55 protein-coding genes (2 of these 55 only partly in view) are annotated in these 56,968 nt (G+C 65.1%); 31 read left to right on the top strand and 24 right to left on the bottom strand.

The window, feature by feature from the left end:
• On the top strand, window positions 1-988 hold the 3' portion of the coding sequence (locus tag GD628_RS09310) for a ComEA family DNA-binding protein (protein ID WP_152274512.1). It extends 47 nt beyond the left edge of the window; 988 of the gene's 1,035 nt are visible here — the last part of the coding sequence; its start codon lies off the left edge, out of view; the stop codon is at window positions 986-988.
• Window positions 989-1,072: 84 nt separating this feature from the next.
• Window positions 1,073-3,820, top strand: a complete 2,748-nt coding sequence (locus tag GD628_RS09305) for a ComEC/Rec2 family competence protein (protein ID WP_152274511.1) — start codon at window positions 1,073-1,075, stop codon at window positions 3,818-3,820.
• A gap of 36 nt (window positions 3,821-3,856) precedes the next feature.
• On the opposite strand, the gene GD628_RS09300 is transcribed toward GD628_RS09305, so the two are convergent.
• Window positions 3,857-5,167, bottom strand: a complete 1,311-nt coding sequence (locus tag GD628_RS09300; protein WP_193313234.1) for a TetR/AcrR family transcriptional regulator — start codon at window positions 5,165-5,167, stop codon at window positions 3,857-3,859.
• A 251-nt stretch (window positions 5,168-5,418) separates the two neighbouring features.
• On the opposite strand from GD628_RS09300, the gene holA reads away from it, so the two are divergent.
• Window positions 5,419-6,426: a DNA polymerase III subunit delta gene (holA, locus tag GD628_RS09295; RefSeq protein WP_226802454.1), complete on the top strand. Its 1,008-nt coding sequence runs from the start codon at window positions 5,419-5,421 to the stop codon at window positions 6,424-6,426.
• A gap of 125 nt (window positions 6,427-6,551) precedes the next feature.
• Here the strand turns inward: holA and rpsT are convergent, their stop codons facing one another.
• A complete protein-coding gene (gene rpsT / locus GD628_RS09290) occupies window positions 6,552-6,812 on the bottom strand; it encodes a 30S ribosomal protein S20 (RefSeq protein ID WP_055241021.1) in 261 nt (86 codons plus the stop codon).
• Between the two features lie 187 nt (window positions 6,813-6,999).
• Window positions 7,000-7,584 carry a type II toxin-antitoxin system PemK/MazF family toxin gene (locus GD628_RS09285; protein ID WP_152274508.1) on the bottom strand — a complete coding sequence of 195 codons (585 nt, stop codon included), beginning with the start codon at window positions 7,582-7,584 and terminating at the stop codon, window positions 7,000-7,002.
• A 216-nt stretch (window positions 7,585-7,800) separates the two neighbouring features.
• On the opposite strand from GD628_RS09285, the gene lepA reads away from it, so the two are divergent.
• On the top strand, window positions 7,801-9,654 hold the full coding sequence (gene lepA / locus GD628_RS09280) for a translation elongation factor 4 (RefSeq protein WP_091604656.1): 1,854 nt from the start codon (window positions 7,801-7,803) through the stop codon (window positions 9,652-9,654).
• Window positions 9,651-10,880 carry a radical SAM family heme chaperone HemW gene (hemW, locus tag GD628_RS09275; RefSeq protein WP_152274507.1) on the top strand — a complete coding sequence of 410 codons (1,230 nt, stop codon included), beginning with the start codon at window positions 9,651-9,653 and terminating at the stop codon, window positions 10,878-10,880. The genes lepA and hemW overlap by 4 nt, the downstream gene beginning before the upstream one ends.
• Window positions 10,881-10,964: 84 nt before the next feature.
• Here hemW and GD628_RS09270 read toward each other — a convergent pair whose 3' ends face one another.
• Complete coding sequence (locus GD628_RS09270) at window positions 10,965-11,390, bottom strand: DUF4870 domain-containing protein (protein WP_091604663.1); 426 nt, start codon at window positions 11,388-11,390, stop codon at window positions 10,965-10,967.
• A 151-nt stretch (window positions 11,391-11,541) separates the two neighbouring features.
• On the bottom strand, window positions 11,542-12,384 hold the full coding sequence (locus tag GD628_RS09265) for a DUF3097 domain-containing protein (protein WP_152274506.1): 843 nt from the start codon (window positions 12,382-12,384) through the stop codon (window positions 11,542-11,544).
• A 172-nt stretch (window positions 12,385-12,556) separates the two neighbouring features.
• Between GD628_RS09265 and hrcA the strand changes: the two genes are divergently transcribed.
• The 3 genes from hrcA (at window position 12,557) to GD628_RS09250 (ending at window position 15,603) form a co-directional block, all read left to right on the top strand.
• Window positions 12,557-13,570 (top strand): heat-inducible transcriptional repressor HrcA, encoded by a 1,014-nt coding sequence (gene hrcA / locus GD628_RS09260; protein WP_152227850.1) that lies wholly within the window; start codon window positions 12,557-12,559, stop codon window positions 13,568-13,570.
• Window positions 13,571-13,662: 92 nt separating this feature from the next.
• The gene (gene dnaJ / locus GD628_RS09255; protein ID WP_152274505.1) at window positions 13,663-14,805 is read left to right on the top strand and encodes a molecular chaperone DnaJ; all 1,143 of its coding nucleotides are present in this window, start codon (window positions 13,663-13,665) and stop codon (window positions 14,803-14,805) included.
• A 15-nt stretch (window positions 14,806-14,820) separates the two neighbouring features.
• Entirely contained in the window at window positions 14,821-15,603 is a 783-nt protein-coding gene (locus tag GD628_RS09250) for a 16S rRNA (uracil(1498)-N(3))-methyltransferase (RefSeq protein WP_152274504.1), read from the top strand.
• Window positions 15,604-15,673: 70 nt separating this feature from the next.
• Here the strand turns inward: GD628_RS09250 and GD628_RS09245 are convergent, their stop codons facing one another.
• Window positions 15,674-16,594 carry a GerMN domain-containing protein gene (locus tag GD628_RS09245; protein WP_176697579.1) on the bottom strand — a complete coding sequence of 307 codons (921 nt, stop codon included), beginning with the start codon at window positions 16,592-16,594 and terminating at the stop codon, window positions 15,674-15,676.
• Window positions 16,595-16,978: 384 nt separating this feature from the next.
• Between GD628_RS09245 and GD628_RS09240 the strand changes: the two genes are divergently transcribed.
• The 8 genes from GD628_RS09240 to GD628_RS09205 all read left to right on the top strand — a co-directional run bounded on the left by GD628_RS09240 (window position 16,979) and on the right by GD628_RS09205 (window position 25,975).
• Window positions 16,979-18,016: a PhoH family protein gene (locus tag GD628_RS09240; RefSeq protein WP_226802453.1), complete on the top strand. Its 1,038-nt coding sequence runs from the start codon at window positions 16,979-16,981 to the stop codon at window positions 18,014-18,016.
• The gene (gene ybeY / locus GD628_RS09235) at window positions 18,013-18,486 is read left to right on the top strand and encodes an rRNA maturation RNase YbeY (protein ID WP_091604685.1); all 474 of its coding nucleotides are present in this window, start codon (window positions 18,013-18,015) and stop codon (window positions 18,484-18,486) included. The genes GD628_RS09240 and ybeY overlap by 4 nt, the downstream gene beginning before the upstream one ends.
• 20 nt (window positions 18,487-18,506) lie before the next feature.
• Window positions 18,507-19,814 carry a hemolysin family protein gene (locus tag GD628_RS09230; protein WP_377955599.1) on the top strand — a complete coding sequence of 436 codons (1,308 nt, stop codon included), beginning with the start codon at window positions 18,507-18,509 and terminating at the stop codon, window positions 19,812-19,814.
• On the top strand, window positions 19,807-20,736 hold the full coding sequence (gene era / locus GD628_RS09225) for a GTPase Era (protein WP_091604691.1): 930 nt from the start codon (window positions 19,807-19,809) through the stop codon (window positions 20,734-20,736). Before GD628_RS09230 ends, era begins: the two co-directional genes overlap by 8 nt.
• Window positions 20,737-20,975: 239 nt before the next feature.
• Window positions 20,976-22,376 (top strand): LCP family protein, encoded by a 1,401-nt coding sequence (locus GD628_RS09220; RefSeq protein ID WP_226802452.1) that lies wholly within the window; start codon window positions 20,976-20,978, stop codon window positions 22,374-22,376.
• Between the two features lie 178 nt (window positions 22,377-22,554).
• The gene (gene leuA, locus GD628_RS09215) at window positions 22,555-24,303 is read left to right on the top strand and encodes a 2-isopropylmalate synthase (protein ID WP_152274500.1); all 1,749 of its coding nucleotides are present in this window, start codon (window positions 22,555-22,557) and stop codon (window positions 24,301-24,303) included.
• Window positions 24,304-24,422: 119 nt separating this feature from the next.
• Window positions 24,423-25,175 carry a DNA repair protein RecO gene (gene recO, locus GD628_RS09210; RefSeq protein WP_152274499.1) on the top strand — a complete coding sequence of 251 codons (753 nt, stop codon included), beginning with the start codon at window positions 24,423-24,425 and terminating at the stop codon, window positions 25,173-25,175.
• 2 nt (window positions 25,176-25,177) lie between these two features.
• On the top strand, window positions 25,178-25,975 hold the full coding sequence (locus tag GD628_RS09205; protein ID WP_226802451.1) for an isoprenyl transferase: 798 nt from the start codon (window positions 25,178-25,180) through the stop codon (window positions 25,973-25,975).
• On the opposite strand, the gene GD628_RS09200 is transcribed toward GD628_RS09205, so the two are convergent.
• Window positions 25,972-27,027 (bottom strand): alpha/beta hydrolase, encoded by a 1,056-nt coding sequence (locus GD628_RS09200; protein ID WP_152274497.1) that lies wholly within the window; start codon window positions 27,025-27,027, stop codon window positions 25,972-25,974. The genes GD628_RS09205 and GD628_RS09200 overlap by 4 nt on opposite strands.
• A gap of 78 nt (window positions 27,028-27,105) precedes the next feature.
• Between GD628_RS09200 and GD628_RS09195 the strand changes: the two genes are divergently transcribed.
• On the top strand, window positions 27,106-28,179 hold the full coding sequence (locus GD628_RS09195; RefSeq protein WP_152274496.1) for a quinone-dependent dihydroorotate dehydrogenase: 1,074 nt from the start codon (window positions 27,106-27,108) through the stop codon (window positions 28,177-28,179).
• 90 nt (window positions 28,180-28,269) lie between these two features.
• On the opposite strand, the gene GD628_RS09190 is transcribed toward GD628_RS09195, so the two are convergent.
• Window positions 28,270-28,872, bottom strand: a complete 603-nt coding sequence (locus GD628_RS09190) for a DUF3043 domain-containing protein (RefSeq protein ID WP_091604712.1) — start codon at window positions 28,870-28,872, stop codon at window positions 28,270-28,272.
• Between the two features lie 129 nt (window positions 28,873-29,001).
• On the opposite strand from GD628_RS09190, the gene GD628_RS09185 reads away from it, so the two are divergent.
• The 7 genes from GD628_RS09185 to GD628_RS09155 all read left to right on the top strand — a co-directional run bounded on the left by GD628_RS09185 (window position 29,002) and on the right by GD628_RS09155 (window position 35,697).
• Window positions 29,002-30,408: a dipeptidase gene (locus tag GD628_RS09185; RefSeq protein ID WP_152274495.1), complete on the top strand. Its 1,407-nt coding sequence runs from the start codon at window positions 29,002-29,004 to the stop codon at window positions 30,406-30,408.
• Window positions 30,409-30,518: 110 nt separating this feature from the next.
• Entirely contained in the window at window positions 30,519-30,908 is a 390-nt protein-coding gene (locus GD628_RS09180) for a HesB/IscA family protein (protein ID WP_055241041.1), read from the top strand.
• 185 nt (window positions 30,909-31,093) lie between these two features.
• Entirely contained in the window at window positions 31,094-31,939 is an 846-nt protein-coding gene (gene ctaC, locus GD628_RS09175; protein WP_091604718.1) for an aa3-type cytochrome oxidase subunit II, read from the top strand.
• A gap of 18 nt (window positions 31,940-31,957) precedes the next feature.
• A complete protein-coding gene (gene ctaD, locus GD628_RS09170; RefSeq protein ID WP_091604721.1) occupies window positions 31,958-33,685 on the top strand; it encodes an aa3-type cytochrome oxidase subunit I in 1,728 nt (575 codons plus the stop codon).
• Entirely contained in the window at window positions 33,682-34,083 is a 402-nt protein-coding gene (locus GD628_RS09165; RefSeq protein ID WP_091604723.1) for a cytochrome c oxidase subunit 4, read from the top strand. The genes ctaD and GD628_RS09165 overlap by 4 nt, the downstream gene beginning before the upstream one ends.
• A gap of 235 nt (window positions 34,084-34,318) precedes the next feature.
• On the top strand, window positions 34,319-35,116 hold the full coding sequence (locus GD628_RS09160; protein ID WP_152274494.1) for a GntR family transcriptional regulator: 798 nt from the start codon (window positions 34,319-34,321) through the stop codon (window positions 35,114-35,116).
• 23 nt (window positions 35,117-35,139) lie between these two features.
• Window positions 35,140-35,697 carry a hypothetical protein gene (locus tag GD628_RS09155; RefSeq protein WP_152274493.1) on the top strand — a complete coding sequence of 186 codons (558 nt, stop codon included), beginning with the start codon at window positions 35,140-35,142 and terminating at the stop codon, window positions 35,695-35,697.
• An 83-nt stretch (window positions 35,698-35,780) separates the two neighbouring features.
• On the opposite strand, the gene qcrB is transcribed toward GD628_RS09155, so the two are convergent.
• The 4 genes from qcrB to ctaE all read right to left on the bottom strand — a co-directional run bounded on the left by qcrB (window position 35,781) and on the right by ctaE (window position 40,089).
• Complete coding sequence (qcrB, locus tag GD628_RS09150; protein WP_091604729.1) at window positions 35,781-37,475, bottom strand: cytochrome bc1 complex cytochrome b subunit; 1,695 nt, start codon at window positions 37,473-37,475, stop codon at window positions 35,781-35,783.
• A 2-nt stretch (window positions 37,476-37,477) separates the two neighbouring features.
• Window positions 37,478-38,503: a cytochrome bc1 complex Rieske iron-sulfur subunit gene (qcrA, locus tag GD628_RS09145; RefSeq protein ID WP_152274492.1), complete on the bottom strand. Its 1,026-nt coding sequence runs from the start codon at window positions 38,501-38,503 to the stop codon at window positions 37,478-37,480.
• 85 nt (window positions 38,504-38,588) lie between these two features.
• Window positions 38,589-39,374, bottom strand: a complete 786-nt coding sequence (gene qcrC / locus GD628_RS09140) for a cytochrome bc1 complex diheme cytochrome c subunit (RefSeq protein WP_152274491.1) — start codon at window positions 39,372-39,374, stop codon at window positions 38,589-38,591.
• Window positions 39,375-39,450: 76 nt separating this feature from the next.
• On the bottom strand, window positions 39,451-40,089 hold the full coding sequence (ctaE, locus tag GD628_RS09135; RefSeq protein WP_091604736.1) for an aa3-type cytochrome oxidase subunit III: 639 nt from the start codon (window positions 40,087-40,089) through the stop codon (window positions 39,451-39,453).
• Between the two features lie 165 nt (window positions 40,090-40,254).
• On the opposite strand from ctaE, the gene trpD reads away from it, so the two are divergent.
• Window positions 40,255-41,295 carry an anthranilate phosphoribosyltransferase gene (trpD, locus tag GD628_RS09130; protein ID WP_152274490.1) on the top strand — a complete coding sequence of 347 codons (1,041 nt, stop codon included), beginning with the start codon at window positions 40,255-40,257 and terminating at the stop codon, window positions 41,293-41,295.
• A 212-nt stretch (window positions 41,296-41,507) separates the two neighbouring features.
• Here trpD and GD628_RS09125 read toward each other — a convergent pair whose 3' ends face one another.
• Genes GD628_RS09125 through GD628_RS09105 form a run of 5 tightly spaced genes read right to left on the bottom strand, consistent with a single transcriptional unit; the run spans window position 41,508 to window position 44,695 of the window.
• Entirely contained in the window at window positions 41,508-41,789 is a 282-nt protein-coding gene (locus tag GD628_RS09125; RefSeq protein ID WP_091604742.1) for an Lrp/AsnC family transcriptional regulator, read from the bottom strand.
• Window positions 41,790-41,823: 34 nt separating this feature from the next.
• Window positions 41,824-42,228 carry a DUF3054 domain-containing protein gene (locus GD628_RS09120; RefSeq protein ID WP_152274489.1) on the bottom strand — a complete coding sequence of 135 codons (405 nt, stop codon included), beginning with the start codon at window positions 42,226-42,228 and terminating at the stop codon, window positions 41,824-41,826.
• The gene (locus GD628_RS09115) at window positions 42,225-42,827 is read right to left on the bottom strand and encodes a TetR/AcrR family transcriptional regulator (protein WP_152274488.1); all 603 of its coding nucleotides are present in this window, start codon (window positions 42,825-42,827) and stop codon (window positions 42,225-42,227) included. The genes GD628_RS09120 and GD628_RS09115 overlap by 4 nt, the downstream gene beginning before the upstream one ends.
• 24 nt (window positions 42,828-42,851) lie before the next feature.
• The gene (locus tag GD628_RS09110; RefSeq protein ID WP_152274487.1) at window positions 42,852-43,553 is read right to left on the bottom strand and encodes an ABC transporter ATP-binding protein; all 702 of its coding nucleotides are present in this window, start codon (window positions 43,551-43,553) and stop codon (window positions 42,852-42,854) included.
• Window positions 43,550-44,695, bottom strand: coding sequence for an ABC transporter permease (locus tag GD628_RS09105; protein WP_152274486.1), 1,146 nt, complete (start codon window positions 44,693-44,695; stop codon window positions 43,550-43,552). The genes GD628_RS09110 and GD628_RS09105 overlap by 4 nt, the downstream gene beginning before the upstream one ends.
• Before the next feature lie 165 nt (window positions 44,696-44,860).
• Here GD628_RS09105 and GD628_RS09100 point away from each other — a divergent pair, with 165 nt between their 5' ends.
• The gene (locus GD628_RS09100) at window positions 44,861-45,928 is read left to right on the top strand and encodes a lysylphosphatidylglycerol synthase transmembrane domain-containing protein (RefSeq protein WP_193313233.1); all 1,068 of its coding nucleotides are present in this window, start codon (window positions 44,861-44,863) and stop codon (window positions 45,926-45,928) included.
• On the opposite strand, the gene GD628_RS09095 is transcribed toward GD628_RS09100, so the two are convergent.
• The 4 genes from GD628_RS09095 to GD628_RS16480 all read right to left on the bottom strand — a co-directional run bounded on the left by GD628_RS09095 (window position 45,925) and on the right by GD628_RS16480 (window position 48,731).
• Complete coding sequence (locus tag GD628_RS09095) at window positions 45,925-46,272, bottom strand: UBP-type zinc finger domain-containing protein (RefSeq protein WP_152274484.1); 348 nt, start codon at window positions 46,270-46,272, stop codon at window positions 45,925-45,927. The two genes, GD628_RS09100 and GD628_RS09095, sit on opposite strands and share 4 nt — an antisense overlap.
• Before the next feature lie 93 nt (window positions 46,273-46,365).
• Window positions 46,366-46,971 carry a hypothetical protein gene (locus GD628_RS09090; RefSeq protein WP_152274483.1) on the bottom strand — a complete coding sequence of 202 codons (606 nt, stop codon included), beginning with the start codon at window positions 46,969-46,971 and terminating at the stop codon, window positions 46,366-46,368.
• Window positions 46,968-48,389, bottom strand: coding sequence for a glycosyltransferase family 2 protein (locus GD628_RS09085; RefSeq protein ID WP_152274482.1), 1,422 nt, complete (start codon window positions 48,387-48,389; stop codon window positions 46,968-46,970). Before GD628_RS09085 ends, GD628_RS09090 begins: the two co-directional genes overlap by 4 nt.
• Before the next feature lie 195 nt (window positions 48,390-48,584).
• Entirely contained in the window at window positions 48,585-48,731 is a 147-nt protein-coding gene (locus GD628_RS16480; RefSeq protein WP_193313232.1) for a hypothetical protein, read from the bottom strand.
• Between the two features lie 268 nt (window positions 48,732-48,999).
• Between GD628_RS16480 and GD628_RS09080 the strand changes: the two genes are divergently transcribed.
• Complete coding sequence (locus GD628_RS09080) at window positions 49,000-50,055, top strand: alpha/beta hydrolase (RefSeq protein WP_152274481.1); 1,056 nt, start codon at window positions 49,000-49,002, stop codon at window positions 50,053-50,055.
• A 62-nt stretch (window positions 50,056-50,117) separates the two neighbouring features.
• Here the strand turns inward: GD628_RS09080 and GD628_RS09075 are convergent, their stop codons facing one another.
• Window positions 50,118-50,909, bottom strand: a complete 792-nt coding sequence (locus GD628_RS09075; protein ID WP_152274480.1) for an SDR family oxidoreductase — start codon at window positions 50,907-50,909, stop codon at window positions 50,118-50,120.
• A gap of 81 nt (window positions 50,910-50,990) precedes the next feature.
• Window positions 50,991-51,617, bottom strand: a complete 627-nt coding sequence (locus tag GD628_RS09070; protein ID WP_226802450.1) for a DUF1349 domain-containing protein — start codon at window positions 51,615-51,617, stop codon at window positions 50,991-50,993.
• Between the two features lie 680 nt (window positions 51,618-52,297).
• On the opposite strand from GD628_RS09070, the gene GD628_RS09065 reads away from it, so the two are divergent.
• Together GD628_RS09065 and GD628_RS09060 are read left to right on the top strand one after the other, a co-directional pair.
• Window positions 52,298-52,600 (top strand): DUF4193 domain-containing protein, encoded by a 303-nt coding sequence (locus tag GD628_RS09065; protein WP_091604775.1) that lies wholly within the window; start codon window positions 52,298-52,300, stop codon window positions 52,598-52,600.
• A gap of 178 nt (window positions 52,601-52,778) precedes the next feature.
• A complete protein-coding gene (locus tag GD628_RS09060) occupies window positions 52,779-53,360 on the top strand; it encodes a peptide deformylase (protein WP_152274610.1) in 582 nt (193 codons plus the stop codon).
• 74 nt (window positions 53,361-53,434) lie between these two features.
• Here GD628_RS09060 and GD628_RS09055 read toward each other — a convergent pair whose 3' ends face one another.
• Window positions 53,435-55,504, bottom strand: coding sequence for a S9 family peptidase (locus GD628_RS09055; RefSeq protein WP_152274479.1), 2,070 nt, complete (start codon window positions 55,502-55,504; stop codon window positions 53,435-53,437).
• Between the two features lie 95 nt (window positions 55,505-55,599).
• Between GD628_RS09055 and GD628_RS09050 the strand changes: the two genes are divergently transcribed.
• Together GD628_RS09050 and GD628_RS09045 are read left to right on the top strand one after the other, a co-directional pair.
• Complete coding sequence (locus GD628_RS09050) at window positions 55,600-56,457, top strand: methyltransferase domain-containing protein (protein WP_152274478.1); 858 nt, start codon at window positions 55,600-55,602, stop codon at window positions 56,455-56,457.
• A 193-nt stretch (window positions 56,458-56,650) separates the two neighbouring features.
• On the top strand, window positions 56,651-56,968 hold the 5' portion of the coding sequence (locus tag GD628_RS09045) for an NfeD family protein (protein ID WP_338083414.1). 204 nt of this gene lie beyond the right edge of the window; 318 of the gene's 522 nt are visible here — the first part of the coding sequence; its start codon is at window positions 56,651-56,653; its stop codon lies beyond the right edge, outside the window.

The following is a 56,968-nucleotide window of genomic DNA, read 5'->3' as shown; positions in this document are numbered from 1 at the left end:
CCGGCTTGCTGTGCGTCGTCTGGCCGCGGGGCAGCCGAACCGCCAACAGCGGTCACGATCGCCGTATCAAGACGACTTCCTGGGCTCCCGGGAGGAGGACGCCTGGGCGCTCCCCGGACGGGACGGCTCCGCTGCCCATGTTGGCGATGCCGGTGCTGCGGGAGCCGAACCTGGCGACGAGGGCTTTGACGACGGCTTCGACGACGCCGGGCGTCCGGAAGCCCGGCGCCCCCGGCGGCGGTGGGGCTTCCCGCTGCGTGCCGGAATACTGGCAGCCTGTCTTATGCTTGCAGCCGCTGTTGCCGTGCCGCTGCTGCGCGACCGGGGGCCGGTGCTCGCCGTGGAACTGGACTCCAGTCCGGCAGCGGAAGCCACGGCGGAGGGGGCACCGGCCGGGAGCGGGCATCCGGACAACGAAGCGTCCCCAACGGCGGTAGAACCTACCGCAGCCGGGAACCCGGGATCGCCGGAGGAACGGGCCGGCGCTAACGGGCTCCACGCGGGAGCGGCAGGCGGCGAGCTTGTGGTGCACGTTGCCGGAGCCGTCGCAGCACCCGGGCTGGTGCGCATCCCGGCGGGCGCCCGCGTCGCAGACGCCGTCTCCGGCGCCGGAGGGGCCACGGGCGAGGCCGACCTCACCCGGGTGAACCTCGCCGCGCCCATGACGGACGGATCAATGGTCGTGATCCCGGCGAAAGGTGATCCGGCTGTCCCGCTGGGTCCTTCAGGCGCGGTGGGCGCGGAACAGCCAGCCGGAAGTGCCGGGACTTCAGCGGCGGGAACCGGTGGCGGGGAAACAGCGGTAAACCTGAACACCGCCGGCGAGACGGAGCTTCAAACCCTGCCGCGGGTCGGTCCCGTGCTGGCGGCCAGGATCGTTGCCTGGCGTGCCGAGCACGGTCCGTTCCAGCGGCCTGAGGACCTGGATGCCGTGCCGGGAATCGGGGAGGCCATGCTGGCTGCCCTTCTGCCGCTGGTAGCGGTATGACCCCGCTACTCGTGCATCCGGTCCACCGGCGGGTGCCTGGCTCCCGCCGTTCCCACCGCCCCTTCCGTGACCGGGAACAGGCGAATGGGACGTAAGAGCCGGTGGGAGCGCTACACCGCGGCTGCCGTCGCCGGGAGAGCGGCCGGCACCCGCCGTCCGCCAGTCGCCGAGAAGGCTCAGCCGGCCGCCCGGCGTTACAGCGCCTTCTTTGGGCGTGCCCGGTTCCTCCCCGGCCGCCTATGGCCCGCCGGGACGGGCCGGAACACCAGTGCCGGACCTGATGCCAGGACCGTACCTGCCACCCGGAGGGTCTCCGGGACCCGGACCGGGCCCGCGGGCGGCACGGGAATTCGCCCGCATCACGAGTTACGCCTGGTTCCCGTGGCTGTCTGTGCCTGGGCCACCGCCGCCGCGGCGGTACGCCTTCCAGGTGCGGTTACCCTGCTGGCTGCTGCAGCCGGAGGTGCGCTGCTTCTGCTCCTCCTCGTGGTATCGCCGTGGAAGCGTCAATCCCGGTATGGCCGCTCGCTGGCGGCGGCACTGGCACCCCTGGCCGTGCTGGCGCTGGTGGCAAGTTCGGCCGGCTCAGCAGTGGTGTCCCGGCACTCCGGTCCCGCCGGGGCAGCTGTCACCTCCAGCGCTTCCATCACGGGAGAACTGGTGGCCCGCAGTGATGCCCGCCCGGCCGCCGCAGACCGGTTCAGCGGCAAGCCACGGTACCTCCTGGAAGCAGAGCTGAACAGTTTCACCTTGGCAGGTGAACGTTCACCAGCCAACCTGCCGGTCCTGGTAATTGGCGGGGAAGCGTACGCCGGTATCCATCTGGGTGACAGGTTCAGCACCGCAGGAACCCTGAGCGCGTCCGCTCCCGGGGACCGCAGCGCCGCTGTCCTTCGTGTTTCCCGTCCACCGGCTGTCCAATCAGCAGGCGGGCTGCTGGCGCTTGCCACCGATCTGCGGACGGGCTTTGCCAGCCGCGCCGAGGCCATCGGGAACCGGGACGCAGCTGGACTGCTCCCCGGCATGGTCCTGGGAGACAGGTCGGCCGCCCCAGAGGACCTGACCAAGGCCATGCAGGACACCGGGCTCACCCACTTGACTGCGGTATCCGGCGCCAACTGCAGTTACCTCCTCGCCTTCGTGTTCCTCGTTGCCCGCCTCTTCCGGGCCCCCCGGGCAGCCGCGGCAGTGGTGGCCGTTGTGGTGCTGGCCGGTTTTGTCCTGGTGGTCCGGCCGGACGCAAGCGTGCTGCGGGCGGCGGTCATGGGATCGATCGGTACTGCCGCAGTGCTCACCGGACGGGGGAAGGTGCCTGCAGCACTCCTGTGCCTGTGCGCAGTGATTCTCCTTGTCGCGGATCCCTGGCTCAGCGGCAGCTACGCCTTCATTCTGTCGGTGTCGGCGACGGCTGGACTGATCTTCCTGGGGCCGCGGCTGACTGCGGGCCTGGGCCGTTTCCTCCCGCAGCCGCTGGCCGTACTCACCGCCGTTCCCCTAGCGGCGCAGGTTGCCTGCTCTCCGGTGCTTATCCTGCTGCAGCCGAACCTGCCCGCTTACTCCCTGCCGGCCAACATAGCTGCGGCGCCTGCCGTTCCCTTTGTCACCATCGCCGGCATGGCAGCGGCAGTGCTCGGGCAGGTGGCACCGGCGCTGGCCTTACCCCTGATGCTTTCCGCCGGCGTGGGTGCCGGATGGGTGGCAGGTGTTGCTCGGTTCTTTGCCGACGCGCCGGGAGCACTGCTGCCCTGGCTTCCGGGTCCAGCGGGTGCAGCCGCCATGGCGGCTGCCGCGGCTCTGCTGACGCTCGGCGTGATGCGGCTGGGGCGTGTGAAGGGCTCTGGGGGTGCAACCGCGCCCACCCACGGGCAGGGACACCGTCAGATTCGGTCTCCGAGGACACATCCCGCCGCCCGCAGGAGCGGCAGGGTGCGTGGCTCCCGGCCGGTGGTCCGGCTGGGCGCGGTGCTGGCCGGGGCAGCCCTTGCGGCTGTCCTGGCGGCAGCTGCCCTCCGTCTCGTTCCGCAGGACGCGGCGGGCCGGGCGTGGATCGCCGCGGCATGTGACGTGGGCCAGGGAGACGCACTGGCAGTACGGACGGGGCCGGAGTCTGCAGTCGTGATCGACGCCGGCCCGGACCCGCCTGCTTTGGATGCGTGTTTGGACCGGTTACGGATCCGGACGGTCGATCTGCTCGTCATCACCCATGCCCACGCGGACCACTACGCCGGGGCCGCTGCAGCCGGTGACGGCAGGATGGTGGATTCGCTCGCTTTCTCCTCCGCCGAGCCCGGCCTGCCCGCGGAAATCTCGGAACTTGCCCGCGGGCTCGGCGTCCAACCCCAGCGCCTGGCTAAGGGCGGACACGGCCAGCACGGGGGAGTGCGGTGGGACGTTCTCTGGCCGCCTGCCGAAGCTTCCCCTGGGGCAACCGGGAACGGACCCCCGGCCGGACTGACCGAAAATGACGCCAGCGCCGTCCTGCTCGTGCGGACTGAAGGAATAAACCTGCTGTTCACCGGGGACCTGGAAGAAGACGCTGCCCGGCAGATGCTGCGGTCCAGTCCTGAATTGCGGTTGGAAACCGTGCACGTTCTCAAGGTGGCGCACCACGGCGCACGCAACTCCGGAGCGGTGCTGCCGGCAGAGCTGCGGCCGCCGCTCGCGCTGATCTCCGTGGGGAAGGAGAACACCTACGGACATCCCGCACCTGAAACGCTGAAGAACCTTGAACAGGCAGGCTCGCGAATCGCCCGAACGGATCAGCTGGGTAGCTTTGTCCTGCACCTCAAGGACGGCAGCCTGCTGGTGAGCGGACTGGATGCCGGGTTCTGACGATTTCCTGGCTAGTGGCAGAACGTGCTGGTCCGCTCACACGGCGGGGCTGGACAGGATGGTCCGCAGGTCCGCCATTGCCGCAGTGAAGTCCTTCGCACTGGCCTGCACCTTGGCGGCCGCGCCCAGCCACCCGCCTTCCATGACGGAAATCGCGGCGTAGGCAGCATTCGCTGCGAGGGACGCCTCGTAGGCGGGGTCGCCGTCGATGCTCGAGTACTGCGGATTGGCGGCCAGCCAGTCCCGGACTGTGGTCATGAACTGGGCACAGGCATCCACCAGGGTGGTGGTTCCGGCATCACGGGCAGCAGGCTGTTTGCCGGCAAGTTCCGCCCGCAGCGTGGCCACCTCCGGGTCGGTGCTCTCCAACGACGCACAAATAAGCGCGAACGTGCCCGCCGGGGTGTCCCTGCCATGCTTTGACAGAACATCGTAAGCGGCTTCCGGCGGCAGGACGTTCATTGGCCGGCCGACAATGGCCGCATTCCTCGAGGGGAAGTAGTTGAAGAACGTGCTCCGGGAAATCACTGCCTCTTCGCAGATCTCATCCACCGTGACGGCCTCAAACCCGCGTTCCAGGGCGCCCCGGACCGCGGCCAGTTCAATGCGGTTCTCTGTGTCCCGGCGCTTGCGCTCTCGGAGCCCGGGTGCACGGCCGGAGTCTTCCGTGTCCTCGGGAACCGGTATACAGGGGACGCTTTCCTGCCGTGAGGCATCATTCACTCCGACCACGCTCCGCAGGGCGTCGGCTGCGGAGAGGCAGGCTGCCAGCGGCTCGGGCAGGTCGCGCAGCGGAATGCTCCACCACTGCGAAGCCGCGTACAGGGCCGCATATCCGGACGTGACCGCAAGAACTGCTTCGGTCCGCGGGTCACCGGGAAGCCGGGCATGCTGAGGATTGGCCCGAAGCCAGCCTTCAACAGCGTCACTGAGGCTGTTCTGGACCCCAATGAGGCCGGAGGAATACTGGCTCATGGCTGCGGGCTGCTCGGTGATCAGCCGGGTCCGGTCCCGCAGGACATCGGCGTCGGCGGTCCGGTGGGCGAGGCTGGGAACCTGCAGTTCCAGCAGTCCCCGGACCAGGTCTTCGGCATGCCGCGAGAAAATTGGGTGCGTCACCTCGGGGCCAGGCACCGTCAGTGGCTTGCCGATGATCGCAGCGTCCCGGGACTGGAAATGGTTGAAGAACGTACTCCGGGAAATATCGGCCCGGGAACAGATCATTTCAACCGTCACGCGTTCAAAGCCCTGTTCCAGCGCGGCGCTCACGGCGGCACGCGCTACTACGGACGGCGGCTGCCGGCGGGAGGGCTTGCGCCGGGAGGGGGTACCCTCTTCTGCGGCCACGAAATCACTCTCCTTAGGCGTATGCCTCCGCAACACTAGCGGCACCCGCCGGTGCACACAAACTTGACCGGAGCCGTCGCCGCTGCCCGCTGCCGGCATGGTCAGTCCATCCTGATCGTCCGCCGCAGCCGCATCTCCTGTGGCAAAAACGACGACGGCGGGAGTTGGCCGGCCGGGCCCATCATGGCAATGTTGGGGGTGATTGATTCCGTGTTTATCTTCCCAGGAGCAGTGCATCCGTGAATCCGGCCGTGCCAAAGAAAACTTCCGCTAAGCCGGCGGCAGGTACTGTCTCCTGGCGGCAGGCCGCGCCGGCTCCCGTAGTGCTGCTGACGGGGCCGGAGGAGTACCTTGCCGGTCGGGCGATGGAGAACATCCGGCTGCAGCAGCGCAGCCAGGCTCCGGACACAGAAGTCATCCGGATCGACGCCGCTGCCTATACCGCCGGGGAACTGACACTCATTGCCAGCCCGTCCCTCTTTGGCGAGGCCAAGCTGATCGAAGCGGCGAACCTGGCCCACATGAGCGAGGAGTTCCTGAACGATACGCTGGCCTACCTGTTGGACCCGGCCCCGGACACGGTGCTGGTCCTGCATCATGGAGGAGGAAACCGGGGCAAGAAACTGCTGGACGCCGTCAAGTCCTCCAAGGCGCCGGTGGTTGACTGCCAGCCGTTCAAGAAGGACGCCGACAAAGCTGATTTTGTCTCCCAGGAGTTCAAGGCAGCCAAGCGCCGGATCGACGGCGGAGCGGTCCGTGCGCTGGTCAGCGCCGTGGGGTCCAGCCTGGCGGAACTCGCGTCCGCCTGCCAGCAGCTGATGAACGACAACTCCGGCGAAGTTACCGAAGAAACTGTCGAAAAATACTATGGCGGGCGGGTCGAAGCAACAGCCTTCAAGGTAGCGGACGCGGCACTGGCCGGCCGGGCGGGCGCGGCGCTCTCAATGCTGCGGCACGCCCTGGCCACTGGAGTGGACCCGGTTCCGCTGGTGGCCGCGCTGGCCATGAAAGTACGGGGCGTGGCCCGGGTGGCGGACCTCCGCGGCTCGTCCGCGTCGCTGGCCAAGGAACTGGGGATGGCTCCCTGGCAGGTTGACCAGGCACGCCGGGACGCGCAGCGGTTCTCCTCCGAATCCCTGGTGAAGGCCGTGCAGGTCCTCGCCGAGGCGGACGCGCAAGTTAAGGGCGCCGGCCGTGACCCGGTGTATGCGGTGGAGCGGGCCGTAACCGTGATTGCACTGGCAGCCTCCGGGCGCTAGGTACGCACCCCCGCAGTGTCCGGCTGGCTGAGGCCGCCGGCACATCTGCATGGGGCCTTAACCCAAAAACGGCCGGTCCCGAAGGACCAGCCGTTTCTGCGTAAAACTCAGGGTGTTGCTTCCGCTTAGAGCGCGTTGACCTTCTTGGAGATGGCCGACTTGCGGTTAGCAGCGTTGTTCTTGTGGATAACGCCCTTGCTGACAGCCTTGTCCAGCTTGCGGGTAGCAGCCTGCAGGGCTGCCTGAGCCGCTTCCTTGTCAGCAGCGGTGACAGCGTTATCCACGTTGCGGATAAGCGTCTTCAGCTCGGACTTCACCGAGTTGTTGCGCTGACGCGCCTTCTCGTTGGTGAGGATGCGCTTCTTCTGGGACTTAATATTGGCCACTTATAAACTCTCTTTGTATTGCGGACTTGGTCGGTGAGGGAATTTCAGACCAGACATTGACTGAGCGGCGTGGGGATACCGTAATGGCGCCCGGCCTGAAGTGCCCGTCGACCTGCGCGGACACACAGCAATAAATGTTAGCAGAACTTCGCGGGCAGTGCGGAACCCGGCACGCTTCCGGGCCCGGTCAGCCGCGAAGAGCGGAGAGCCGGTCCGCCACACGTTCGAAGACGGCGCGGTCCACTACAGCACCCTGGCGCCGGACGTCGGCTGGGTCCAGGGTGATGATGCGGTCCAGTTTTACTTCACTGGGACGGCCCTTGCTGTCCCAGGCGCCGGAACCAATGTCCAGATAGGCCGGATCCGATCCACGGGAGTTGTTCCGGTCCCTCGTGGTCAGCATCAGGCCCAGCAGGCGGGGGCCGCTGCGCCCAATCAGCAGTACCGGGCGGTCCTTGCCCTGGGAAGGATCCTCTTCGTACGGGACCCAGGCCCAGACAACTTCACCGGGGTCCGGGGCTCCGTCCGGCCTGGGGGCATAGACGGGCTGAATGCGTCCGGTGTAGTCACCGGGATAGCCGGCAGTCCGGGACGTGCGCGCCGAAGACGTCCCTGCAGCAACCGTCCCCGGAGCCGAAAACCGCGGGTCCGGCGTCCGGCTGGTCTTGGACGGGGCCCGGCGGGGAGCCTTCGCAGGTGGCGCGGCCAGGTGCCGGGCCGCATGCAGGGCCGTCCGGACAAGGCTGAGCAGGTTGCGGGAAGAAAAAGCCATGCGGACATCCTAGGCCCGGCAACTGCCGGGCCGCTGCGCAGCGTCCGGCCAGTGTCAGCCGCGGACAGTTCGGGTCCGGCGGGGTAAACGTGGGAGACTGTTAACTTAGAAACCAGTCCAACTTCGTTCAATCCCTGCGTGCGAGCGGCGCTTCGGAATGCGATCGCGCATCCGGCACGGCGCCGAAGCCATGCAAACAGTAAAGGAACCGCCACAGTGTCACCTCTGGCCCGCTTCTCACCGGTGCCTGCCGCGACGGATCCGGCGATCATTCGGAATTTCTGCATCATCGCCCACATCGACCATGGCAAGTCCACCCTGGCTGACCGCATGCTCCAGCTCACCGGCGTAGTCCAGCAGCGGGACATGAAGGCCCAGTACCTGGACCGCATGGACATTGAGCGCGAACGCGGAATCACCATCAAGTCCCAGGCTGTACGCATGCCGTGGGAACTCGAGAACACCTCCTACGCCCTGAACATGATCGACACCCCGGGCCACGTCGACTTCACCTATGAAGTCTCCCGCTCCCTGGCAGCCTGCGAAGGAGCAGTGCTGCTGGTGGATGCCGCTCAGGGGATCGAAGCGCAGACCCTTGCCAACCTCTATCTGGCGATGGAAAACGACCTGACCATCATCCCGGTCCTCAACAAGATCGACCTGCCGGCAGCGCAGCCGGAGAAGTACGCCGAGGAGCTCGCCCATCTGATCGGCGGTGACCCTGCGGACGTCCTGAAGGTCTCCGGAAAGACCGGTGTGGGCGTCGAAGCCCTGCTGGACCAGATCGTCCGTGACATTCCGGCCCCGGTGGGCGATCCCAACGCACCGGCACGTGCCATGATCTTCGACTCCGTCTATGACACCTACCGCGGCGTGGTCACCTACGTCCGCGTGGTGGACGGCAAGCTCTCCCCGCGCGAACGCGTGCAGATGATGTCCACCCGCGCGAGCCACGAACTCCTTGAAATCGGCGTCAGCTCGCCCGAACCTACGCCTTCCAAGGGCCTCGGCGTCGGCGAGGTGGGTTACCTGATCACCGGTGTGAAGGACGTCCGCCTGTCCAAGGTGGGGGACACCGTCACCAATCTGGCAAAGCCCGCCGCCGAATCACTGCCCGGTTACGCCGATGCCAAGCCCATGGTCTTCTCCGGCCTGTACCCGATCGACGGCGCCGACTACCCGGTACTGCGTGACGCGCTGGAAAAGCTGATGCTCAACGACGCCGCGCTGGTGTACGAACCCGAAACCTCGGCCGCCCTCGGTTTCGGTTTCCGCGTGGGCTTCCTGGGACTGCTGCACCTCGAAATCACGCGTGAACGGCTCGAGCGCGAATACAACCTGGACCTCATCTCCACCGCACCCAACGTTGAGTACGAGGTGACGCTTGAGGACAACAAGGTGGTCACCGTGACCAACCCCAGCGAGTACCCCGAAGGCAAAATCAAAGAGGTCCGCGAGCCGATGGTTGCGGCCACCATCCTGGCACCCAGCGAGTTCGTGGGGGCCATCATGGAACTGTGCCAGACCCGCCGCGGTGTCCTGGGCGGCATGGACTACCTCTCCGAAGACCGGGTGGAAATCCGGTACCGCCTGCCGCTGGCCGAGATTGTCTTCGATTTCTTCGACGTGCTGAAGTCCAAGACCCGCGGCTACGCCTCCCTGGACTGGAAGGCCGACGGCGAGCAGGTCTCCGATCTGGTCAAGGTGGACATCCTGCTGCAGGGCGAGCAGGTGGACGCCTTCAGCTCCATTACCCATAAGGACAAGGCCTACGCCTACGGCGTCATGATGACCGGGAAGCTGCGGGAACTGATTCCCCGGCAGCAGTTCGAGGTTCCCATCCAGGCCGCCATCGGCTCCCGCATCATTGCCCGCGAATCCATCCGCGCCATCCGCAAGGACGTGCTTGCCAAGTGCTACGGCGGCGACATCAGCCGTAAGCGCAAGCTGCTGGAAAAGCAGAAGGAAGGCAAGAAGCGCATGAAGATGGTTGGCCGCGTGGAAGTCCCGCAGGAAGCCTTCGTGGCTGCCCTGTCCTCCGACGAGTCCAAGGACAAATCCAAGAAGTGACACCCAGCGCACTGCCCCTCGGGGATCCCGCGCCAAAGGACGGACTTCTCCCGTCCGACGCGGCAGCGGCGGCTGCAGAGCGGAAATTCGGGCTGTACGTCCACATTCCGTTCTGCGCCGTACGCTGCGGCTACTGCGACTTCAACACCTACACCGCTACCGAACTGGGGGGAGGTGCCTCGCAGGACGCCTACGCGGCCACAGCCGCGCAGGAGGTGCGTTTCGCTGCCGGGGCGCTGACGGCGTCGGGCCTTCCCGAACGCCCCATTGAGACTGTCTTCTTCGGCGGTGGAACCCCAACCCTGCTGCCCGCCGAAGACCTGGCCGCCATCCTGGGCACAGCCGTACAGCAGTGGGGTCTGGCACCAGGCGCGGAAGTTACCACTGAGGCCAACCCCGACTCGGTGACCCCGGAATCGCTGCAGCTTCTTGCCGATGCCGGCTTCACCCGCGTGTCCTTTGGCATGCAGTCCGCCGTGCCGCACGTCCTGGCGGTCCTGGACCGCACCCATACGCCTTCCCTGGTGCCTCAGGCGGTGCAGTGGGCGCGGGATGCCGGACTGAAAGTCAGCGTCGACCTGATCTACGGCACGCCCGGGGAGTCCCTGGCGGACTGGAAGCACTCGGTCGAGGAAGCCCTGAGCTACGAACCCGACCACATTTCCGCTTACGCGCTGATCGTGGAGGAGGGGACCAAGCTGGCCGCGCGCATGCGCCGCGGCGAAGTCCCGCCTATCGACGACGACGACCACGCGGACAAGTACCTGCTGGCCGACGAGCTGTTCACGGCTGCCGGGCTCAACTGGTACGAGGTCAGCAACTGGGCGCGCACGCCGAAGGATGCCTGCCGGCACAACCTGGCCTACTGGCGCAGCGATGACTGGTGGGGGATCGGACCCGGGGCGCACTCCCACGTTGGCGGTGTCCGCTGGTGGAACGCCAAGCACCCCACGGCCTACGCCCAGCGCATCGCGGCGGGGGAGTCACCCGCCGTCGGGCGCGAGACCCTGGACGCGGACACCCGCTACCTCGAAGACGTCATGCTGCGCACCCGGCTGGCCGAAGGCCTGCCGCGGGAACTGCTCCGCCCGGAGGGACGGCACGAGATCGCCGGCCTGATTGCGGACGGCCTGGTTGAACCGAAGGCCGCCATCGCGGGAACCGTGCTGCTCACGCTTCGGGGCCGGCTGCTGGCCGACGCCGTGGTGCGGCGCCTGCTCCCGTAGACCGTGCACAGAACCAAAAGACCCGCCGGCCCCCATGGGGCGGCGGGTCTTTCGCGTGGGGCCGGAAGCGTCAGCGCTGACGTGTCAGCGGAAACGGCGCAGGTTGAAACGGTAGCGGTAAGGCCGGCCGCGGTTGCATTCGATTCCGGCGATCACCGAGTACACGGCCACAACAATCCAGATGAGTGCATTCAGGATGGCGAAATACCCGCCGACCACCGGAATGAAGGAAAGCAGCCAGGCAACGAGGGCCAGGATGGTGGGGGGCAGCGTGAAGTTCAGCGCTTCCTTGGACTCCTGGGCCGTGAACGGCCCCCGGTCACGGAACACCAGATAGATGATGAGGGAAGGAACAAAACCCAGGATCCCGCCAAAATGGGAAAGGGTTGCCCACTGGCGGTCTTCCGACGCGGTCAGGGGAAGGGCGTTGGCCGGGGCACCCTGGTAGTCCGGGCGCGCCGGCGAACCGCTGTTAGCCGGCTGCGGGTGGTTCGGGCGTGGGTTGGACACGGTGGCTTTTCCTTTAACTCTCAGATGACGCAGGGATCGCCCCCCGCGGGTACCTGTTGTTAGACAAGGGTACTGGCTTCAGCGGCCGGAGCAGGCACCGGGGCCCCGCGTGCCGTGCCGCCGGCGGGCGCGCCAGGTTTCCGGCGCAGTCCTACGGAACGGTGAGGAAGTCGATGACTTCCTCCACCCGGCCCAGCAGTGACGGCTCCAAATCGGCGTAGGTGCGGACCGAACCCAGGAGCTTCTTCCAGCCCACGGCGACGTCGGTGTGATCGCGGTGCGGCCAGCCAAGCCCCTTGAGGATTCCGGTCTTCCAGTCTTCATGCCGGGGCACCACGGGCCATTCAGCCAGTCCGATGACGTGGGGCTTAATGGCCTGCCAGACGTCCACGTACGGGTGCCCGACAATGAGCACGTTCCCGGCAGCTCCGGGCACCCTCATGGCTTCAGCCGCTATGCGGGATTCCTTGGACCCGGACACCAGATGGTCTACGAGGATCCCGAGCCGCCTCCCGGGTCCGGGAGAGAACTCCCGCACGGCACCGGCAAGGTCGTCCACGCCGTGGAGGGGTTCGACGACGATGCCTTCAATCCGCAGGTCGTCACCCCAGACCTTTTCCACCAGTTCCGCGTCGTGTTTGCCCTCAACCCAGATACGGCTGGCCCGGGCCGTTCGCGCACGGACGTTCGCCACGGCGACAGAGCCTGACGCCGTACGCCGGGCAACGGGGGCCTGGGCCTGAACGGCCGGGACAACTTCAACGGGTTCGCCTTCCAGGAGGAAGCCGAAGCCCAGCTCAAAGGACCGGGTACGCCCGCGGTAATCTTCCAGCACCACCAGGTGCATGCCGCCGGATTTCTCGGTGCGGATCACCGCGCCTACCCACCCGGTCTGGACTTCCTCCAGCACCATGTCCTTCTCGGCACCCACCTGCCGCAGGGCCTTACGGGCCGGGGCCGTGATGTCCTGCGGACCCCACTCGTAGCTGGGCATGAATCCTCGTTCCTGACGACGCGCGAAGGGCCTGCGGTGGCGGCAGGCACGCAGGAATCAATGCTAGCAACGGGAGCGGATGGTATTAGACTTAGCACTTAGGGACACCGAGTGCTAAGTCTGGCCTGAGAACAGCTGCCAGCGGAAAGCCAGTCAGCGAAGGAGGAAACCATTGAGCGAACCACGCCGGCTCGAGGTGCTCCGGGCCATCGTCGAAGACTACGTCCACTCGCGTGAACCGGTCGGCTCAAAGGCCTTGGTTGAACGCCACCACCTCGGGGTTTCCTCCGCAACCATCCGCAATGACATGGCTGTCCTCGAAGAAGAGGGCCTGATCGTTGCGCCGCACACGTCCGCAGGGCGCATCCCCACGGACAAGGGCTACCGCCTGTTCGTGGACCAGCTTTCGGACCTCAAGCCGCTTTCCGCGGCTGAACGCCGTGCCATCCAGACACTCCTGGAGGGTGCGGAGGACATCGATGACATTCTGGACCGCACGGTGCGTCTCCTCTCCCAGCTGACCAACCAGGTCGCCGTCGTTCAGTATCCGCACCTGGGCAATGCCAAGGTGCGGCACATCGAATTCGTCCTGCTGGCACCGGCGCAGGTGCTGGTAGTCCTGATCTCCACGACGGGCCGGGTGGAACAGCGGGTCATCACCGCCCCCGCTCCCGTAACCGAACAGGACCTGCACGAACTGCGCCAGCATTTCCTCCAGGCACTGGCCGGAACCACTCTGACCCGGATCACTTCCCATCTCGCGGATACGCTGGCCACCGTGCCGGCGCACCTGCGCGGCACCGCTGCCGCGCTGGGACGGGCACTTGAACAGCTGGCCGGCATCAACCGTGAGGACCGCATGGTGATGGCCGGCACTGCGAACCTGGCCCGGGCCACCGGTGACTTCCCGCTGACCATCGGCCCCATCCTGGAGGCCCTCGAAGAGCAGGTGGTCATGCTCCGGCTGCTCTCCGAGATGGAACAGGATGCCAGGGGCGTTTCGGTGCGGATCGGATCCGAGAATCCGTACGGTTCCCTGTCCGAGGCATCCGTCGTAGCCACTGGGTACGGGCCGGACGCGTCCGCTATGGTTGGAATCCTCGGTCCCACCCGGATGGACTACCCCAACACCATGGCAGCGGTCCGAGCCGTTGCCCGCTACCTTTCCCGGGTCCTGAACAACTGACCCACCAGACCGGCAGGCGCGCCGAACGGTGCCCTGCGGAAGACTAACCACCCCCGAGGCGGGGTACGCAATACAGGAAGCGATGTGCACGAGTGAGTGATCACTACCAGGTACTCGGCGTGAGCCGGGATGCCACCGGCGAGGAAATCAAGAAGGCCTACCGCAAGCTGGCCCGCAAACTGCATCCGGACGTGAATACCGCCCCCGGAGCTGCGGACGAGTTCAAAGCCGTGACCCATGCCTACGAGGTCCTCTCCGACCCGCAGAAGCGCCGGGTCTACGACACCACCGGCCAGGAAAACGGCACGGACAACGGGTTTGGCGGCGCCGGCTTCGGCGGCCAGGGCTTCGGCTTCCAGGACATCTTCGACACCTTCTTTGGCGGCGGAGCCCCCGGCGGGGGACGGGGCCCGGCATCGCGCACCCGGCGCGGCCAGGATGCGCTGATCAACGTCCGGATCGACCTGAAGGATGCCGTCTTCGGCACCAACAAGAAAATCGACGTCGAAACCGCTGTCCTCTGCCCCACCTGTGAGGGCTCCTGCTGCCAGCCCGGAACCTCGCCCCGCACCTGCGACATCTGCCACGGCAGCGGCCAGGTCCAGCGTGCCGTGCGTTCAATCCTCGGCCAGGTCATGACCACCGCGCCCTGCGGCTCGTGCCAGGGATTCGGTACCGTCATCCCGGACCCGTGCCACGAATGTGCCGGGGAAGGACGCGTCCGCAGCCGCCGCACCCTGACCATCAAGGTTCCCGCCGGCGTCGGAACCGGCACCAGGATCCAGCTCAGCGGACAGGGTGAAGCCGGAACTGCCGGCGGACCGCAGGGTGACCTGTACGTCGAAATCCGGGTCAACGCGGATCCCGTGTTCATGCGCGACGGCGATGACCTGCACGCAACGCTGACGGTGCCGATGACGGCGGCCGCACTGGGCACCGTCATCACCATGGACACCTTTGACGGTGAACGTGAGATCAACATCAAGGCCGGCACCCAGTCCGGTGAAGTCACTACGCTCAAGGGTCTTGGCGTGACCCACCTGCGCGGTTACGGCCGCGGTGACCTGATGGTGCACGTCCAGGTGGAGACCCCGCAGAAGCTCGACGCCGCGCAGGAGGAACTGCTGCGCCGGCTCGCGGAACTGCGCGGAGAGGAATTCGCCGAAGGGCGGGTCAGCGGCAGCAGCAACAGCGGTGTCTTCGCCAAGCTGCGCGACCGCCTCGGCAACCACTAGGCGCCGGAGCCCACGGTGACCAACCCCATCTTCTTCGGCGATCCCGAACTCGTTGCTGCCGCGGCACCGGGGAGCGTCTTCGCGCTCACCGGCCCTGAGGCGCGGCATGCAGTGGCAGTCAAGCGGCTCTCACCGGGAGAAGACGTGGATATTGTCGACGGCGCCGGAACCCGCCTGCGCGGAACCGTACGGTCCGCCGAGCCGGGATTGCTGGAAGTCGATGTCCGGGACGTAGCGGTTGAATCAGGCCAGGACTGCGAGATCACGCTTGTCCAGGCACTGGCCAAGGGCGACCGGGACGAGCAGGCGATCGAGGCCGCAACCGAACTTGGCGTGGACGCAGTCCTTCCCTGGCAGTCCGAGCGCAGCATCGTGCGGTGGCGTGCTGACAGGGCGGCCAAGGGCCAGGCCAAGTGGCGCGCCGTAGTGACCTCGGCGGCCAAGCAGTCCCGCAGGTCCCGGATTCCGCAGGTGCGCGATGTCGCCGACAGCAAGGCCCTTGCTGCGGTCCTGGCGGGGACCGATTTGGTCCTGGTGCTTCACGAGGAAGCCGACGTTCCACTGGCAGCTGCCGTTGAACTCGCGCTGGCACGGTCCGTGGGAACCGGCCTGGAGGCTGGAATCCGGTCCATCGCCGTCGTGGTGGGGCCGGAGGGTGGAATCAGCCCGGCTGAACTCCAGGCCTTGCGGAACGCCGGTGCGGTTGCGGTTCGGCTGGGTCCGCATGTGCTGCGTTCCTCGAGTGCGGGCCCTGCTGCCCTGGTGCTGCTGAACCACCTGCTGGGCCGCTGGAACTGAGCACGGCCCGGGCGGACTAAGGTCCTTCCCGGGTCAGCTGCTGAATTTGGGCTCTCCGAGGCCGGAGAGCCTAGTAGACCGTGAAGCGCTTCGAATCCTCGTTCTCGCCCTCGCCGTGGAACACGCGCAGGCTGTACTCACCGGGGTCCAGGTCGATCTGGATGTCGAACATCGCCGTCTCGCCGGATGCGGCATCCAGCCGGATCTCACCGGATTTCAGGGCGGACGTCTCAGGCCGCCCGTTGACTACCCGCTCCACGCTCCAGAACAGCGGCTCATCGCGCTCCACGGCGGAGCCGGTGACCGTCACGGAAGCCTCGGTGCCGTCTCCCGCCTGCGGGCTGATGATCCAGATCGGCGCGGGCATAGACTTGTCCCGCGTGAGGTCCCCTTCCAGGTCCTCATGGCCGAACGCCTTGTAACCGGCCTTGCCGTCCACGAGTACGGCAACACTTGCGTTGTAACCGGCAGTAGTCAGGCCCGCATTCGCGGCTGCGGCGGTTGCCGTATACACCAGCTGCTGGACCGCGCGGTGGGCCATGCCGGCATCCAGAGACGGCTTAAAGGCATCCGCGGAGATGTCCACTGTGATGACGTTCTTGCTGGAGATCGAGGCAGTGACCCTGGAGGCCGGGGCCCACGGCGTGAAGTAGTCATCATCCGACGGCGTCGCGGTAGTCATGGTCATCACCGCTTCCCCAATGGGGTCGCCCGTGTTCTTCGACGGAAGGAACTCACGGTACAGCTGGACATCGGACCCGTTCAGGCCCAGCCAGTAGACCGGCATCACTACCTTTGATTCCGTGGCTTCCGCAGGTGCGGAAACAGCCATCGGGTGTCCCTCGGGGGAAGTCGCGGCGCTGAAGGAGCTGGGCATGCTGGTGGTGGGCAGTTCCGCAACCACGCCGCATGAACCCAGAAGCAGCGGCGCTGCCGCCGCGGCCAGCAGGAGGCGGAAACGTGCGGAGCGGCGAGTTCGCTGCTCGGTCATGACTGTCCCTGCCTTCCATATCCTGTGCCGGCACGAGTCCGGTCGATGCTGTGGGGGTCCGTCCGGGACAGGGGGTCGCGGCCGGAGCATTCCATCAAGCTTGGCACAGCCGCACGGGCCCAAACCGGGGGTTCCGGCCTTCCGGCCGGGACTGATACTTGATTGAGACCCAGACGATGCCAAGCCGAGACAAACGGCGTAATACAGCTCACACAGTCCGTAACTGATCCGCCGATCCGTTCCCTGTAGCGCTACCGGAAGCCGGCGGGGCACGTGCGGGCGCATATCCAGTAGAATTAAGAAGTCTGTGGGCACCATGAACTTCAGCAGACGTACCATCCAGAATTCCGATAAGGGGCGATGAGAGGCCGAGGGGCCGCATATATGACCGAATCTTCAGCAGGAATCGGCACCATCCGTGAGGACCAGCAGACGATTGTCTTCGACTCAACCGAGCACATGGTCCAGTCTTTGGGCGCGAACGATGAAGCCCTGAAAGTCATCGAGAACGCCTTTCCGGAGGTGAACCTCCACGTCCGCGGAAACGAGCTCTCAGTCTCCGGCCCAGCCCCTGCAGTGGACCGCACCGTCCGCCTCGTCAACGAGGTCCGGGTCCTTGCGCGGCACCAGACGCGGGTGACGCCCCAGATCCTCGAACAGCTGATCACCATGCTCAGGGACCAGAGTGCGGACCGGCCGGCCGAGGTCCTCACCCAGAACATCCTTTCGACGCGCGGCCGCACCATCCGCCCGAAGACGCTCAACCAGAAGAACTACGTTGACGCGATCGACCGCAATACGGTTGTCTTCGGGATAGGCCCGGCGGGCACCGGAAAGACTTACCTGGCCATGGCCAAGGCGGTCCAGGCCCTGCAGCAGAAGGAAGTCAACCGAATCATCCTGACCCGTCCGGCGGTTGAAGCGGGGGAGCGGCTTGGATTCCTTCCCGGCACGCTTAACGACAAGATCGATCCGTACCTGCGTCCGCTCTACGACGCGCTGCACGACATGATGGACCCGGAATCGATTCCCCGGCTCATGGCCGCCGGAACCATCGAGGTAGCCCCGCTGGCCTACATGCGCGGCCGTACCCTCAACGACGCCTTCATCATCCTGGACGAAGCGCAGAACACGACGCCGGAACAGATGAAGATGTTCCTGACGCGCCTTGGGTTCGGGTCCAAGATGGTGGTCACCGGCGACGTTACCCAGGTGGACCTCCCCGGCTCCACTACCTCCGGCCTGCGGATCGTCCATGAAATCCTGGACGGCATCGAGGACGTGCATTTCTCCGAACTCACCGCCACCGACGTCGTCCGGCACCGCCTGGTGAGCGACATCGTGACCGCCTACAGCGAGTGGGATGAAGAACGCCGTTCCCGCACCGGGGCAGGCAATGCGGCGCAGGAGAAGAAGCGATGAGCATCGAAGTCAACAACGAGTCAGCCATGCCGGCGGACGAGGAAGCGCTGTCCCGCCTGGGCCGGTTCGTCCTGGACGCCATGTACGTCCACCCGGAGGCCGAACTTTCGATCATCCTCGTGGACGAGGACGCCATCGAAAAACTGCACATCGAGTGGATGGACCTTCCCGGCCCCACCGACGTGCTGTCCTTCCCGATGGACGAGCTGCGTCCCGGAACACCGGGACGCCCAACCCCGGCGGGGGTCCTGGGGGATATTGTGCTGTGCCCGCAGGTTGCGGAACGCCAGGCTAAGACGGCCGGCCACGGCCTGGAAGACGAGCTCCTGCTGCTGACTACCCACGGCATCCTGCACCTGCTTGGCTACGATCACGCCGAACCCGAGGAGGAAGCCGAAATGTTCGGCCTCCAGCGCCGGCTGCTCTCGGACTACACGGGCAGGGAAGCCCCGAAGGAGACACGCAGTTGAGCGTAGGCGTCCTAGTGGTCATGGCCATCGCCTTCGTGGTGTTGGCCGGACTCCTGACCGCCGCCGAGGCAGCCTACGGCTACCTCCCGCGCCATGAAGCCGAGGCGCTGCTCACCGGCCGCGCCGGGAAACCGCTGAAGCGGATCCTGCAGCACCCTGTGGCGCACATGCATGCGCTGCGGTTCTGGCGGGTCTGGTTCGAAATGGCGACGGCGGTGTCGGTCGCCATGGCCTTCCAGCTCGTCGTCGAGAACCTTTGGCTAGCTGGGCTCCTGGCTACGGTCACCATGGCCGGAGTGGGTTTTGTGCTGGTGGGAGTCTCCCCGCGCCAGATCGGCCGGCGGCACGTCACCGGCGTCGTAGTCCTTACCGCAGGGCTGGTGAGCGTGCTGCGCACCATCCTTGGACCTATCCCCGGCTGGCTCGTGAAGGTCGGCTCCGCCGTCGCCCCGGGAACGCAGGGACCGGATGCAGCCTTCTTCACGGAGGAGGAGTTCCGCGAACTGCTGGACCGCGCCTCTGAAGCGGACATGATCGAGAACACCGAAGCGGAACTGATCCATTCCGTCTTCGAACTTGGCGACACCAAGGTGCGTTCGGTGATGGTCCCGCGGACTGACATGGTCTGCATCGATTCGGGGTCCACCCTCCGGCAGGCGATGTCCCTGTTCCTGCGGTCGGGTTACTCGCGGGTGCCCGTCATCGAGGACAGCGCGGACCAGATCGTCGGCATCCTCTATCTCAAAGACGTAGCGGCCCAGATGCACGGCCGGGATCCTGAAGCCGGCAGCCAGGCCGTGGACGGTTTTTGCCGGCCGGTCCGCTATGTCCCCGAATCCAAGGCGGTGGGGGAGCTGCTGCAGGAACTGCAGCGCGAGTCCACCCACGTGGCCGTGGTGATCGATGAGTACGGCGGAACTGCCGGACTGGTGACCCTCGAAGACCTGATCGAAGAGATTGTTGGCGAAATCGTTGACGAGTACGACTCAGAGCGGCCGGACATCGAAGACCTGGGTGACGGCCGCTACCGGCTCAGCTCCAAGGCCGGAATCGATGACCTCGGCGAACTGTTCGACATCAGCCTCGAGGACGACGAGGTGGATACCGTGGGCGGCCTGCTGGCCAAAGCCCTTGGCCGCGTGCCTATCGTGGGCAGCGAAGTAGTCGTCGAGTCGATCGTGCTCCATGCCGAGCGGCTCGAAGGACGGCGCAACCGGGTCTCCCACGTCCTTGCCTGGCGGCAGCCGGAAAACGGCGAAGACTATACGACGGCGGCGGCCCACCCGGACCGCCCACAAACAACAGAACTGGTACCCCGAAATGACTGAACCCACGTTCCGCGCCGGATTCGTGTCCCTGGTGGGACGGCCCAACGCCGGCAAGTCCACCCTGACCAACGCCCTGGTAGGACAGAAGGTGGCGATCACCTCGGCGAAGCCGCAGACCACCCGGCACACCATCCGCGGAATCGTGCACCGGGAAACGTCCCAGCTCATCCTGGTGGACACGCCCGGCCTGCACCGTCCCCGCACCCTGCTGGGACAGCGGCTCAATGACCTGGTAGCGGACACGCTTGCAGAGGTGGACGCCATCGGGTTCTGCCTGCCCGCCAACGAAGCCGTGGGCCCGGGCGACCGCTACATTGCAAACCAGCTGGCAGCGCTGAAGCGGAAGCCCGTCGTCGCGCTGGTTACCAAGACGGACCTGGTTGACCGCGCCGCCCTCGCGAAGCAGCTGATGTCCGTGACGGCACTGGGCAACGAAGTGCTGGGGGAAGCGGGCTGGGCGGACGTTGTTCCGGTCTCCGCTGCTGACGGCTTCCAGGTGGACACTGTTGCGGACGTCCTTGCCTCACACATGCCCGCGTCCCCTCCGCTGTACCCGGACGGAGAGCTGACCGACGAACCGGAAGCCGTGATGGTTGCCGAACTGGTCCGTGAAGCGGCGCTCGAGGGCGTACGGGATGAACTGCCCCATTCACTTGCCGTGGTGGTCGAGGAGATTGTCCCCCGTGAGGGCCGCAGCGACGAAAACCCGCTGCTGGATGTCAGGGTAAATCTCTACGTTGAACGTCCGTCGCAGAAAGCGATTATCATTGGGCGGGGCGGTTCACGCCTTCGCGAAGTGGGAACGAATGCACGCCGCGGCATCGAAGCGCTGCTGGGTACCCGGGTTTACCTGGACCTGCACGTAAAGATCGCCAAGGACTGGCAGCGGGATCCCAAACAGCTGGTAAAGCTGGGATTCTAGCCGCCCCGGGCGGCATCCGTCCGGGTCCCAAGCTTCTTTCCAGCAACGGCCCGTACACTTTGTTCATCCATTTTCGCAAGCCATCAGTTTCAGATCCAGGGGAGGGAACGGCTATGCCATCACGCCGTGCCGCTACAGGTCATGGTCCCTCCGGATCTGCCGCTACCAGCCGACGCCGGCCCTCACCCGTTCCTGGCGGTCGTCACCTGGGCAACGGAAAAGCGCGCGGGGGGCACCCGGTGCTTGCCGCGGTGGCAGTGCTGCTTTCCCTCACGCTGGTCTCCGGACTTGTGTTCGCAGGGGTCCAGCTCATGCGCCTGCAGAGCAACTTCGACACCAAACCGCTGAACATCGGGCAGGGCCAGCCTGAAATCCCCGCGGACACCAACCGGGATTCGATGCAGATCCTGGTGCTGGGCACCGACAACCGGGACGGCCAGGATTCGAACAACTCCGACGTCATGATGCTCGTGAACATGGCGGCGGACCGGTCCCATGTGACCGTGGTGAGTTTCCCCCGCGACCTGCTGGTCCCGCTGCCCGCCTGCACCGACCCTGAATCCGGACTCCAGTTCCAGGCGATGGACCTTGCCCAGTTGAACGGAGCGCTGGGCAACGGCGGTCCCGGCTGCACCGTGGCAGCCATCAACGAGATGACCGGCCTGAGCATTGACCACTTTATGATGGCCGACTTCAATGCCGTGAAGGAACTGTCCAACACCCTGGGCGGCGTTGAGGTCTGCGTCAACCAGCCGGTAGACGATCCGCTCTCCGGCCTGAACATCCCCGCGGGGGTTTCCAGTGTCCAGGGCGACCAGGCACTGGCGTTCCTGCGCACGCGCCACGGCTTCGGCAACGGCGGCGATGAAGGCCGCATCAAGGCACAGCAGAGCTTCCTTGCCTCCATGGTCAGGAAGGTCCAGGGCGAGGGGACGCTGAACAACCTTCCCCGGCTGTACTCCATCGCGGACACCGTGACGAAGAACCTCACCGTGGATGAGGGGCTGACGGACATCTCCACGCTCATCGCCCTGGCAGGGCGGCTCAAGGACGTGGACCTTGGCAACGTCGCTTTCGTGACGGTCCCTGTTGTCCCGTACGAACTTGATCCCAACCGGCTGGTCCTGGACGAGGACGCTGCCCAGCCGCTGTTCGACGCCCTGATCGCAGACCAGCCCGTCGGCGCGGCAGCAGAAGAGGAACCGGCGGCGGAGACTCCCGGCACGGCGACCCCGGGGACTACCCCCGAGCCCGTGGATGCCGAGATTGATCCGGCTGCCATTCCGGTGACCATCCTGGATGGCATCGACGGAACGGAGAGCGGCCGCGACGCCGAGCTGGCAAAGTACCTGCTCAGCGAAGGGTTCACGCAGGCACTGGCCGGCGGCCTGTCCGCCTCAACGTCTCCGGGCACGCAGGTCTTCTTCGCGCCGGGCTTTGACGATATGGCCCTGGAAGTTGCCGAAGCGCTGAACATTCCCGCATCCCAGGTTGCCGTGAGCTCTGCCGTGACCGGCGTCGTCGTGCAGGTAGGGTCCGATTTCACCAAGGGCAACGTCATGGAGGACACGGGGGATCTTGGCGGCCTGACCGGACAGACCGCGGCGCAGGTTACGTGCCAGTCAGCGTTCGGTTACTGAGTTTTCTATAGCCCCTAAACGTGCGTGCTAGTCTGGGCACGTGCGCGCAGAGATCCTCCTTCTTAGCTGCCGCGGCGAGGCCACGCAACCCACTGTTTAGGCCGAACCCTCGCTGCGGAGTTTGTGTTGCCCGGCCACCATTTCTAAAGCTCTCAAAGAAAAGGCCACCCCAGACATTATGCGAAACGCACAGCAGCCCTCCGGCATGCCGATCCACAAGTATGTTCCGTTCCAGGACCAGATCAGCGTGGATCTGCCAGACCGCACCTGGCCGGACAAAGTGATCACCAAGGCACCGCGCTGGTGCGCCGTCGACCTCCGTGACGGTAACCAGGCGCTGATCGATCCCATGACGCCGGAACGCAAGCACAAGATGTTCGACCTGCTGGTCAACATGGGTTACAAGGAAATCGAAGTCGGATTCCCGTCCGCCTCCCAGCTGGACTTCGACTTTGTCCGCCAGTTGATCGAGGGCGACCGGATCCCGGACGACGTCACGATCCAGGTCCTCACCCAGTCCCGCGAGCACCTCATCGAACGCACCTACGAAGCCCTCGAAGGCGCCGACCGCGCAATTGTCCACCTCTACAACTCCACCTCGGTGCTGCAGCGCAAGGTCGTCTTCAACACGGACCAGGACGGCATCGTGGACATTGCGCTGACCGGAGCGCGACTGTGCAAGAAGTACGAAGAGCAGCTGCGTGGCATCGATGTGACCTACGAATACTCGCCCGAGTCCTACACCGGCACGGAGCTGGACTTCGCCCTGCGCATCTCGAACGCGGTAGCTGAAGTCCTGGAAGCCTCCACCGACCGGCAGATGATCCTGAACCTGCCGGCCACGGTTGAAATGGCAACACCGAACGTTTACGCGGATTCCATCGAGTGGATGCACCGCAACCTCGCCAACCGTGAGGCGATCATCCTCTCCCTGCACCCGCACAATGACCGCGGAACCGGGGTTGCGGCGGCAGAACTCGGCTACCTCGCCGGTGCGGACCGAATCGAAGGCTGCCTGTTCGGCAACGGAGAGCGCACCGGAAACGTGGACCTGATCACCCTGGGCATGAACATGTTCAGCCAGGGCATCGACCCGCAGATCGACTTCTCCAACATGGACGAAATCCGCCGGACGGTCGAGTACTGCAACCAGCTGCCCGTTCCCGAGCGGTCCCCGTACGGCGGCGACCTGGTCTTCACGGCATTCTCCGGATCCCACCAGGACGCCATCAAGAAGGGCTTCGAGTCCATGGAGAAGGAAGCCGCTGCAGCCGGCAAGTCCGTGGACGAACTCGAATGGGGCGTGCCTTACCTGCCGATCGACCCGAAGGACATTGGCCGCAGCTACGAAGCGGTCATCCGCGTGAACTCGCAGTCCGGCAAGGGCGGCGTGGCCTACCTGCTCAAGAACGAGCACAACCTGGACCTTCCGCGCCGCGCACAGATCGAATTCTCCGGAGTCATCCAGCGGCGCACAGACACCGTGGGCGGCGAAGTTACCGGTGCCGAACTGTGGCGTGTGTTCCAGGACGAGTACCTGCCCACCACGCCGGACACCGGCGCCGAGCCGTGGGGCCACTACGCCCTCAGCTCCGTCACCGCGGACACTGCGGAGAACGGTTCATTCCTGCTGACCGCCAGCCTGCGGACCGGCGGCGTGCAGCAGCGCCGGGTAGCATCCGGAACCGGTCCCATTGACGCGCTGCTGCAGATCCTGAGCCAGGACGGCGTGGATGTGCGGCTGCTGGACTACTCGGAGCACGCACTGTCCGCAAGCGGCAAGGCAATGGCCGCGGCCTATGTTGAACTCGCCGTAGGCGAGCGTGTGCTGTGGGGCGTCGGCATCGACTCCAACACCACGCTTTCGGCGCTGAAAGCCGTCATCTCCGCCGTGAACCGGGCGATCCGCGACGCGTCAGGCGAATAGCATCCCCGTCCGGCAATCAGCCGGACAGCGCGCCCGGTACGCAGCTGCGCACCGGGCGCGCTGGCGTGCAGGAATACCGTCCTGCAGGAAAAAGCGGTCCAGCGTGGGAAAATGGATCCGTGGCCACTAAATCATTCGCTTCACGGACCTACCGTGACGAGGGCGTGGTGCTGCGTACCCACAAGCTGGGTGAAGCGGACCGGATCGTCATCCTCCTGACGCGCAACCACGGCCAGGTCCGCGCCGTCGCCAAGGGTGTGCGCCGCACGTCCAGCAAGTTCGGCGCCCGGCTCGAACCCTTCATGGTGGTTGACCTCCAGCTCTCCCACGGGCGCAACCTGGACATCGTGACCCAGGTCCAGACCAAGGGGGCCTATGGTGCGGGTATCGCCGCAGACTACGCGCGCTACACGGCTGCAGCCGCAGTCGCCGAGACGGCCGAGCGCCTAACCGACGTCGACGGCGAGTCCGCGAACGCCCATTATCATTTGGTCATCGGTGCAATGGCCGCCCTGAGCCGCGGAGCCCACTCACCGGAACTGATCCTCGATTCATATCTCCTGCGGGCACTGTCCACAGCGGGTTGGGCCCCGTCCTTTACTGACTGTGCCCGCTGCGGGGCGTCCGGTCCGCACAGCGCGTTTTCCGCCCCGCTCGGCGGTGCCGTGTGCCCGGCGTGCCGGCCGCCGGGCTCTGCCTCTCCGTCCGCCGAAACCATGCTGCTGCTTGCGGCACTGCTCAGCGGCGACTGGGGGTACGCAGACGCCTCCGGTCCACAGCCCCGCCGGGAATCGGCAGGGCTGGTAGCCAGCTACCTGCAATGGCACCTGGAACGGGTAGTTAAGTCCCTTCAACATGTGGAGCGTGTATAGCTTTGGTTCCTCCCCGCAACTCTCCGGCTGTTCCGTGGCCGCATCCTTCCGGTGCGGTACCGCCGCCGGTTCCCCGCGACCTGGTTCCGGCGCACGTGGCGATCGTGATGGACGGCAACGGCCGGTGGGCCAACCAGCGCGGACTGCCGCGCACCGAAGGACACCGTGCGGGGGAGGCAGCACTCCTGGACGTCATGGCGGGCGCCGTCGAAATCGGCATCAAGCACGTTTCCGTGTATGCCTTTTCCACCGAGAACTGGAAGCGTTCCCCGGAAGAAGTCCGGTTCCTCATGGGCTTCAGCAGGGACGTCCTGCGCCGCCAGCGTGACCAGCTGGACGAATGGGGAGTGCGCATCCGCTGGTCCGGGCGGCGGCCCCGGCTCTGGGGCTCGGTGATCAGGGAACTCGAGGTAGCCGAGGAACAGACCAGGAGCAACACCACCTGCACCCTGAACATGTGCGTGAACTACGGCGGCCGGGCCGAAATCACTGACGCCGTCAGTGCCATCGCCGAAGACGTCAAAGCCGGCAAGCTGCGTCCCGGAAGCATTTCCGAGAAGACAATCCAGCGCTACCTCGATGAGCCGGACCTTCCCGACGTCGACCTCTTCCTTCGCACCTCCGGGGAGCAGCGGCTCTCCAACTTCATGCTCTGGCAGTCCGCGTACGCGGAGATGGTTTTTATGAATACGCTCTGGCCCGACGTCGACCGGAGGACCCTGTGGGAAGCGGTGGAGATCTACGCGCGCAGGGACCGGCGCTACGGGGGAGCGGTGGACCAGGCGGCAGCGGGAGCCTAGCTGCCGTGCTGTCCGGGCAGGTAGGTTGCCGCCCACTTGCCCAGCCGGTCATACGCCAGCCTGCGGACCGGCTTTGCGGAGAGCATCACGTCATGCAGCGCCCCGTCGAAACGCAGGACCGTTACCACCGGGCCCAGGAGCAGCGCCCGCTGGACCATCAGGTTCACGTCCAGCACACTGTCCGTGCTTTTCATGGTCTCGTTCCAGGTGGCACCGATGGTCGACCGTGCGGAAGCCATCACCAGGACCGGGCACGTGATGTCCAGCCCGCGGGCCACCTTGGCATGGCCGGCCAGCACAGCAGTGATCCAGCCGGCCCGGACAGGCCAGCTGCCCGGCGGCTTCCAGACCGGATCCAGTTCCCACTCGCCGTCCGCTTCCGCGCTGAGGGACCGCCAGTAGAAATCCAGCTCGGGGATCTTCAGCCGGGTCTTGGGGCGGGTGCGCGCCAGCGGTTCAAGCAGGCCGGCAGCGGCGTTGCGGGCCAGGGAGCTGCCGCGCAGTTCAAGCCAGGGGCTGTTCAGGATCAGCGCCACAATCCGGCCCGGATGCCTGTGCGCCCACAGCGAGGCGATCAGGCCGCCGGTTGAATGCGCCATGAGGGTCAGGCGCACCGGTGTCTGGGTCCCGCGGCTTTCGCGGATGTCGGCTTCGACGGCGGCCAGGGCTGCTTCGATGTCCGCGTCGTAGTCGGAGAGGTCCGTAATGAACCCCTCGGACTGTCCCGGACGGAGGCTGCGGCCGTACTTTCGCAGGTCCACGGCATAGAAGGCGACTCCGCGCCCGGCCCAGAAGCGCGCCAGTTCAGTGTGGAAGAAGTAGTCCGCCCAGCCGTGGATGTAAACCACTGCATTCACCGGGGCAGGCTCCACCGGCGTGCGGAGCCGCGCCAGCCGTTCCCTGATCCGCCCGGTCAGCGACGGCGGCGGGGGAGGCTCCGGTGTGTAGGACACCAGCGTCGCGGTCACCGGGCCTTCGTCATCCTCGCCAAGTTCAAGCGTCAGTGCCCGGTAGCCGTCGCCGAGCCTGTCAGGTTGCCAGTTCTGCCCCATGTATTGAAAATACACGAACGAGTCGGTGCTCCCTGACCGCGATTTGGTGCAGGAGACCGCGAGTGGAAACATTAAAACATGCGCGTCTACCCCACGTTCTTCCGGATGGTGTTCTCCGGAATGGACCCCGAAAAAGCCCACAAGATCGGCTATGAGGCCATCCGTGCCGCAGCCTTCACCCCTGCCGCGCCGGTGCTGCGTGCCCTGACCCGTCCGGCCCCGGACCAGGCAGTCGATGCGCTGGGCCTGAAGTTTCCCTCGCCCTTCGGACTGGCCGCCGGCTTTGATAAGGAAGGCGCCGCCGTCGTTGCACTGGCGAATCTAGGCTTTGGCCACGTTGAACTCGGCACGGTGACGGCCCAGGCGCAGCCCGGCAACGCCAAGCCCAGGCTGTTCCGCCTGGTGGAGGACCGCGCCGTCATCAACCGCATGGGATTCAACAACGACGGCGCCGCCGCGGTCGCGCCCCGGGTGCGGAAAGCCGTCGATGGCCTGTACCGGCGCTGGGGACGCAGCCGCCCGATCGTCGGCGTCAACATCGGCAAGACCAAGAAGGTAGGGCTCGAGAACGCCGTTGAGGACTATCTGGCCAGTACCCGGCTGCTCGCTGCCGACGCCGATTACCTGGTTGTGAACGTGAGCTCACCCAACACGCCGGGGCTGCGTCAGCTGCAGAGCATCGATTCGCTGCGTCCGCTGCTGACCGCAGTGGGACGGACAGCCGATGAAACTGCAGGGCGGCACGTGCCGCTGCTGGTGAAGATCGCTCCGGACCTCACCGATGAGGACATCGATGACGTCGCACGCCTGGCGCTCGACCTTAAGCTCGACGGCGTCGTTGCCACGAATACAACGATCGAACGTCAGGGCCTGGTCACCGACGCGGAAACGGTTATTGCCGCCGGAGTCGGCGGGCTCAGCGGGGCGCCGCTGAAACAGCGTTCGCTGGAGGTCCTTCGCCGGCTGCGCAGCGCGCTCGGCCCGGACCCGGTGATCATCTCCGTGGGCGGCGTTGAAACCGGAGACGACGTTCAGGAGCGCCTCGCTGCGGGGGCCAACCTCGTTCAGGGCTATACGGCGTTCCTGTACGAAGGGCCGTTCTGGGCCGGGCGGATCAACCGCCGCCTGAGGGCGCTGCAGCGCCGGGGCTGAAAAACCGTCTAGGGCAGACAACGAAGAAGGGACCGGCCGAACCGGTCCCTTCTTCGTTGTCTGTATCTATGCCCGGGAGGCAGGAATCCGCTACGAGACCTTCTCGCCGCGGCGTACCTGCGGCTTGGGGAGACGGAAACGGCGCAGCTGCAGGGCGCGGGAAATTCCGTACCAGACGTCGCCCTGGTTGGGCCCACCGAACTTCTCGGTGAGCCGGCGGCGCAGGAGGAAGCGGATGCGGATGCTGTCCACGATCACCAGAACGATCAGTGCCCAGAAAGCCATAAGGATGAAACTCTGGACAGTGAGGTTCTGGATGAAGCTGGCCACCACAAAGACGGCCGCGGCGATCATCACGAATTCGCCGACGTTCCAGCGCGCGTCCACGACGTCGCGAACGAAGCGGCGGTTGGGCCCCTTGTCCCGCAGGGGCAGGTACCGTTCGTCGCCGGTATCCAGGGCGGCACGCGTTTTCAGGCGTTCCTCGCGCATGGCGGCACGGCTTGCCTCGCGGGCGGCCTTGCGGTCATTGGGGACCAGCGGGCGCTGACGTGCCGCTACCTGGTCCTTGCGCCGCGGGGTGGGGGCACCCTTGCCGGTGGAGCCGCCGGACTTGGGCGACTCGGCCTGGGCTGCAGCTGCCTGATCCACAGTTTCCTGCGCGGTGGGCGCTTCTTTCTTTCGTCCGAACACTCATCAAGGATACCTGAACCCCACAGGCCGTGCGCGGCCGTTACGGCGCGGCCAAAACCCGGCAGCTGCGGGCGTTGCCGCAGGCCCGCGCCTCGAAGCGGCAGGGTGCGCGGTTGTAGGGTGTGCCCTATGACTTCCTCTTCCCACACCTCCAGCACGGTCCCGGACGAAGAAGCGCTGCGCGCCAGCGTGGCGGCGGCATTTCCCCGCACGCTCGAGGACCTCACCAGGCTGGTAGCCATTCCCGGTATCGCCTGGGATTCATTCGATCCGAAAAACCTGGACCGTTCGGCGGACGCCGTCGCGGAACTGCTCCGCGGCGCAGGCCTGGAGGACGTGCAGATCCTGCGGGTGGACAACAACGGCAAGCCCGGAGGCCCCGCCGTCGTGGCCCGCCGTCCTGCCGCGCCGGGCAAGCCCACGGTTCTCCTGTACGCCCACCACGATGTCCAGCCGCCGGGCGATCCGGCGCTCTGGGAAACCGAACCGTTCACGGCGACTGAACGCAACGGCCGGCTGTATGGCCGCGGTGCGGCGGATGACAAGGCCGGAATCATGGTCCACGCTGCGGCCCTGCGTGCGCTGAACGATGTGCTCGGCGACGAGCCGGGCGTAGGCATCACGTTCTTCATTGAGGGCGAAGAGGAAGCCGGCTCCCCGACCTTCCGCACCTTCCTCGAAACGTACCGGGACCTGCTTCGTGCCGACGTGATAGTGGTTGCCGACTCCGGCAACTGGAAGATCGGCACGCCGGCACTGACCACCAGCCTGCGCGGACTGGTCGACGGGACCTTCGAGGTGCGGGTGCTTGGCCATGCCGTGCACTCGGGGATGTTCGGCGGACCCGTCCTTGATGCGCCGACCCTGCTGGCCCGGCTCATTGCCACCTTCCACGACGAGCGCGGCAACCTCGCCATTGACGGACTGGAAGGATTCGACGACGCCGCCGTGGACTACCCGGAGGACGACTTCCGGCAGGATTCCTCGGTCCTGGACTCTGTCCGGCTGGCGGGGGAGGGGTCCATCGCGTCCCGCCTCTGGACCAAGCCGGCACTGTCCATCATCGGCATCGATGTACCTTCCGTGGCGATGTCCTCCAACACCATCCAGCCCACGGCACGGGCGAAGTTCTCCATGCGCCTGGCACCCGGGCAGGACCCGGAAGCCGCGATGGACGCCATGGCCCGCCACCTGGCAGCCAACGCACCCTTCGGTGCCGAAGTGACCTTCACTCCGGGGGAGCGGGGCAACGCCTTCGCCACCGACACCTCTGCCCCCGCCGCCAAGACTGCTCTGTGGGCCCTGGAAACAGCGTGGGGAGCAACGCCCGTCGAGATGGGCGTCGGCGGCTCAATCCCATTCATTGCGGACCTCGTGGAGGTCTTCCCGCAGGCATCGATCCTGATCACCGGCGTGGAAGATCCGGATTCCCGGGCACACTCGGCTAACGAGTCCCTGCACCTGGGTGACTTCGAGAATGCGATTCTCGCTGAGGCCCTTCTTTTGGCCCGTCTGGGAATGCAGGAAACCCCTTAGCCCGTTACTGCTGAAGGGGTGCGCCGACGTACCATTGAGTGAACTGGCACCGGCCCGCACAGCGCCAAGCTGCTGAGCGGGCCGGCCGCCCGGACGGAAAGAGAGAAGCAATGAGCACTTCCACGAGTGAGAACGCTGGCCTGGTTGGAACCGAAGCCGCCGAAGAACTGCCCACGCATGACGTGATGCTCTCCGAGGTAGCTGCCGGCAAGGTCCGCTCCCTCCTTGAGCAGGAGGGCCGCACCGACCTGCGGCTGCGGGTTGCCGTTCAGCCCGGAGGCTGCTCGGGCCTGATCTACCAGCTTTACTTCGACGAGCGCGTGCTCGACGGGGACGCCGTACGCGACTTCGACGGCGTCGAGGTCATCGTCGACAAGATGAGCGTGCCGTACCTGGCCGGAGCCTCGATCGATTTCGAAGATACGATTTCCAAGCAGGGTTTCACCATCGACAATCCCAACGCCGGTGGCTCCTGCGCCTGTGGAGACTCCTTCCACTAGGCCTGAAACCGCGGCTTTCGGGCCGTAATAGAGGGTATTCTGCCCGGCACGCGGTGCGGTCTGTCACTGGACAGCACCGCGTCCGGGGTAAGCTCTACACGTAGTAGTAAAACTGATCGTGCGCAGCTGGGGGATTTTTCTGTCCGCTGTGCCGCACTTGCACGTAACAAGAGGAAGGGCCGTCTGTGAGTTCGCAGGACCGAACCAGCAGCCGACGCGCCAGGATCTTAAAGATCTCAGCCGTAACGTCGGCCGGCGCGTTGTTTTTATCGGGTTGTTCATCAGATGTCCAAAAGGGCTGGCTGCCCACGGAACGGGACACGACCAACCACACCGGCCGCATCATGGACCTCTGGGTCAATTCATGGATTGCTGCTCTGGCCGTAGGTATCCTCACCTGGGGACTGATCCTGTGGTGCATCATCGCCTACCGTCGCCGGAAGAACGAGACCGGCTACCCGCGCCAGCTCAGCTACAACCTGCCGCTGGAAATCTTCTACACGGCGATCCCGCTGTTCATGGTCCTGGTGCTCTTCTTCTTCACCGACCGCGACATCCGGGCACTCGACGCCCGCGTTGATGATCCGGACGTCATTGTGGACGTCCGCGGCAAGCAGTGGGCCTGGGACTTCAACTACGTCAAGGAAGACAAGTACTACAGCGGTGTCCAGGTCAACCTGGACGGCGAGGAAAAGTCCCAGGACGAATTCCCCACGCTGTACCTGCCGGTCAACAAGTCCGTTGAACTGCAGCTCAACTCGCGCGACGTCATCCACTCCTTCTGGGTGCCTGCGTTCCTGCAGAAGCGGGACATGATCCCGGGCCGCACCAACTACATCACCCTCACCCCGCAGCAGGAGGGCACCTTCGAAGGCAAGTGTGCCGAGCTCTGCGGCGAGTACCACTCTGAAATGCTCTTCAATGTGAAGGTCGTCTCCGAGGCCGAGTACGAGGCGTACATCGCTACCCTCGACGATGGCCAGCTGGGTGCTGAATACGACCGCAACACCAACCTGAATCCGACGAAGTAAGGAGGTAGGAGGAAAGCTATGACTACCCTGGAATACACTTCGGAGGAATCAGGCACGCGGGTCGCACCGCGCGTTGTGCCGGTCTCCAAGGGACGCATCGTCGTCAACTGGATCACCTCCACTGACCACAAGACCATCGGGTACATGTACCTGATCGCGTCATTCATCTTCTTCTGCCTCGGCGGCGTGATGGCCCTGGTCATCCGTGCCGAGCTGTTTGAACCCGGAATGCAGATCCTGCAGACCAAGGAACAGTACAACCAGCTCTTCACCATGCACGGCACCGTCATGCTGCTGATGTTCGCAACCCCGCTCTTCGCCGGCTTCGCCAACGTGATGATGCCGCTGCAGATCGGCGCACCCGACGTCGCCTTCCCCCGGCTTAACGCGCTGGCGTTCTGGTTCTTCCTCTTTGGCAGCACCATCGCGGTTTCCGGGTTCATCACCCCGCAGGGCGCCGCCTCCTTTGGCTGGTTCGCCTATGCGCCATTGTCGAACACGACATTCTCCCCGGGTGTCGGTGGTGACCTCTGGGTCTTCGGCCTTGCCCTCTCCGGCTTCGGCACCATCCTGGGTGCGGTGAACTTCATTACCACGATCATCTGCATGCGTGCCCCGGGCATGACCATGTGGCGCATGCCGATCTTCACCTGGAACACGCTGGTTACCGCCATCCTGATCCTGATGGCGTTCCCGCCGCTGGCTGCCGCTCTGTTCGCACTTGGCGCGGACCGCCGGTTCGGTGCGCACATCTTCGATCCCGAGAACGGCGGCGCAGTCCTCTGGCAGCACCTGTTCTGGTTCTTCGGTCACCCCGAGGTGTACATCATCGCCCTGCCGTTCTTCGGCATCGTGTCGGAGATCTTCCCGGTCTTCAGCCGCAAGCCGATCTTCGGCTACAAGGGCCTGGTCTACGCAACGATTGCCATTGCTGCCCTGTCCGTGACCGTGTGGGCCCACCACATGTACGTGACCGGCGCCGTCATGCTGCCGTTCTTTGCCTTCATGACCATGCTCATCGCGGTACCGACCGGCGTGAAGTTCTTCAACTGGATCGGCACCATGTGGCGAGGATCGATCACCTTTGAAACTCCGATGCTCTGGAGCATCGGCTTCCTGATCACCTTCCTCTTCGGTGGCCTGACCGGCATCATCCTCTCGGCTCCGCCGCTGGACTTCCACGTCTCGGACACCTACTTCGTGGTTGCACACTTCCACTACGTAGTCTTCGGTACCGTCGTCTTCGCAATGTTCGCAGGCTTCTACTTCTGGTGGCCCAAGTGGACCGGCAAGATGCTCAATGAACGCCTGGGCAAGATCCACTTCTGGCTCCTGTTCCTGGGCTTCCACGGCACGTTCATGATCCAGCACTGGCTGGGTGTCATCGGCATGCCGCGCCGCTACGCTGACTACCTCGTGGAAGACAACTTCACCGCGATGAACCAGTTCTCCACGATCGCCTCCTTTGTCCTGGGTGCCTCCCTGATCCCGTTCTTCTGGAACGTGTACATCACCTGGCGTCACGGCAAGAAGGTTGAAGTGGATGACCCGTGGGGCTTCGGTGCCTCTCTCGAGTGGGCTACTTCCTGCCCGCCGCCGCGCCACAACTTCACGTCGCTGCCCCGAATCCGTTCGGAGCGTCCGGCCCTGGACCTGCACCACCCGGAACTGCAGCAGACCGTCACCAACGAGTCCGCACCGGGCAAGGTCTACGGTTCGGCTGACCGCAAGGAGAGCGTCCAGTGAAAATCGAGGCAAAGCTCTTCCTCCTGATGGCGCCGTTCTTCGCAGCGGTTGGCGTTGTCTACGGTTACCTCGTTGAGTGGATGGAGCCGGTAGGCTTCCTGGCACTGTTCCTGACCGCCGGCATGTCCCTGATGATCGGGTACTACCTGATGTTCACGGCACGCCGGGTGGGCATGCGCCCGGAAGACCGGCTTGATGCCGAAATCCACGAAGGATCCGGCGAACAGGGCTTCTTCAGCCCCTGGAGCTGGTGGCCGCTTGTCCTGGCGACCGCCTGCGCCGGTGCCTTCCTCGGTCTCGCCGTCGGATGGTGGGTGCTGTACATCAGCGTCGGCCTCGCCGTCGTCGGCCTGATCGGCTGGGTTTACGAATACAGCCGCGGTAACCACGCGCACTAGGCTTAGCAGCCACAACTAAAGATCAGTTGGCCGGAGGGCCCGCAGGTACCTGCGGGCCCTCCGGTTTTTTCCATGTGCGGGCGTTCCGGGGCAGGCCGGACGAACCCCTGGGAGGGGAGGGCAGGAAGTCCGTGGCCGGCGTGTGCCCCCGGTATCCTTGGATAAGCACCCCACCCAGAGGAAGGTCCGGCCCGCCCATGTCCGAACCGCTGCCTGCACGCCCGGTCCCCGAGCCATGATCAAGCGTGCCCTGAAATCCTTTCCGGACGGGATCGATCCGGAGTCCGGGAAAGCCAAGCACCGTCAGCTCGAAGAGATCCTGCGGCGGTTCGTCGAGCTGCACGCTCCTCCCGGTACGGCCGTGCCCTCGGAACGCGAGCTCTCGGAACACTTCCAGGTAGCCCGCATGACAGTGCGGCAGGCCATTGACGCCCTCGTGGCGGATGAGGTCCTGGAGCGCGTTGTCGGCGTGGGAACGTTCGTTGCCAGGCCCAAGATGGACCTGCAGATCAAGCTGACTTCCTACAGCGAGGAGATGCACCGGCGGGGCATGGTGCCGGATGCACGCGTGCTCACGTTCGAGCAGGTGCCTGCGTCCCATCTCGTGGCCCGGGAACTCCAGATCGACCCCGGGCAGCCTGTGGTGCGCTTCCGCCGCCAGCTGCTGGCCGACGGTGAGCCCATGAGCGTGGACGAGAACTTCATTCCCGCCTGGAACGTTCCGGGCATGCTGGAAGAAGAGCCTCCCACGTCGCTGTACCGGGTCCTGAGTGAGCGGTACGGCATGGTCATTGAGTGGGGCGAGGACACCATCGAGGCCACGGCAGCCACAGCGTCGACTGCGAGGCTCCTCAATGTGGACCTTGGCGCTCCGCTCCTGAAAATCCAGCGCCACGCGTACGTCTCCCGGTCGATGGTGGACTACTCCGTGTCCTACTATCGCGCCGACCGCTACAAGCTCTGGGTGCCGCTTCAGCGGCCCGGAATCCGGACACCGCGCACTTACCACCCCGGACGCCACCAGGCGACCTGAACCAAGAATGGAGGGATTGCCGCATGGAGATCCTGAGGATGTACAAGCAGGACCCGCCGCGCGGGATGCTCTTCAAGGAAGTTGTCTATGAGCCTGAGGATCTTTCGCTCATGTACACCAAGGGAAGGGTTGGCCACGAGGGAACCGTCTCCGTCAAGGAAGGCATTGACTCCGGGCAAGCGGAGGAGCTGATCCACGGGTATGGAGAATCGGCGGCGGGGGAGGGGTACGCCGAAATCCCCGAGGAGGAGCAGCACTGGGTCATAGCCCAGTACGCTCTCAAGACCAAGGACGGGACCGAGCGTGACAGGTACCTTGAGCACAAGGCAGCAACCGCCATCGGCACCTACTTTTCCTGGCGGGGACTCGGCTCCGTCGAGGAGACCGGCTTCAGCCCGTACAAGCTGAATATCCTGTGCCTCGTTCCGGACGTAAAGCTGGCGGTCAAAGGCATTCAGGTAGTCCTGAGGGAATCCCGGCTGGACTTCACCAAGCTGAGCATCGGGTCCGCGCCCTTCGCGGACCTGGACCACCCTGTCCGCCGTTATCCGCTGCCCTCGAAAGTGCCGTTCGCGCTCTAGGCGGCACCGTCCCGGCTGCAACCACGACAGGAAAAACAAGGAAGCCCCCGTCCCAAAGGACGGGGGCTTCCTGAGTGTTCGAGCTAGTGCTTCTCGATCGAGGCCGGAGCCTCATCCACTTCGCTTGCCTCAACTTCGGCATGCGGTTCGTGGTGGTGTGCGGCCTCAAGCTCGGCCGGGGTCACCGGAGCAACACGGTCTTCGAAGAAGAACCGGGAGAGGGCCCCGCGGCGCTTCTCGCTGCGGCTGATCTTGCCCTTGGCGTCCGGCTGTGCCGGAGTGACCTCGGGGGAATCGAACGCAACGAGCTTGTAGCGCTTGAACTCGTCCAGCGGCTCGTGAACCTCGATGTACTCACCGTGCGGGAGGCGGACGATGCGGCCGCTCTCGACGCCGTGAAGGACAATCTCGCGGTCCTTGCGCTGCAGTGCCAGGGCGATGCGGCGGGTCACGATGAATCCGATGACCGGTCCGAAGAAGAACAGGAAGCGGAGCCAGTACGTCACATCGTTTAGCGACACCAGGAAGTGCGTGGCGATGAGGTCGGAGCTGGCAGCGGCCCACATGACGCAGTAGAAGATGACGCCGGCAACACCGATGGCGGTGCGGGTCGGAGCGTTGCGCGGACGGTCCAGCAGGTTGTGGATCCGCTTGTCCTTGGTGACCCAGGCTTCGATCCACGGCCAGGTGAACAGGAGCGTGAACACGATGCCTGCAGGCACAAGGGCCGGCAGCAGGACGTTCAGGGACAGGGTGTTGACGCCCCAGGGGAACGGAATGTTCCACTCAAACGGGAAGCCGAACAGCCAGCCCGGCATCAGGCGCAGTGCGCCGTCGACCCAGCCGATGTACCAGTCAGGCTGGGTGCCTGCGGACACGGGGGAGGGGTCATACGGACCGTAGTTCCAGATCGGGTTGATCGTGAACACTGCCGAGATGAAGGCAATGATGCCGAAGACGATGAAGAAGAATCCACCGGCCTTCGCTGCGTAGACCGGTCCAACCGGGAAGCCGACAACGTTGTTGTTGGTACGTCCCGGACCGCGCCACTGGGTGTGCTTGTGGATGACCACCATGAAGAGGTGGATGCCGATCATCAGCAGGATCAGGGCAGGAACCAGCAGGATGTGAAGGACGTACAGGCGTCCAATCACTGCGGTTCCGGGGAACTCGCCGCCGAAGAGGAAGAAGCTGATGTAGGTGCCAACAACCGGAACAGCCTTGATCACGCCGTCGATGATGCGCAGGCCGTTGCCGGAGAGCAGGTCATCGGGGAGCGAGTAGCCGGTGAAGCCGGCAGCCAGGGCCAGGATGAGCAGCACGCCGCCCACTACCCAGTTCAGTTCGCGGGGCTTGCGGAACGCGCCCGTGAAGAAGACGCGCAGCATGTGCACCGATACGGAGGCAACAAACAGCAGGGCCGACCAGTGGTGGACCTGGCGCATGAAGAGGCCGCCGCGAACGTCGAAGGAGATATCCAGCGACGAAGCGTAGGCAACGGACATCTCTACGCCCTTGAGCGGAACGTAGCTGCCTTCGTAGTGGGTTTCCGCCATGGACGGATCAAAGAAGAACGTCAGGAACGTTCCGGAGAGGAGCAAAATGACGAAGCTGTAGAGCGCCACTTCACCAAACATGAAGGACCAGTGGTCAGGGAAGACCTTGCGGCCGAACTCCTTGACCATCATCGAGCCGCTTACGCGGGAGTCGACGAAGTTGGTGATGCGCCCGAGCTTGGTCTTCGGCTCGTAGGTGCCGGATACAGAGGTAGCACTCATGATCAGCCACGCTCCCAGTAGCTCGGTCCAACGGGTTCAGTGAAGTCGCTGGTGGCAATGAGGTAGCCCTCGTCGTCAACGGCGATCGGCAGCTGCGGCAGTGGACGGACGGCCGGACCGAAGATGACAGCGCATTCCTGGGTCAGGTCGAAGGTGGACTGGTGGCACGGGCACAGCAGGTGGTGCGTGTGCTGTTCGTAGAGTGCCACCGGGCAGCCAACGTGGGTGCAGATCTTGGAGTAGGCAACGATGCCGTCCACGGACCAGTCTTCGCGTCCGGGGGAGGGGTTCAGCCCGGACGGGTCCAGGCGCATGAGCAGGACAACAGCCTTGGCCTTTTCCTCGAGCTTGTGCTCGGCGTCGTTCAGGCCTTCGGGGATCACGTGGAAAGCAGAGCCCAGGGTGACGTCCGAAGCCTTGATGGGGGTGCCGCTCGGGTCGCGGGTCAGGCGTACGCCGTTGTCCCACATGGTGTGGCGCAGGACGTCACCGGGCAGCGGGCCCAGGTCGCGGAACAGGACGATAGCGGGCAGCGGAGCCAGTGCCATGGCACCCAGGAGGGTGTTGCGGATCAGCGGGCGGCGCTTGATGCCGGTTTCCTCGATGATGTCGCCGATCATCTTCTCGGCGACAACGCGGTCCTCTTCCGGACGGATCTCGTGGCGTTCCTCGATGACTTCGTGGTCCGGCATGAGGGTCTTGGCCCAGTGGACAATACCGACGCCGATGCCGAGCATCGCGAAAGCGGTGCCGAGGCCCAGGAACAGGTTCTGGACGCGCAGCGTCCCGATGCTCTCATCCAGGCGGATAAAGAAATATCCGTAGAAAAACAGGAGCGTACCGAGCACCGAGATGGCGAAGAGAATCGCCACCTGCTTCTCGGACCGCTTCTCAGCCCGGGGATCCGTGTCGGCCAGGCGAGGACGGTGCGGGGGAAGTCCAGGATTCTGGAATTCCCCTTCTTCGCCCTGGCCAGCCGTAGCGACGGTGCCCGAGGTGTTCGGACTGCCGTGACTATGGTCGCCCATGATCCCCCTCATCCTTCTCTTGAAACTGCATTAGTAGACCTATGTGTAACTGTGATGTCACCCCGTGGGGTGAGCGCGGCGATGACTAGGAAGACCGGGAGGTCAACCAGATGGTGAAAGCGATGATCAGGCCCAGGCCGGCTGTCCAGATGAACAGGCCTTCGGAGACCGGACCAAGCGAACCGAGCTCGGCTCCACCCGGGGAACCGTTGGCTTCGATGTTCTTCAGGAAGGTGATGATGTCCTGCTTCTCCTCGGGGGAGAGGTTCGCGTCAGAGAAGACGGGCATGTTCTGCGGGCCTGTGACCATGGCCTCGTAGATGTGCTTCTCGCTGACGCCTTCCAGGGCCGGGGCGAACTTGCCGCGGGTCAGGGCGCCGCCTGCACCGGCAGCGTTGTGGCACATGGCGCAGTTCACGCGGAACAGCTCGCCGCCGGCGGCAGCGTCGCCGTTGGCTTCGATGTACTCCTCTTCCGGTACGGAAGGACCGGCGCCGAGGGAGGCTACGTAGGCGGCCATCTGTGCGGTCTGTTCTTCGTTGAACTGCTGGGGCTTCCGCTGGGCCTGCGGGCCCTGCATGGCCATCGGCATGCGGCCGGTGCCAACCTGGAAGTCGACGGACGCGGCACCAACGCCTACGAGGGAGGGGCCGTTCTCGGTTCCGCTGGCCTCCATGCCGTGGCAGGTGGCGCAGTTCGCAATGAAAAGCTTCTCGCCCTGCTGCACATCATCGGCAGTGTAGGTGGTGGCGGCCTGGGCTTCATTCGCTCCGGAAGCAGCTGCGTAGATGCCGCCGGTAACGATGAGGCCCAGCAGCAGCAGTGCTACTGCTGCAAGGGGATGACGTCGCCTTTGCGATAGTGCCTTCACTTAGTGGTTCCTAACTTGTGTGGTCTTTTGGTTACTCGTGCCACTTTGAATATTGCTGTGGTGCTGCCCTGACGGACTACTTGAGGAAGTAGATGATGACGAAGAGGGCAATCCAGACCACGTCGACGAAGTGCCAGTAGTAGGACGTCACGATCGCGGAAGTCGCCTCGAAGTGTCCGAACCGCTTTGCGGCGTAGGCACGTCCGATGATGAACAGGAACGCGATCAGGCCGCCGGCCACGTGCAGGCCGTGGAAACCGGTGGTGATGTAGAACGAAGATCCGTAGGCGTTGGAGGACAGCGAGATCCCGTGGTGCACGAGTTCTGTGTACTCAAAAGCCTGGACGGCAACGAAGATGGCGCCGAGGAAGAAGGTCAGGTAGAACCACTCGACCATTCCCCAACGGGCAATCTGGAAGAGCCCGCCGGTGCGGCGCGGCTGGAGCCGCTCAGCGGCGAAGACGCCGAACTGGCAGGTGAAGGAGCTGGAAACAAGGATTACCGTGTTCACGAAGGCGAAAGGCACGTTCAGCTTGGCCGTCTCGATCTCCCACATCTCGCCCGAGGTGGAGCGGAGGGTGAAGTACATCGCGAAGAGCGCAGCAAAGAACATGAGTTCGCTGGAGAGCCACACCACGGTCCCTACGGAGACCATATTGGGGCGGTTCAGCGTGGGGTGAGCCGGGGTACTGGGGGCATGGGTCGCTGTTGTCACATAGACATTATGGCCGTAAAACTGCCCACTTCACCAACAGAACCAGACGAACGGCGCGTCCGGTTCGTTCCCAAACCGCCCACTTCCCAGCAACGGCGCGGAACTTGCCGTCCGGAAACAAATCAGCATTTTCTACGATTCGTAGATAACCTAGAGCCTGTGAGTATGTTTTCGAGTTCCGAGCACACCTGGCCGTCGCTTATTACCGCGCTTATTGCGGGGCAGAACCTGAGTTCAGAACAGACCTGGTGGGCGATGAACACGATCATGGCCGGGGACGCGTCAGACGCGCAGATCGCCGGCTTCCTCGTCGCCCTGCGCGCCAAGGGTGAGAGTGTCGAAGAACTCACCGGCCTGGTGGAAGCCATGCTCGCCAACTCCCGTCCCATCGACATCCCCGGCGAAACCCTGGACATCGTTGGAACCGGGGGCGACAGGCACAACACCGTCAACATTTCTTCCATGGCCGCCCTTGTCTGTGCCGGAGCCGGGGCCAAGGTGGTCAAGCACGGCAACCGCGCGGCGTCGTCCTCCTCCGGTTCAGCCGACGTCATCGAGGCGCTGGGTGTCCGGCTGGACCTGCCGGTGGACCGTGTTGCCCGGGCAGCCGTGGAGGCAGGCATAACCTTCTGCTTTGCCCAGGTCTTCCATCCCTCGATGCGGTACGCAGCCGTGGCGCGCAGGGACATGGGCGTAGCAACCGCGTTCAATTTCATGGGCCCCCTGACCAACCCGTCCCGTCCCTCCGCCTCCGCAATCGGCGTGGCGGACGAGCGGCTGGCGCCGCTGATTGCCGGAGTACTCGCAGCCCGGGGCGTCCGTGCCCTGGTGTTCAGGGGTGGGGACGGACTGGATGAGCTGACGACGACGGGCAGCTCCACCGTCTGGGAGGTCCGGAACGGTGCCGTGGAGCGCTCAACGGTGGATCCCCTGGACCTCGGGATAGCCCGGGCCACCCTGGACGACCTGCGGGGCGGAGACGCCGCCGCCAATGCCGCCGTCGTGCTGAGTGTGCTGGCGGGGGAGCGTGGCCCGGTCCGGGACGCCGTACTACTGAACGCTGCCGCGGCCCTGGTAGCCCTAGATCCCTCCGCCGAAGGAACGCTGACTGACCGTCTGCGCCAGGGCCTGCGACGGGCGGAGGAGTCTGTGGACAGCGGACAGGCGCGCAAGGCCCTCGACCGCTGGGTGCAGGTCACGCAGTAGGAAGCCTAAAAATTCCGGCGGGCCGGTATCCGCAGGCTCGCAGCCGCAAACACATAACGAAGCCGCAAAAACAAGCGGGGGGAGGCAGACCGGCCGGCCTGCCTCCCCCGCTTGTTAGGTGCGTGAATGACCCAGGTTACTGGACAATTTGTTATCCAAACGTAGTTTGCGGCACCCAAAACCCTTGTAAATCCGGTGTTTTTTGGCCCTAATTACCCGTCGAACCCGAGCGAGAACGCGGCATCGAGATCATGCTTTGAGTAAGCCCGGAAGGCGATCTGGGTGGTGGTCCCGATCACGCCGGGAACCTTGGAAAGGCGGTTGGCAATCGCGTCGGCGAGGTCTTCGTGGCGGCGGACACGCGCGATCGCGATCAGGTCCCACTCTCCGGTGACCGAATAGACTTCGCTGATGCCTTCAATCTCGGAGATTTCCTCCGCGCACTCCGGAATCCGGGCCGAGTCGGTCTGGATGAGTACGAAAGCGGTGATCATTGCTTGCCTTTCCTTCTCCTGCAGGGCGCGGGGATCAGGCCCTGTGTATGAGCCTAGTTGAATCGGGACGTGTGCGCCTGCGGATGACGAGGGAGGCGCCCAGACGCGGCAGCAGCAGGAAGGCCCCCAGGACACCGAAGGTAACCAGCTGGAAGCTGAAGGCGGTACCGCCCCCGGCCAGGGCGCGCACTGCCAGTCCGCCCCCGGCGGTAATCAGCCAGAGGAGGACGCCGTGGGGCCAGAGGGCCACGGGGCGGTGCCACAGTCGCAGGGCGGCCCATCCCGCCAGCGCGGCAGCGATGAAGGGAGAGGCAGTGATGAGGACGCCGGCGGGATCCACGCCGTGGGCGTGGGTGTCCCGGCCCAGTGCCGCGAAGAGAACAATGAGTACGACGTCGGCGGCCAGCTGCACGGGCCAGAACCGGTTGGGGCGGTTCACTGGCCGGCACCTGCGGCGGCGCCGCCGTGTTCGCGGATATAGGGACCAATGAGGTCGCGGACCAGGCGCCCGACCTCCTGCAGGTCCTTGCCGGACTCCAGGAGGCGGGTTCCGGTGTGCACGATCGCATTGATGAGTTCGGCGGTGCTGATCGGGTCTTCCGCTCCGAGGTCCCTGAGTGCACCCACCAGTGGATCCAGGATTGCCTGGTGCATCCGCGCGCTCTGAGCGTCGAGCTCTTCGCTGGGTGCAACCGATGCGAGGGCGCTGCCTACGGCATGTTCACCCTCGGCCACCAGGGCGATGTTGGTCAGCACATAGGCCAAGATCCGGTCCGCCGGCTCCTTCTCGGCGCTCATGGCGTCCTCTACCCGCCGGGCCCAGCGCGGAAAGACGTCCATGACCAGGGCGTTAAGAAGGTCGGTGCGGGACTTGTAGTACTGGTAGGCGCTGGGCCGTGCGAGTCCGGCCAGGGCGGCTACCTCGGCCATGCTGGGTGCTTCGCCGGTGCGGGCCAGGAGCGTCCTTGCGGCGTCCAGGAGGGCCCTTTGCTGTGCGGCACGGTGTTCAGCCACCGTCGGCGCGGTAATGCGGGGCAAAGAGCCCTCCTGTTCGTGCAGTGTCTAGCTAGCGAGCCGTCCGTCGACCATCTCCGCGACCCGGTCGCAGTGGTGGAGGACGTCGTGGTCGTGGGTAACCATAACAGTAGCAACCCCGAACTCATGGGTTTCCCGGGCGAGGAGCTCCACCACGTCCTGGCTTCGCTTGCGGTCCAGGGCGGCAGTGGGCTCGTCCACCAGGAGCAGGGTTGGCTTGGTAACCAGTGCACGGGCGATGCCTACACGCTGGCGTTCACCGCCGGAGAGCTGCTCCGGGCGGCTGTTGGCCTTGTGTCCCATGCCAACGGCGTCGAGCAGGTGCCTGGCATTGAACTTCCCCTTGATCTTGGCCATCCGGTGGATGAGCTCAAGCTGTTCCGAAGCGGTCAGTGCCGGAATCAGGTTGCCGGACTGGAACACGAAACCGATGTTCTCCAGCCGGAACCGTGCCTTGGCGGCCTTGCCCAGGGTGGAAAGATCTGTTCCGTTAACACTGACCAGTCCGGTGTCCGGCGTCGTCAGGGCACCGGCGACGGCCAGCAGCGAAGACTTGCCGGCGCCCGAGGGGCCAACGACGGCGACGAGTTCGCCGGGCTCCACGGACAGGGACACGTTGTCCAGGGCCTGGACCGTGCTTTCACCGTCACCCAGTGCCAGGTTGGCCTTTTCGATCAGCAGCCCGCGGGTGCCGACCTTTGCGCCGGAGTTCTGAGTCTGTGTGCTCATCGCTGTCCTCCCAGGGCAGCCAGGGGATCAACCCGGGAAATGCGGACGATGGCAATGGCGGCCCCCAGGACACCCATGAGGATGGTCACGGCGGTAGCCGTGCTGATGGGCCCGGCCTCGAGTGCGAACGGCATGGCACTGCCGGAGAGCCATGCGCCCATGCCCAGGCCGGCCGCAACACCTACGGCGGTGGACAAAGCCAGGATTACAACTGCCTGGAAGATGCCGTCGCGCAGCAGGTAGCCGGTGGAGGCTCCGACGGCGCGCAGGACAGCCAGCTCATGCTTGCGCTGGATGGTCCATACGGTGAAGAAGGCACCGACCACCAGGGCGCAGATGGCGTAAAGGAAGATCTGGATCATTTCCAGCGTCATGGTCTCGGCGGTGTAGCCGGGAGAGGCGTCGAAGGATTCCTCGAGAGTGGAGGTGACCGTGCCTGCGGCGGTGTCGCCCGCGGCGAAGTCCAGGTCAGCTCCGTCTGCTGCCTTAATGGCAACGGCGCTGGCTGTGTCGAAGTCCAGGGACGCAAGATCAGCTTCTGAGGGGGCACCCGGCTGTGACTGGCCGCTGGCAATGTATTGCCAGGTCCCCAGCGGAATGTAGGCCATATCAACGTGGCCGAAGGTCGCCTGGCCTTCGGTAAAGCCCACCACGGTCAGTTCCACGTCGAGCCGGTCCAGGGTGATGACCGAACCGAGTTCGATGCCTTCCTTTTCAGCAGTGGCAGAGACCACCATTTCATGGGGAGCCTGGACGTCCCGGCCTTCGCCCACTGCGGGGGCGAGGAAGGAACCCGGATCGATTCCGAAGAGTGACAGGTCTACCTGCGTGCCGTTCTCGGTGGCGCCGTTGACGATGGTGGAACCCAGCAGGGTGACTTCCTCCACGCCTGGCTGGGTGCTCCAGGCTTCGGCCTGGGAAGGGTCGACAACGCTGCGGGAGAAGGCGTTGTCCGTCTTGGTGCCTTGGTTGAAGGCGATTGCCGTGGCCGGCATGGATTTCAGGCCGGACATGCCGTCATTGACAAGCCCTGAGGACAGGCCGGAAAGCAGGACCATCAGTACGGCTATGAGGGCGATGACGCCGCCCATGAGGCCGAACCGGGCCCGAGCGAAACGCAGTTCGCGCAGCGCTAGGAACATGGGAAACCCCTCGGTTGTTTGGGTATGCTTGTTGCTGACACCTGGTCAGGAACATACCAACATCATGTCACTATCACGTCCTGCCGCCAAACAGGAACGACGCCGCAGGCCTCTAATACGGCGGCCGGCTATCGGTGGGCGGTGCGCCTCTGCTGTGCTGGGAGGGTGAGCAGGGAGCAGGATGCATGGCACCGGCTGCGGCGCTCCCGTGCCGTGCGGTGGATCAGCGTCGCCGTCGTCCTGCTGCTGGTGTTCGAGTATGTGGTGTTGCCGCAGATCCTCGGATCACAGAACGTGCTTGGCGCCCTGCAGCGCCTTCCCGCCGTCGTCCTGCTGGCGGCCGCGGCGCTGGAAGCGCTCTCGCTGTGCTGTTACAGCGCACTGACCTCGGTGGTGCTTCCGGGATCGGTCAAGCCGCGATTCTTGACGCTGCTGCGCATCGACCTGAGCGACCTGGCAGTTAACCATGTTGTCCCAGGGGGCGGAACAACGTCGGCGGCGCTGCGGTACGGCCTGCTGACCAAGGCAGGGGTGCGGCCCCAGGATGCGCTGAGCGCAGCGATGGTCCAGGTTGTCGGCGCCAACCTGGTGCTCGGGGTGCTGTTCGGCGCCGGAGTGCTTGCCGCCCTCGGCGAGGTGCGCACCAACCGGTACTTCATAACTGCAGGCATTACCGTGCTGGTGCTCCTGGCCGTCAGTGCCGGGGTTCTCGCGGTGCTGGACCGGCACCTGGACGCCGCTGTCCGGGTGGCCCGCAGGGCAGCGCGACTGGTGCGGATCATCAAACCGGACGCCGCGGAAAAGTTCGTCCGGACCATGGCGGCGGAAACCGAAATGTTCCGCAGGGATCCGCGGCGGCTGGTCCTGGCACTGCTTTTGGCTGTCTGCTATTGGGGCTTCGACGCCGCCTGCCTGTGGACGTTTGCTGCCGCCTTTGGTCACACCCTTGGACCCGGTGAACTGCTCATTGCCTACTCCCTGGCCAACCTAGTGGCCCTTGCTCCGCTCACCCCCGGCGGCGTAGGGCTCGTGGAGGGCGTGCTGGTTCCCACGCTGGCGGGCTTTGGAACCCCCAGCAGCGCTGCGGTCCTCGCAGTGCTGTCCTGGCGGATCCTGAATTTCTGGCTGCCCATTCCCGTAGGCGGTCTGGCATGGATCTCGCTCCGGTTTGGCGTACTGGGGAAGGCCGCAGTCCGCCAAACCGGAGCGAACAGGCGCTCATCCCGCGGTTAGTGCAGCAGGTCCATCCAGTTCGCGGGAACGCGCCCGGCGGGACCGGGAGCGGGCTGGGATGCCGGACGGGCCTCGGGCGGAGCCAGTGGAGGGCCGTCGAAGACAGCCTCCTCCGGATAGCTGTAGAACCAGTCTTCGCCCGGCTCGTAGCTGCGGATCACCGGATGTCCGGTGGCCTGTTCATGTGCGCTGGCGTGCTGTCCGGGGGAACTGTCGCAGCATCCAATGTGGCCGCACTCAGCACAGCGCCTCAGATGGAACCACCACCCTTCGGCCTCGGTGCACTCGACGCAGCCGGGCCCGGTGGGCGGAACAGCAGGATCGATGCCTGGTACGGATTCCATGGCGGCCTCCTCTGGCGCACGGCGGAAGTTCGACCACATTAGCTGCTTCCCGCTGCGCCCAGTAGCAGGAAAGCAAAAACGACGGCGGCGCGCCTACTCCCCGGGGGTAGCGCCGGCGTCGGCGGCCATTCCCGCAAAGCCGATGGTGAGTGTGTCGAGGACCGTCTGCCGGGTAAATACCCCGCTGCCGGGTTCCGTTTCGGTGAGCAGGTCGATGGTGAACAGGACCGTAGTGCTTTCCGCCGTGGGGTTGGCCGGCAGCGCAAAGCCGGAGGTGTAGGCGTACGGGGGTTCGAGTGCGAAGCTTCCCTGGTCATTCGCGAGCTCCACGCCCAGGGCGTCCACGCGGGCATTAAAGCGGGCGACCCGGACAGCTCCCGGAACCGGTGAGCCATCGATCTTAACGCTCAGGTTGATGATCGGTGAAGATTCGGGTGTCCAGCCGGCCGGGTCCTCGCTGGTCCAGTAGTCCAGCAGGAGGGTGTGGGACGCCGCCCCCAGGCGGTGGCTGGTGGAACCCTCTGCCAGCTCGTTTTCCACCGCGCGTCCGGCTTCCCGTTCTTCTGCCTGGCTGTCCACGGTGCCGTTGCCGGGGAAGCCGGGGACTGAACACGCCTGCAGGCCCGGCATTAGGGCCAGGGCGGCCGCCAGGCCAATCATCCGTCCGGCCCTGGGTGCCCGGTGGTTGACGCGTGTCATACCCTGAACCCCCGGTGCCGGCGCAGCGCCTTGCGCAGCATGAACAGGGTCTGGACAAGCGTGGTGATGTACAGGATGGGCCAGCCGATGGCCAGCACGGCGGACTGCACGCCGGCTGGAAGATTGAGCCAGGCGAAGCCCAGCCCCGCAATGATGACCAGGGCTGCCAGGGCGGGCATCAGGAACCCGTAGCCGGCCCCCCGCTCCGCCCGGGCCTGCGCGGCCCAGTTGTCAGTCTGCTGCTTCGAGAAGAACTTGGCCCAGGCGCGGACAAAATGACCGATTCGCAGCCAAAGATAGAGCTCTGCCGGGACGGCAAGTAACGCGAAGGCGATATCCCGTGCACTTCGGTCCTTGATGGACAATGCGATGCGGACGTTGAGGATCACGGCAACGAGGGGAGGAATAAGCCAGAACCAGTAGAAGACGTAGGCACCTATGCTGAGCGACGCGGCGAGCAGCAGGATAAAACCCATGCGGGTGACGATATTGAACAGCATGGAGACGTTCTCGCTCCAGCGCAGCCGCAGGTTCGGATGCAGCGGCTGGCCAGGGGTGTTGCTCCGCTGTCCCGGCCACATGAGGTCGATTGCCCCGTAGTTCCATTTCACCTGCTGGCCGTCCAGCGCCCGCAGGGTTCCCATTCCTCCCACTGAGGCCCGGGCACGGGCGGAGATCTTGGTGGCGTAGCCAATGCTTTTGATCTGCAGCGAAAGCAGCGAGTCCTCAACCTCCGAGTCCTTGACCCACGGCGTGGCCTGGCGGTTGTCAACCATGACGTTCTTCAGGGCTTCCATGGACAGGATGGAGCACTGGCCGCCCAGGACTGCCATGTTCCGGCCCCGCAGAAGATTGTCCATATTGAAGGCGGCGAACTGTGCCCGCTGCCCGGTGGTGAGGTACTTGGCGATCATGCCCTTCTTCGGCTCGGCGACGGTGTAGATCGCCGAGACTCCGCCAACCCGGGGATCGCTGAGGATCTCCTTCTCCAGATGCTCTACGGCGTGCCTGTCCAGGACAGTGTCCCCGTCCACACCGAGGAAATAGTCATAGCCGTCGCGGACCTGGCTGAAACCGTAGTTAAGGGCACCAACCTTCTTGTCCGTGTTGACGCCGATGTCGTGGACAAAAACCTCGGTTCGGTACGTGAGGTCCTGGTACGTGTGCTCGTGGGGTCCGGCGAACTCCCTGGCGAGGTAGAACGTCTCGTCATCGGTGTTGTTGATGACCACATGGATGACATCCGGCAGCCGGGTCTGCGTCAAGAGCGCGTTGAGGACGTCGGCTATGGTTTCCTCTTCGTTGTAGGCCGGAATGACGCAGGCAATGGTTGCCCGGTCCGACGACGATTTCTCTGCTGTCTTCCGCTGAACCACTGTCAAGTAGTCGGCGCGGGGTATTACCTGATCCGTGATCATGGAGCCTTCCTCCAAGCATCTGTAGCACCGTTTGCAGTCGCAATTTTTACAGCGGAAATACTCGAGTAGTCGAAAGTTTTCCGCAGGAATTGCACAAATTTGGACTCAGTCCACTTTTTAAACCTGCAATGCGCGGTTCGGCCGGGGGAGGGCAGGACCGCGCGGAGGATGCCCCGTGCTGGTGCTTTGGCAGCCTTAGAGAAGCTGGGCCAGGACGGCGGCTGTGGCCAGTAAGCCCAGCAGGGTTCCCTGTACCGGTTTGGTGAGCCGTGCGGTTCGTCCGAGGATTCCGCCCGGCACCTGGTGCATGAGCCAGTTGCGGCGGCCGTTGATCTTATGCATTGGCGGTCTGTCCCTTCTTCCTGCCGGATGCGAGCGCAGTTGGTAGTTTTAGTCTGCTTCGCTCCGGTGCGGCGGCGCCAACCCGCGGGCCGTGATTTTTACTGCGCACGGGTGTGGGGCGGGCGATACCCGAGTGCTGCGCGGGGTTGCAGGAGTGTCAGGCCGGGCACACCGTGCGGTGAGACTGGGCACTGCGGGCGTGCTGTTGGCCAGAGCTGGCGCGGGTGGGCGCCGGTAACCTTCCAGGCGGCCGTTCTACCCTGAAAAGATGAAAATTCTGCCCCTCGCGGCAGCAGGGTTCATGGCTTCAGCCGTAGCCGCAGCCGGAACACTGGCCGCAACTGCTATCCACAAAGATCCAAGACCTTCAGCCCTGTTTATCCGCGGCTTGTTCTCCAGTGGGGGAAAGGTGCAGCTGCGGACGCTGCGCAGGCACGTACCGTCCGGGGGAGTCCTGGCCCACCGGTCCCTTCCATACCTGGAGAAGTCAGCCCGCCAGTCTTTGGACCTTTTCCTGCCTACCGAGTCAGGGAACGGCCCGCACCCCGTAGTGGTGTGGGTGCACGGCGGTGCCTGGATTTCCGGTTCGAAGGAAAACGTTGCTCCGTACCTGGAGATCCTGGCCGGACACGGCTATGCCGTTGCCGGCGTGGGCTACTCCATCTCTCCGGAGGCGAGCTACCCGCAGGCTGTCACGGAACTGAACCATGCGCTCGGATATCTCCGTGAACGCGCGGGGGAGTACGGCATCGATCCGGACCGGATCATTCTCGCCGGAGACTCCGCCGGAGCGCAGCTGGCCGCCCAGTTGGCGCTGATCATTACCGATCCCGATTACGCTGCCCGAACGGGAGTGGTTCCGGCGGCTGCGCCGCAACACCTGCGCGGCACGCTTCTGTTCTGCGGTGTGTACGACCTCAAGACCATGGCCAAGCTCACGGGTCCGGTGGGCTGGGGATTCCGCACGGCGCTGTGGGCGTACACCGGCTCCAAGGACTGGGCCTCCACCCCGGCGGCGGAACACATGTCCATCCTGGAACATGTTGGGGAGAGCTTCCCGCCGACGTTCATTTCCGGCGGCAACGCTGACTATCTCACCGACCCGCAGTCCCGGCCGTTGGCGTGCAGGCTTGAGGAGCTGGGTGTGCCGGTTGTGCAGCGGTTCTGGCCCAAGGAGCACAGGCCCGCGCTGGGACACGAATTCCAGTTCAAGCTGCAGCTCAAGGACGCCCGCCTTGTCTTGGCGGACACCCTGGACTTCCTGGACGCGGTGACCGGAGACGCATCGGTTCCGGTGCGCTCGGACTTTCAGGCCACGGCCTAGCGCCCGCAGCAGCAAGAAGCCGGTCCGTCCCTGCCTGGGACGGACCGGCTTTTCGCTGTGTACTAGGACTGCCAGATGTCGTCCCCGCGCAGGGAGGCGTCGGCGCCGCCGTCGCAGTAGATGGTCTGGCCGGCGAGGTGGGAGTTCTCCTCACTGGCAAGCCAGGCCAGGATCCGGGCGATGACAACCGGCTCGGAGTGCCCGTTCAGCGGCATGGGAACATTCTCGTCGACCATCCTGACACCCTCGGGGGTGGCCAGGAGCTCCTTGGTCATGGCGGTCAGCACGGTACCCGGGGCCACGGCGTTGAGCGGGATGCCGTTGCCTGCATAGAGCTCGCTGATGGAGGCGCGCCGGACCCACCGGCTCAGGGCGCGCTTGGAGGACGGGTAGTTCAGGTACCCGATCTGCGGGCCCTGGTCCGCGAGCTTCTGACCAATCTGGCGGGCGAGGGGCTCGTCCCCCGCGAGCATGGCATCGACCAGCTCGGGGGAGTTGGGCTGCAGCGACGCCATGGAGCTGACGACGACGGCGCGGGGTGCTTCGCTGCGTGCCATGACGGGGGCGAGACGGTCAAGGAACTCGGTGACGCCGAAGAAGTTCACGGAGACAGTGAGCGGCACCGGTGCGGAGATTCCGGCGCACGCAATGACAGCGTCGACAGTGCCGCCGGCAAGTTCAACTGCGCGGTCGGCAGCGATCTGGCGTCCCTCGGGGGTGCTGAGGTCGGCTTCCACCTCGGCATTGCGCAGGTCCACACCAATGACGGTGTTGCCGCGTTCTTTGAGCAGCTGTGCCGTCGCTGCACCAATGCCGGAAGCGGATCCTGTGACGATATAAGTACGAGTAGTCATACTTCGAGATTACTCCCGCAACAGGTGTGGTATACGGCCCCTGTGCCGGGCTGGGCCGCGGAACCCGGGATTAGCGGGCGTTCAGTGCAGGGAGGCGTCTGCGGCGGTAACCCGCCAGGAGTGGAACACCGCTTCGAAGCGGGAAGATGTCGGGGACGCCACATATGGTCCTGCAGCGACGGGGCCGGCGGGGGAGAGGGGGGCCACGCGCAGCAGCTCGAGCGGCTGGCCGGGCAGTCCGGCGCGGATGGTGAGGGCATCTGATGTCCAGCTGGCGCGCACCAGGGTCCGTTTGCCCAGCCATCCGGAATGCGGCGAGGAAGACCAGTCCGATTTGGGGGATGTGACGACCGCGCCGGCCTGCAGGCTGCCGTCGGCGAATTCGATGCCGGCCTTGACCCAGAGATCCGGTGCGGCGCGCAGGAAGATTCCCGCCTGGTCGAACTGTTCGAAGGTCTGTGCGGTGAACTCGACTTCCATGGCCGAATCCGGCCGAAACGGAGCGAGCAGCGCGTTCTCGGTCGCAAACGTGAAGCCGTAGGCTGTCTCACGCCAGGCATCGCTGCCTTTGGATGCCGTGACCTGCAGGTTCGTCCCGGACTGGGATATGCCCGCGGGCTGGTTCGTCCAGGTTCCTGCATTCCAGTCCAGTGTGCGTTCTTCATTCATGAGTTCCCCGTGGATTGACGGCTCGAATAGGTTGGACATGCCGCTGACCTCAAGCGCCATGTTTGGTTGCCCGCAATATACCCCGGAGACAGATCCGGGGGACCGCTTCCGAACTGCTACTTGACATAATGTAGATTATCGGCACATTAGGAAGTCTCTGGGAGCGGGTCCCCTGCGCCTGCTTTGTACCAACCCCGCCGGAGTGCGTTCCAGCCCTGCGGAACGCGCCGGAACGTTCCCGCGCCGGAAATCCTCCCGGCACTCTGCCGCCGCAACCGTTCCCTGGATGCTGGAATTCAATGCCTCAGGGAAAAGGTACCTCACGTGTTTTTGCTCATGTTTGCCGTGGTGCGCCCGTTCACATTCAGTTGACATAATGTCCCCCGCCGCCGGAACGCCGCCCGCCGGGAGCTTTACATAACACACTGCGGCGGCGAGGGAACAAATGTCCAGAACGCGTCGTTGTACCGGGCACTGACCTGCGGTGAAGCGGAAAGTGCGGGGATTCGAGCTCCCCTGCTACACACGTCCAGCTGCAGGATCACCTGACGCGGAACGTCCTGGCCGGCGCTCCGGGGCACCCTGTCCGGAGCCAGCGGCAGGAATTCTGCGGAGCTGCCACAGAAAGACCTATTCAGAAGCCGTTTGGTGTGTTATGCGGCTTCACCTATATGATCTACGCTCGAACCCCCCACAAATTCAGGAGACAAGCACTACACATGGCTACCGATTACGATGCACCCCGCGTCAAAGAAGAAGACCAGCCGACGGACTCTTTGGAGGGGCTGAAGGCCCAGCAGCGCGGCGGGGCGATGACGGCGGTTATCGACGTCGAGGAATCCGACGCTATCGACGGGTTCGACCTTCCGGGCGCCGACCTCTCCGGCGAAGAACTGCTGATCAAGGTTGTTCCGGCGCAGGCCGATGAATTCACCTGCATGTCCTGCTTCCTTGTTCGTCACCGCTCCCAGATCGCACTGGAGAAGAACGGCGACAAGTACTGCGTGGACTGCGAAGGCTAACGCCTCTTCCCTGCACGTCAACACTTGAGGCCCCCGGCAGGAATGCCGGGGGCCTCAAGCGTCTCCGGAAGCCAGCCGCCCGGCGTGCCGGTTGTGCCGGGGCCACTAGGATGGATCCGTGATCTACGAACCCAGTGCAGCGGAGTCGCCCGCCGCCATCCGCTCCCTGGTCCTTCCGATGCTGGAGCAGGATCTTGTTCCCATCGTCCAGCTGGGACACCCCGTGCTCCGCCGTCCGGCCCTGCCCTATGAAGGACAGCTCCAGGCAGACGAACTCCAGGCCTTGATCGGTCTCATGAGGCGTGTCATGCACCACGCCCCCGGTGTGGGACTGGCTGCCCCGCAGATTGGCATACCGCTGCGTTTGGCCGTCCTCGAGGACGCCTACGCGCCGGATCCCGAGGCCGCGGAAATACGGGAACGCACCCCGCTGGAGTTCTTCACCATCATCAACCCGCGCTACGAGCCCGAAGGCACGCAGACGGCAGCGTTCTACGAAGGCTGCCTCTCCTTCGAGGGCTATCAGGGAGTTGTGGAAAGGTACCGTTCCGTCCGACTGGATTACGAGGACGAGCACGGCCAGGCGCAGCAGCGTTCGTTCTCAGGCTGGCCCGCACGGATCGTCCAGCACGAAACGGACCATTTGAACGGAATCGTGTACGTGGACAAGGCCTTCACCCGTTCGCTGAGTTCCAACGCGGAGTATCCCCGCTGGGCAGCTGAAGACATCGAGGCCGCCCGCCGGACCCTGGGCTTCTAGGCCGTCTGCGGCGAAGCAGGAAGGACCTGCTGCGGAACCCCGGCTCCCAGAGTCCCACAGCAGGTCCGGAAGCCCTAGACGGCCGCAGTTGCCGGCTGCTTACCGGCTTCTTCACTGGATTCGGCCCGGTTCGCCGGGGTAGGCAGCCACCGGGCCCACCAGCGCAGGATGTGCTCGAACCGCTGCCGCCGGTGCCACGGCGTTCCGGCGCGCGAGAGTTCGTGGTTCTCCCCCGGGAAAAGCAGCAGCTCGGTGGAAACCCCCTGCAGTTTCAGCGCGGTGTAGTAGCGCTGTGCCTGCTCCACCGGGCAGCGCAGGTCCTCCTCGGAGTGGATCACGAGGGTCGGCGTGCGAACCTTGTCCACCTGGGCGAACGGGCTTTGGGCCGCAACTTTCTCCGGATCGCTGCCCGTGTATGCGGCCGAGAAGAACCAGCCAATGTCGGCTGAGCCGATGAAGGACAGCGGGTCCAGGAAACCGCGCTCAACGATGGAGGCGGTGAACCGCTGGTCCTGTGAGATGGTCCAGGCCGTCAGGTAGCCGCCGTAGGACCCGCCCATAACGCCCAGCCGTTCGCCGTCGAGCTCCGGATGAGCTGCCAGGACCCCCTCGAGGAAACCAAGGACGTCCTGGAGGTCCAGGGTTCCCATCGCCTCCTTGATCGCCCTTCCGTGTTCCTGGCCGTAGCCGGAAGAACCGCGCGGGTTGCACATCAGCACCGCGTACCCGGCAGCGGCATAGGCCTGTGCCTCGTCGAAGAGACCCCAGCCGTACTGTGAGAACGGACCACCGTGGATGTTCAGCAGCACCGGATGCGGGCCTTCGCCTTCAGGCAGCACAACCCAGCCGTGGACGGGATAGCCGTCCGCGGAGGGGTGTGTCTCCTCCACCAGCGGCAGCACGCCGGCTTTCTCCCGGAAACCGGCCGAGAAGTCCGTGAGGACACGGAGCTGGCCGGCAGCGGACGGATCCACGACGGCCAAATCACCGCTGGTCTGCTGATCGGTGAAGGCAACCACTACGGTGCCGGCAGCTTCCGCTGCCCCGGTCACCACGCGTGGACCGGACACCAGGGTGCTGAGCGCACCGGTCCGGTCGATGCTGAGCAGTTCACAGGCACCGCGGTTGAGGTTGAGGACGAGGACGCTGTCCCCCGCCGGGACAACCGGTCCCCCGGCGAGGTCCATTCCCTCGGGATCCGTCAGCCGCGAGGCGGCTGCCGGATCCGCCATGGGGGCCGCATAGAGTGCGGTGTTGCGCGCTACGAAATCCAGGCCTGTCTCGGAGACATCCTGTCCGAGGTAATACAGCCAGCCGCCGTCGGCGCTCTGCACCGGGTGCGAAACGCTCAGGCGACTGCCGCCAAGGTTGCTCAGCCTGCGCGGTTCGCCGGCGCCGTCCAGGCGCAGCTCGTAGACATCGGTGACCAGGTCCGTATCGGCATCGCTGTGCAGGGCAGCAGTGAAGAGAATGGCGGATCCGTCCGCAGTGAAGACCGGGTTGCTGACATCGGCGTCGAAGTCCGTGAGCTGCCTCGCCTCCGGCAGCCCGGCCGTTTTGCGCTCATCCTTCGGCGCTGCCTCCGCTGCCCGGCCCACCGGCGCAACGAAAGGCTCCGCAGCCAGGTCCGGCACCGGCACGACGAACGCCTGGACGAACTTGTCCCGGGTGTAGCCGGCACCGTTCATCCGGTAGTTCAGGGTGGTGATCAGGCGCGGGTCCTCCGCGCCGGACGAAACGCCGTCGACGGTTCCGTAACGGCCGTGTTCAGGTTCCCGGGAGGAAAAGAGGATGTGCCGGGAGTCCGGCGAGAACCTGAACCAGGAGACGCCCAGATGGCGGTCCGTGAGCTGGACCGGCTCACCGCCATCGGACGGAATGGCATAGAGCTGCGGACGGCCCCCAGGTGCCGAACGCAGGAAGGCGATCACCGATCCGTCCGGCGAGAACTGGGGTGCGGAGTCACTGTATCCGCGGGTCAGGCGCCGCGGCGCTGACCCGTCCAGGCGGACATCCCACAGCTGGCCGACGTAGGAGTCTGCCGCGAAGTCGGGCCGCTGGACGGAGGCCACGGTTCGGGTGCCGTCGGGGCTGAGGGACGGTTCGGAGACGGAGTTCAGGAGATCCAAATCACTGGGTTTCATGGAACCGAGCCTAGCAATACACCGGCGCTCCCCAGGCGGCACCCGGAAAGGACCGCGCTCGCTGGCCGGAACCGTGCGCGGCCTAAGATTGGGATATGCCCACCGGAAAACGCCGCCTGCTGACCTGCCCAAACTGCGGCGGTGACCTTCGCCCTGATGCTGCACGGACCCGGCTCAGCTGTCCCTCGGGACACCGGTACGACGCCGCCAAGCAGGGATACTTCAACCTGCTTACCGGGGCCGGCACCAAGTTCCAGGCGGATACCGCGGCGATGGTCCAGGCGCGGAGTGCGTTCCTCGAGGCCGGACATTACGAGCCGCTGGCACGCAGGCTAGCCGACCTGGCGGCTGGAGCATCAGCCGCAGATGCTGGAACCGGACCTGTCCTCCTCGACGCCGGGGCCGGCACCGGCTACTACCTCCGGGAAGCGGAACAGGCAGCGGGAGCATCCGTATCCGTTGCGCTGGACATTTCGAAGTTCGCCCTTCGCCGGGCCGCACGGGTGCTGCCGGCGGGCTTCGCCCTGGTATGGGATGTATGGCGCCCGCTGCCGCTGGCGGACGGGGCAGCCGACGTCCTGCTCAACGTCTTCGCGCCCCGGAACGCCGCCGAATTCCGCCGGGTGCTCGCCCCGGGCGGCGTGCTTCTGGTAGTCACTCCCCTGCCGGGCCACCTGCAGGAGATACGGGGCCTGGCCGGCATGCTGGAGATCGGCAGTGAAAAGGAAGCGCGTGTGGCGCAGTCACTGGGACCCGAATTCGAGGCCGGGCCGGCGGAGCATCTTGAGTACACCATGGCACTGGGCCGGACCGACGTCGAAAACGTGGTCCTGATGGGTCCTTCCGCGCACCACGTGGACGCGGATGCCCTCGCCGGCACCCTTGACCGAACCGAATTCCCGCTGCCGGTAACCGCGGCATTTGCGTTGCAGCAGTTCCGGGCTGCGGCCTGAACAGGCGCTGATCCCCGGGCCGCAGGTACGCCCGCGGCCCCGAATCGTGCCACACCCGTAACCGGGTGCGCCTAGGTAAACCCGCGTTTATCAGGCAGAATAAGCCACAAAGCCCGTAACTAACCCACTCCGCCCGGCGCTGGACGGCTCTGCAGCACCCGGCACCGGGATGGTCGGAGCCGGAGGGAAGATCATGCAGGAACTGTACAACTGGCTTGTCGACTACGGCTGGGTTCTCTGGCTCGTCCTCTTCCTGGGTTTCGCGGCGATCGAGACCCTCACCCTGGACCTCTTCTTTGCCATGCTCTCGGTGGGTGCCCTGGCTGCCATGCTGGCCGCGATTCTCTCCGCGCCCCTTTTCCTGCAGGTCGTCGTCTTCTGCGTCGTTGCACTGCTGATGATTGTCCTGGTCAGGCCCGCTGCCCTGAAACACCTCAAGACCGGGAGCAAGGAGCAGCGCTCGAACATAGAGCGGCTCATCGGGGACACCGCCGTGACGCTGGAGCCCGTG

It is taken from the genome of Arthrobacter koreensis (assembly GCF_009193255.1).
Lineage (GTDB): Bacteria > Actinomycetota > Actinomycetes > Actinomycetales > Micrococcaceae > Arthrobacter_B > Arthrobacter_B koreensis.
Note: the sequence above shows the minus strand (reverse complement) of the source record. Positions and strands in the feature narration are given on the sequence as shown.

Bases quoted from the DNA above. Each gene is read 5' to 3' on its own strand.
- GD628_RS09085 (WP_152274482.1), bottom strand. From the start codon at position 48,389: ATGATCACGGATCAGGTAATACCCCGCGCCGACTACTTGACAGTGGTT.
- GD628_RS09195 (WP_152274496.1), top strand. From the start codon at position 27,106: ATGCGCGTCTACCCCACGTTCTTCCGGATGGTGTTCTCCGGAATGGAC.
- GD628_RS09200 (WP_152274497.1), bottom strand. From the start codon at position 27,027: ATGGGGCAGAACTGGCAACCTGACAGGCTCGGCGACGGCTACCGGGCA.
- GD628_RS09070 (WP_226802450.1), bottom strand. From the start codon at position 51,617: ATGTCCAACCTATTCGAGCCGTCAATCCACGGGGAACTCATGAATGAA.
- trpD (WP_152274490.1), top strand. From the start codon at position 40,255: ATGTTTTCGAGTTCCGAGCACACCTGGCCGTCGCTTATTACCGCGCTT.
- GD628_RS09095 (WP_152274484.1), bottom strand. From the start codon at position 46,272: ATGGAATCCGTACCAGGCATCGATCCTGCTGTTCCGCCCACCGGGCCC.
- GD628_RS09125 (WP_091604742.1), bottom strand. From the start codon at position 41,789: ATGATCACCGCTTTCGTACTCATCCAGACCGACTCGGCCCGGATTCCG.
- GD628_RS09055 (WP_152274479.1), bottom strand. From the start codon at position 55,504: ATGAAACCCAGTGATTTGGATCTCCTGAACTCCGTCTCCGAACCGTCC.
- GD628_RS09050 (WP_152274478.1), top strand. From the start codon at position 55,600: ATGCCCACCGGAAAACGCCGCCTGCTGACCTGCCCAAACTGCGGCGGT.
- GD628_RS09060 (WP_152274610.1), top strand. From the start codon at position 52,779: ATGCTGGAGCAGGATCTTGTTCCCATCGTCCAGCTGGGACACCCCGTG.
- GD628_RS09075 (WP_152274480.1), bottom strand. From the start codon at position 50,909: ATGACTACTCGTACTTATATCGTCACAGGATCCGCTTCCGGCATTGGT.
- GD628_RS09240 (WP_226802453.1), top strand. From the start codon at position 16,979: ATGACCGAATCTTCAGCAGGAATCGGCACCATCCGTGAGGACCAGCAG.
- GD628_RS09285 (WP_152274508.1), bottom strand. From the start codon at position 7,584: ATGGCTTTTTCTTCCCGCAACCTGCTCAGCCTTGTCCGGACGGCCCTG.
- GD628_RS09180 (WP_055241041.1), top strand. From the start codon at position 30,519: ATGAGCACTTCCACGAGTGAGAACGCTGGCCTGGTTGGAACCGAAGCC.
- GD628_RS09245 (WP_176697579.1), bottom strand. From the start codon at position 16,594: ATGACCGAGCAGCGAACTCGCCGCTCCGCACGTTTCCGCCTCCTGCTG.
- GD628_RS09185 (WP_152274495.1), top strand. From the start codon at position 29,002: ATGACTTCCTCTTCCCACACCTCCAGCACGGTCCCGGACGAAGAAGCG.
- qcrB (WP_091604729.1), bottom strand. From the start codon at position 37,475: ATGAGTGCTACCTCTGTATCCGGCACCTACGAGCCGAAGACCAAGCTC.
- GD628_RS09090 (WP_152274483.1), bottom strand. From the start codon at position 46,971: ATGACACGCGTCAACCACCGGGCACCCAGGGCCGGACGGATGATTGGC.
- GD628_RS09160 (WP_152274494.1), top strand. From the start codon at position 34,319: ATGATCAAGCGTGCCCTGAAATCCTTTCCGGACGGGATCGATCCGGAG.
- ybeY (WP_091604685.1), top strand. From the start codon at position 18,013: ATGAGCATCGAAGTCAACAACGAGTCAGCCATGCCGGCGGACGAGGAA.
- era (WP_091604691.1), top strand. From the start codon at position 19,807: ATGACTGAACCCACGTTCCGCGCCGGATTCGTGTCCCTGGTGGGACGG.
- GD628_RS09080 (WP_152274481.1), top strand. From the start codon at position 49,000: ATGAAAATTCTGCCCCTCGCGGCAGCAGGGTTCATGGCTTCAGCCGTA.
- qcrA (WP_152274492.1), bottom strand. From the start codon at position 38,503: ATGGGCGACCATAGTCACGGCAGTCCGAACACCTCGGGCACCGTCGCT.
- GD628_RS09305 (WP_152274511.1), top strand. From the start codon at position 1,073: ATGGGACGTAAGAGCCGGTGGGAGCGCTACACCGCGGCTGCCGTCGCC.
- GD628_RS09065 (WP_091604775.1), top strand. From the start codon at position 52,298: ATGGCTACCGATTACGATGCACCCCGCGTCAAAGAAGAAGACCAGCCG.
- GD628_RS09110 (WP_152274487.1), bottom strand. From the start codon at position 43,553: ATGAGCACACAGACTCAGAACTCCGGCGCAAAGGTCGGCACCCGCGGG.
- leuA (WP_152274500.1), top strand. From the start codon at position 22,555: ATGCGAAACGCACAGCAGCCCTCCGGCATGCCGATCCACAAGTATGTT.
- GD628_RS09155 (WP_152274493.1), top strand. From the start codon at position 35,140: ATGGAGATCCTGAGGATGTACAAGCAGGACCCGCCGCGCGGGATGCTC.
- GD628_RS16480 (WP_193313232.1), bottom strand. From the start codon at position 48,731: ATGCATAAGATCAACGGCCGCCGCAACTGGCTCATGCACCAGGTGCCG.
- GD628_RS09230 (WP_377955599.1), top strand. From the start codon at position 18,507: ATGGCCATCGCCTTCGTGGTGTTGGCCGGACTCCTGACCGCCGCCGAG.
- ctaD (WP_091604721.1), top strand. From the start codon at position 31,958: ATGACTACCCTGGAATACACTTCGGAGGAATCAGGCACGCGGGTCGCA.
- GD628_RS09105 (WP_152274486.1), bottom strand. From the start codon at position 44,695: ATGTTCCTAGCGCTGCGCGAACTGCGTTTCGCTCGGGCCCGGTTCGGC.
- GD628_RS09265 (WP_152274506.1), bottom strand. From the start codon at position 12,384: ATGCCCAGCTACGAGTGGGGTCCGCAGGACATCACGGCCCCGGCCCGT.